Below are 56,562 nucleotides of genomic sequence, written 5' to 3' on the forward strand. Positions count from 1 at the left end.
CATCCACGCACGGTTCAGACGTACACACTGGACTTCAAGATGGTCAAGGACGGAGACATTGACGCCGGGCCTGACGGCTAATGCAACGGCGTTGCACTCCATGGGACGCGATCAATGGCTCGACCAGTGGCTGGCCATGAAGGCTGACGACTTGGAAGAAACCACTATTTACAACTACCGCATCACCCTGGACCGGGTGCGGGGGAAGTTGGGCAACATCCGTCTTCAGGAGCTCACTGAAGATGACGTAGAAGGGTGGATGCACTGGGCTCTGAAGCACGGGCGCGTACGCGGTGGAAGGGCCGGAACTCCGCTTGGAGTGACGAGCGTGGACATGAGCCTTGCTCGGCTGAAGGACGCTCTCAACCGAGCCGTGACGCGTCGGCTGGTGACCATCAACGTGGCCCAGCACGTGACCATTCCGCGAAGGGCGCGCAAGGAAGAACGGAAGAAGAAGGAGGAGGTGAAGCCCTGGAACGTCCAGGAGGTTCAGAGATTCGTTCAGGGCGTCAAGGGGGAACGGCTCTACGCTCCGCTTCTGCTGTCCCTCATTGGTCTACGTCCGGCTGAAGTCTGTGGGCTCCGGTGGGAAGACGTCGACCTGGACAACGCCACGATCACCATAGCCAATACGCGGACCATGATGGGCAATCGCTACGTCGTGGAGAAGGACACCAAGTCTCTGGCCGGTGAACGGGAACTCCCGTTGCCGGCTCCAGTGCTGGCTGCGCTCAGGCCGTTCAAGGCCCTCCAGGCCAAGGAGAAGCTGGCTCTGGGTGAGGCATACGCAGAGTCCGGCTACGTCCTGGTGCACGAGACCGGAAAAGCCTTCACCATCAAGCAGCTCCGCCGACGCGCGTACCGGCTCATGGTGATCCTCGGTCTCCGCCGAGTTCGTCTTTATGACGCTCGTTCGTCGTGCCTCACGTACCTGGCCAACAACGGCGTGCCGGATCACATCCTTGCGCGGTGGGCTGGACACACGAATGTGAAGACCACCAAGAAGTGGTACGTGAAGCCCGACGTAGAGGATCTTCGCGAAGCCGCCACCACGTGGGATGGCCTGCACGGTGCTGCGCCTGAGGGGCAAGCCTGAGTCAGGCGGCCTACCGGCCGGGCGACCTGCCCAGCCGTATGGCAGCCAAGATCGAGGTGGACCTGGAGACCGGCTGCTGGCTGTGGACCGGTAGCTGCAATGGGAAGGGGCAGTCAGGCTAGGGCCAAGTCTCCTACGAGGGAAAGACACAGCTTGTCCACCGTGTGGTGTTCAGGTTGTTGGTCGGTGAGATTCCGGAGGGCTTCCAGGTGCGTCATGCCGATCCTTGGGGACGGCACTTTACGCTTTGCTGCAACCCGGACCACCTGGAAGCCGTGCCAAAGAAGGAAGCTTTGCGGCGCAGGGACTGGGAGAGCGCGCGAGCCACGAGGACGCACTGGCCCCACGGCCACGCGTACACGCCGGAGAGCTTGTATCTGGATCCCCGAGGGTTCCGGCAGCGCCGGACCTGGCGCTCCGAGAGGGGCAAGAGCCGTCGGGTTCCCCGGGCCGTGTGAGATTTCGTGATACGTGAGAGGGTCTGAGGCGTGAGTGAGACACCGCCGAACACCCTGCAATACCGCTTTGACGGGCCAGAAGACGCCCCGGTTCTGATCCTCGGTCCCTCACTGGGTACCACATGGCACATGTGGGACCGTCAGATACCGGAGCTGATCCAGCAGTGGCGGGTCTTCCGCTACGACCTGCCCGGACACGGCGGTGCCCCGGCGCATCCCGCCGGATCCGTCGCCGAGGTGACCGCCCGGCTGCTGGTCACCCTCGACTCCTTCGGCGTGCAGCGCTTCGGCTACGCGGGCTGTGCGCTCGGCGGTGCCGTCGGCATGGAGCTGGCCCTGCGGCACCCGGAGCGGATCGCCTCGCTCGCGCTGGTCGCGGCCTCGCCCCGGTTCGGGACGGCGGACGAGTTCCGGCAGCGCGGGGTGATCGTGCGCACGAACGGCCTCGACCCGATCGCCCGGACCTCGCCCGAACGCTGGTTCACCAGCGGGTTCGCCGCCGCCCAGCCCGCGATCACCGAGTGGGCCGTCCAGATGGTCCGCACCACCGACCCCGGCTGCTACATCGCCGCCTGCGAGGCGCTGGCCGGCTTCGACGTGCGGCACGAACTCGCCGGCATCGGAGTGCCGACGCTCGTCCTGGTCGGCTCGGACGACCAGGTCACCGGTCCCGCCGAGGCCCGCACCCTGGTCGCCGGGATCCCGGACGCCCGGCTCGCGGTCGTACCCGGCGCATCCCATCTGGTCCCCGTCGAACAGCCCGCCGCCGTCACCGACCTGCTGGTACGGCACTTCTCCACCGCCTGGCAGCCCGCCTACGACTCGACCACCGGCCAGATGGCCATCCCGGCCGCCCCGGGCCGGCCCGTCCTGACCGCCGCACCCCAGGCTGTGCCGCAGGTCGCTCCCCAGGTCAAGCCGATCGCCGAGATCGCCCCGCCCGTCGTACCGCCGCAGCCGCTCGGGCGGCCCGACCTGTACGACGCGGGGCTGAAGGTCCGCCGGGAGGTGCTCGGGGACGCGCACGTGGACCGGGCGCTGGCGCAGGCCGACGACTTCTCGGGGGACTTCCAGGAGTTCATCACCCGTTACGCCTGGGGCGAGATCTGGGACCGGCCCGGACTCGACCGGCGCTCGCGCAGCTGTGTCACGCTCACCGCGCTGGTCGCCGGCGGCCATCTGGAGGAGCTGGGCTTCCACGTCCGGGCGGCCCTGCGCAACGGCCTCACCCCGGACGAGATCAAGGAAGTGCTGCTGCAGGCGGCGGTGTACTGCGGGGTGCCGGCGGCGAACAGCGCCTTCCGGGTCGCCCAGCAGGTCATACGGGAGGAGACCACTCCCGAGGACTGAGGCCCGGGGACTGAGGCGCGTGAGCCGAGGCCGAGGACCGAGGGGCGGCCTGGGGCAGGATGGTGACCATGAAGCTCACGAAGATGTCCCACGCGTGCGTGCGTCTCCAGAAGGACGGGCGCACGCTCGTCCTCGATCCCGGTGGGTTCAGCGAGGAGGACGCGGCTCTCGGGGCCGACGCCATCCTGGTCACGCACGAGCACGGCGACCATTTCGACGAGGGGCGGCTGCGGGCCGCGATGGACGCCAACCCGGCCGCCGAGATCTGGACCCTGAAGTCCGTCGCCGACCAGATCGCGGCGGCCTTCCCGGGCCGGGTGCACACCGTGGGCCACGGCGACACGTTCACCGCGGCCGGCTTCGACGTCCAGGTGCACGGCGAGCTGCACGCGGTGATCCATCCGGACATCCCGCGCATCACCAACGTCGGCTACCTGATCGACGGCGGCCGGGTCTTCCACCCCGGCGACGCCCTCACCGTCCCCGACCACCCGGTCGAGACGCTGATGCTCCCGGTGATGGCCCCCTGGAACAAGATCTCCGAGGTCATCGACTACGTCCGCGAGGTCAAGCCGCAGCGCGCCTACGACATCCACGACGCCCTGCTCACCGACCTCGCGCGGCCGATCTACGACCGCCAGATCGGCGCCCTCGGCGGCGCGGAGCACCTGCGGCTCGCCTCGGGGGGCTCGGCGGACGTCTGAGGCGCGTTGTCAGAGGGGCCCGGTAGGTTGTGAGGCATGCGCATCGCGACCTGGAACGTGAACTCGATCACCGCACGCCTGCCGAGGCTCCTGGCCTGGCTGGAGAGCAGCGGCACCGACGTGCTCTGCCTCCAGGAGGCCAAGCTCGCCGAGGGGCAGTTCCCGTTCGAGCCGCTGCGCGAGCTGGGCTACGAGGCGGCGGTGAACGCGACCGGCCGGTGGAACGGCGTGGCGGTGCTCTCCAAGGTCGGTCTGGGCGACGTGGTCAAGGGGCTGCCCGGCGACCCCGGCTACGAGGGGGCCGAGGAGCCCCGTGCGATCTCGGCGACCTGCGGCCCGGTCCGCGTCTGGTCGGTGTACGTGCCCAACGGCCGCGAGGTGGACCACCCGCACTACGCGTACAAGCTCCAGTGGTTCGAGGCGCTCCAGGCCGCGGTGGCCGGTGACGCGGGCGGCAGCCGCCCCTTCGCGGTCCTCGGCGACTACAACGTGGCACCGACGGACGACGACGTCTTCGACACGGCCGCCTTCGAGGGCCTCACCCATGTCACCCCGGCCGAGCGCGCCGCCCTGACCGCCCTGCGCGGGACCGGCCTCTCCGACGTGGTGCCGCGCCCGCTGAAGTACGACCACCCGTACACCTACTGGGACTACCGCCAGCTCGCCTTCCCCAAGAACCGCGGTATGCGCATCGACCTGGTGTACGGCAACGAGCCGTTCGCCAAGGCCGTCAAGGACGCCTACGTCGACCGCGAGGAGCGGAAGGGGAAAGGCGCGTCCGATCACGCCCCGGTGGTGGTGGACCTGGAGGTGTGAGTGTCAACCTGGGGTCATGAACATCCCGTTTCTGGGTAACAAGCACGGCAAGACCGGAGACCTGCCCCACACCGCCGACCCCGATCTGCTCGCCGAGTGCGAGCTGCTGCGCGCCCAGGCGGCCGAGGAGGGTGTCACGCTCGACGACACCCCGGCCTCTCTGGAGGCCCTCGACCAGCTCCTGCCGCGCTGGCGCGACGACGAGGAGACCGTGTCCTGGCTCGGCACCGACGCCGGGCTGTATCTCGGCACCGTTCTGATCCGGACCGTGCCGGGCGCGGAATGGGAGATCCGGGCGGACGGTGAGCCGGTCGTACGGCTGTCGTCCGGGCGGGAGTTCGAGGTCGTCGAGTCCGGCCACGACTGGGCCGCGAGCGGTGTCCCCGAGCTCTCGCAGCTGTACGCGGAGGTCGCCGAGACCTGAGCGACGGCCCTGCACCAGGAGAGAGACGGCCCTGAACCAGGGGATAAGCGCGGCTTAAATACGGCTAATGCCCGAAAAGTGCGTGTCGTGCCCCCAGTCCACCCACGGCTGGATAGTTTGCGGCAACCACGACACAGCTGAGAGTGGGTAGGGCTGCGTATGGCCGTCGATCCTTTGATCGAGCTGCGTGACGTCAACAAGTACTACGGCGAGCTCCATGTCCTCCAGGACATCGACCTCACCGTCGGCAGGGGTGAGGTGGTCGTGGTCATCGGCCCCTCCGGGTCGGGAAAGTCGACCCTGTGCCGGACGATCAACCGCCTGGAGACCGTCGAGTCCGGGACCATCATGCTCGACGGGCAGCCGCTCCCCGAGGAGGGCAAGGCCCTCGCGAGGCTCCGCGCCGAGGTCGGCATGGTCTTCCAGTCCTTCAACCTGTTCGCCCACAAGACCGTCCTGCAGAACGTCTCCCTCGCCCAGATCAAGGTCCGCGGACGCAGCAGGGACCAGGCCGACCGGCGCTCGCGTGAACTCCTCGACCGGGTCGGCCTGCTGGCGCACGCCGGGAAGTTCCCCGCACAGCTCTCCGGCGGCCAGCAGCAGCGGGTGGCCATCGCCCGCGCCCTCGCCATGGAACCCAAGGCCCTCCTCTTCGACGAGCCCACCTCGGCCCTCGACCCCGAGATGATCAACGAGGTCCTGGACGTCATGCGGCAGCTCGCCCGGGACGGCATGACCATGGTCGTCGTCACCCATGAGATGGGCTTCGCCCGCTCCGCCGCCCACCGTGTCGTCTTCATGGCCGACGGCCGCATCGTCGAGGACCGCGCCCCCGAGGAGTTCTTCACCGACCCGCGCAGCGAGCGTGCCAAGGACTTCCTCTCCAAGATCCTCAAGCACTGAGCGGGGAGCGCGCCCCATGTTCCGTACCCCCCGTGTGCCCGCCGCCACGGCCCTGCTCACCGCACTGCTCGTCGGATTCGGCGTCGTCGCCGGCGTCGCGGGCTGCGGCAAGGCGGGCAGCCCGCCGGGCAAGGGCCCGGCGGCCGACGAACTCCCCACCTACCAGGTGGCGCGGGACTTCCGGCTGCCCGCATCCCCGACCTGGACCCGGGCGAAGAAGCGCGGCTACTTCGTCGTCGGCGTCAAGGAGGACCAGCCCTACCTCGGCCAGCGGGACCCGGCCACCGGCGTCTACTCCGGCTTCGACATCGAGATCGCCAGAATGATGTCCGCCTCCCTCGGCCTCGACCCCAGGACGATCCGGTTCAGGACCATCGCCTCCGCGAACCGCGAGACCGCCCTGCAGAACGGCCAGATCGACTACTACGTCGGCACCTACACCATCAACGACAACCGGAAGAAGCTCGTCGGCTTCGCCGGCCCGTACTACATGGCCGGCCAGTCACTGCTCGTGCGCCGGGACGAGAACGACATCCACGGCCCCGAGGACCTCACCGGCCGACGCGTCTGCTCGGCGGCCGGTTCGACGCCGTACCAGCGGATCAAGGCCGACTACCCGACGGCGGTCCTGGTCGCCTACGACACCTACTCCGTCTGTGTCGACAACCTGCTCACCTACCAGGTCGACGCCGTCACCACCGACGACGCCATCCTCATCGGCTACGCGGCGAAGGCCCCCGACGAACTCAAGGTCGTCGGCAGGCCCTTCTCCAAGGAGCCGTACGGCATCGGCGTCCCGCGCGGCGACACCGCCCTGCGCTTCGCGATGGACGACGCATTGGAGGCACGCCAGAAGAACGGCGACTGGAAGAGGGCGTACGAGGCGACGCTCGGCCTGTCCGGCGTACCCGCCCCGCAGCCGCCCCCGATCGACCGCTATCCCGCGAGCTGAGCGAGGACGGCATGAACGTACTGACAGACAACTTCCACACGTACGCCGAGGGGTTCCTCGGCACCGTCGAACTCACCGTCTACGCCTCGGTGCTGGCCCTGGTCCTGGGCTTCCTGATGGCCTCCTTCCGGGTCGCGCCCGTCGGCTCCCTCCGCGTCTTCGGCACCGCCTGGGTCACCGTGCTCCGCAACACCCCGCTCACCCTGCTGTTCTTCGCGGTGCTGCTCGGTCTGCCCCGGTTCGGACTGGTCCTGCCCTTCAAGGTGTTCGCGGTCGTCGCACTGGGCTGCTACACCTCCGCCTTCATCTGCGAGGCGCTGCGCTCCGGCATCAACACCGTGCCCACGGGACAGGGCGAGGCGGCCCGCAGCCTCGGCATGACCTTCGGACAGACCCTCAACCTGGTCGTCCTTCCCCAGGCGTTCCGGTCGGTCATCCCGCCGATCGGCTCCACCCTCATCGCGCTCGCCAAGAACTCCGCGATCGCGGGCGCGTTCAGCGTCACCGAACTCCTCGGCACCTACCGGACGCTGAGCGAGCTCGGCTACAACATCGTCTGGACGTTCGTCTGGATCGCCGTCGGCTACCTCGTCATCACCCTCGCCATCAGCGCCCTGTTCCACCTGATGGAGCGCGCATGGGGAGTCGCCCGATGACCGGGGCCGCCACCGCGCTGTACGACATCCCGGGCCCCAGGACCCGCCGGCGCCACCGCCTCTACGGCGTCCTGGCCACCGTCGTCATCCTCGCCCTGCTCGCCTGGATCCTCTATCTCCTCTTCGACACCGGGCAGTTCACCTCCACGAAGTGGATGCCCTTCGCGTACAAGGGGATTCAGGAACTCCTGCTGCGCGGGCTGGGCAACACGCTCAAGGCCTTCGCGATGGCGGCCGTCCTCTCCCTCGCCCTGGGCGGTCTGCTGGCCACCGGACGGCTCTCCGAGCACCGCCCGGTGCGCTGGGCGGCCACCGTGGTCGTGGAGTTCTTCCGTGCCATGCCCGTCCTCGTGATGATCTTCTTCATCTTCGTGGCGCTGAAGGTCCAGCCGCTGCCCGCCCTGGTCGCCGGGCTCACCTTCTACAACGGCTCGGTGCTCGCCGAGGTGTTCCGCTCCGGGGTGAACAGCGTCGAACGCGGCCAGCGGGAGGCCGCGTTCGCGCTCGGCATGCGCAAGACCCAGGTCATGTCGTACGTCCTGGTGCCCCAGGCCGTACGGGCCATGCTGCCCGCCATCATCAGCCAGCTCGTGGTGGCCCTCAAGGACACCTCGCTCGGCTATCTCATCACCTACGAGGAGTTCCTCCATGCCGGGAAACTGATCGCATCCAACCTCGACTACGATTTGCCCTTCATCCCTGTGGTGATGGTGATCTCGCCGATCTACATCGGGATGTGCATGTTGCTCTCGTGGTTCGCCGGCTGGGTGGCCCGGCGGGAGCAGCACAGTCCCAAGACCGAGGCCGTCGAGGCGGCCCCGGCCGAACCAGGGACGCTGCTGCCCGGTGGGGGTGCCCCCACGGCCCCTCGACCGTAGGAGCAGCAGCCAGGGCCAGGCCCGGCCGGCGGCAGCCGGAGATCACTGCTCGCGCAGCGGAACGGACACGTACGACGGGTCGTCCACCGGCGAGGAGAAGGTCAGCTGCGCGCCGGACGGGTTGTGCTCGATGTAGAGCGGGTCCACCGTGTCGATCACCAGCGCGAGCCGGTGGCCGGACGGTACGTCGTAGGCCGTGGAGAACAGGTCCAGGTCCACGTCGAACGCCTTGCCGGGCGTGCGGCCGTACCAGGTGTACGGCGCGTGGGTGACCAGTTTGCCGAGGCCGAGCGGGCCCACGTCGTAGAGGTAGGCGACGAGGGTGCCGCTCTCCTTGGTCGGTGTGAGGGTGGTGTGCAACCGGGCGGTGCCGCGCACCCGCTGGGTGCTGCCGTACCGCTCGGACTGCCAGACGGCGGCCCAGCGGCGCGGCAGCAGCGGGATCGAGGCGACCGGCGGCAGCTGGGCTATCTGGTCCAGGAGGCCGGAGAGGAGTACGACCCCGCCGTCCGCGCCCGAGTCGACGTTCGCGTGGATGGTCGTCGAACCGGCGAGGGCGAGCTTCCTGCGGGTGGAGCCCACCGACTTCCAGTCCGGGTAGCCCTCGTAGCCGCCGTCGGTACGGGACTTGAGCTGGACGGGCAGCTCGCCGTCGATGCCGTTGTCCGCGCCCTTGAGGTAGTGGTCGAACCAGCGCTCGGTGTCGGTCCACACGTCGTTGGGCAGCCCGAGGAGACCGCTCAGCTCGGCGGTTGCGTGGTCGCCGGGACGCAGCTCCAGGCGCTTCGGGACGGTCAGCTTCTGGTAGAAGTCGGCGTACTGGTTGGCCGGGAAGATGCTGTCGCTCCAGGCGTTGGCCATGAAGACGGCCGCGCCGTTCTTGTTGAGCTGGTCGACATAGGCCGCGGGGGAACGTTTCCTCCCCCAGGCGATCATGTCCTGTTCCCGGGCGAGGTTCGACGCGTAGAAGTCGTCGAAGATCTGCCGGACTTCGGGGCTCTCGCGCCCGGTGAGGGTCGCCGTACCGTCGAGCAGCGCGGTCGCCTCGACATGCTGGGTACGGCCGGAGTAGATCGAGTCGATCAGGTCAGCCCAGCCGCTGAGCGCGCCGACCGCCTTGATCCGCTTGTCGTGCGCGGCGGCCAGCAGGCTGATCCCGGCGCCGTACGACACCCCCGCGATGCCGATGTGCCGCGGGTCGGCGTCGGTGTGGGCCAGGGCCCAGTCGATGACCTTCGACGCGTCCGCCACGTCCGGCGGACCGGCCACTTCTATCCGCCCGCCGGACTGCCAGAACCCGCGCACGTTGTAACTGAGCACGATGTAACCGGAGTTCGCGAGCTTCTGGGCCTGGGCCAGATACTCGACCTGGGGCAGCGACCAGCTCGTGGGCAGCACGATGAGCGGGTAGCGGCGCGTGGCGCCGGCGTCCGCGGGCGTGACGACGTTCGCCTTCAGTACCGTGCCGCCGTCGCCGGTGATGTCGACGAAGCGGACGGAGGCGGCGGCCTGGGCGGCCGGGGCCAGGCCGACGACGCAGCCGGCGATCAGGGCCGCGGAGACGGCTCCCGCGGCGGAGGTACGCAAAGCGGTGGTGCGACGACCGTGTCCCATCAGCCACTCCTCACTCGTGTCAGTGCAAAGTGACCAGACGGTAACCGCGACTCCCTACCGCAAGTAACCCGTCGGTAAGTTACGTGCCAGTAACGATTGTTGAATGGTGCAGGTACTCAGGAGGCGCGGTGCGAGGTGTGTGCGGTTTCGGTCGCGGTGGGCGGCAGCGGTGCCTGGGCGGCCCGGGTGACGTCCTCGACGAGTTCGACCACGTCGGGGCCGTACGCCTGCGAGTTGACGACCTTGAGGAGCAGCACGAAGGAATTCTTGCCGTGCTTGCGGGCGAGCCGCTCGTGGTTGCGGGCGAGGTAGCGGGTGGCCGCCTGGTTGGTGATCGCGCGCTGCCCGCAGAAGAGGAACACCGGCCGGGCGTCGGGGCGTTGGCCGGCGGTGAGGCGGGCGAGGAGCACGTACTCCGTGATGCCCGGATCGAGGCGGTAGCGCTCGGCGCCGATCTGGAAGGCACCGCGGTCCGGGCCCGGTTCCGGGTCGATGTTGACGCGTATGCCGGGCAGCATCGCCGACATGTGGGCGAGCATGCGACGATTCGAGCCGGGCCCGCCGACGCAGAACTCCGTACGCTCGCCGAAGCCCTGCTGGACGTTGTCCTGCGTCACCATCTGCAGGTTCGCCCCGCAGTCCTTGATCAGCGCGGCCAGTTCCAGGAGCGCGAACACGTCGAAACGGTGGACGGCCGGTTCGGAGGTGGCCGGATCGCGGTTGACGACCAGCAGCGACTCGGAGTTCTCCGGCAGTCCGAAGAAGGCCTGCTTGCGGCGCAGCTTCCGCCGCCAGACGTAGGTGCGGGCCAGCCAGCCGAGGGCGGCGCTGATGCCGGCGGCCACCACACCGAGGACAATGTTGCGCAGGTCGTCATTCATGGGCGCGCATGCTAGCGGGCACAGGTGGCCTGAACGTACCCGTGTTCGAAGTGTGGCAGTCATATGACAGTGCCTTGAATGCGCCTGTCGGGGCCCCGGCCCTATGGATACGCTGCGCTGACGTTCGTGAACTGGAGGTGCGGATGCGTCGCCCTGTCGCGCGGAAACTGACGGTTCTGGCGGTCTCGGCCGCCGTGGTGTCGGTGGGAGCGGCGGCACCGCCGGCCGCCTCCGGCGGTACGACCGCCACGAAAGTCCCGGTGGCCGTCGGATACGGCGGTGCGGTCGCCAGCGTCGACGAGGACGCCTCGGCCGCCGGTATAGAGGTCCTGCGCAAGGGCGGCAACGCGGTCGACGCGGCCGTCGCCACCGCCGCCGCGCTCGGGGTCACCGAGCCCTACTCCTCCGGCATCGGCGGAGGCGGCTACTTCGTCTACTACGACGCCAAGTCCCGTACGGTGCACACGATCGACGGCCGTGAGACGGCGCCGCTGACCGCCGACTCCAACCTGTTCGTGGAGAACGGCCAGCCGCTGGCCTTCGCGGACGCGGTCAGCAGCGGTCTGAGCGTCGGCACTCCGGGGACGCCGGCCACCTGGCAGACGGCGCTGGACCAGTGGGGGAGCGAACGGCTCGGTACGGTCCTGAAACCGGCCGAGCGGATCGCCCGCAAGGGGTTTGTCGTCGACGACACCTTCCGCTCGCAGACCGCCGCGAACGAGACACGGTTCCGGTACTTCCCGGACACGGCGAAGCTGTTCCTGCCGGGCGGGCAGCTGCCGGTGGTCGGGTCCACCTTCAAGAACCCCGATCTGGCCCGCACTTATCAGGAGCTGGGGAAGAAGGGGACCGGAGCGGTCTACCAGGGAGACCTCGGCAAGGACATCCTCACGACGGTCAACAACCCTCCGGTGGATCCGAGTTCGGGGTGGAAGGCGCGTGCGGGCAAGCTGTCCGCGCAGGATCTGGCCGCCTACCGGGCCAAGTTGCAGGCGCCGACCGAGACGTCGTACCGCGGACTGAAGGTGTACTCGATCGCGCCGTCCTCGTCGGGCGGCACGACGGTCGGGGAGGCGCTCAACATCCTTGAGAACACCGACCTTTCGAAGGCCAGCGAGGTGCAGTACCTGCACCACTTCATCGAGGCGAGCCGGATCTCGTTCGCGGACCGGGGCCGGTGGGTCGGCGACCCGGCGTTCGAGGACGTGCCGACGAAGGGGCTGCTGTCGCAGCGGTACGCCGACGAGCGGGCCGCCCTGATCCACGACGACTCGGTGCTGACCAGCCCGGTCGCGCCGGGTGATCCCAACGAGCCGGGCTCGACCGGTACGGCGGCGCCGACCACGTACGAGGGGGAGAACACGACCCACCTCACGGTCGCCGACAAGTGGGGGAACGTCGTCTCCTACACGCTGACCATCGAGCAGACCGGTGGCAGCGCGATCACCGTGCCGGGGCGGGGGTTCCTGCTCAACAACGAGCTGACCGACTTCTCGTTCACGCCGGCGAACCCCGCGGTGCACGACCCGAACCTGCCCGGTCCCGGGAAGCGGCCGCGGTCTTCCATTTCGCCGACGATCGTGCTGGACAAGGCGAACCGACCTGTGGTGGCCGTGGGGTCGCCCGGTGGGGCGACCATCATCACCACCGTGCTGCAGGTGCTGACCGAGTTCATCGACCGGCATCTGCCGTTGGTGGACGCGATCGCCGCGCCACGGGCATCGCAGCGGAACGCGGCGAAGACCGAGCTTGAGCCGGCGCTGTACAACGACCCCGTGTTGAGGGGGAAGTTGGAGGCCATCGGGCATGCGTTCAGCTTGAATCCGGAGATCGGTGCGGCTACTGGTGTGCAGCGGTTGCCTGGTGGGAAGTGGCTGGCGGCGGCTGAGACTGTGCGGCGGGGTGGGGGGTCGGCTCAGGTCGTGGATCCTGCGCCGTAGATGCCGACTGCGGGTGCGTGGGGGCTGGTCGCGCAGTTCCCCGCGCCCCTAGAGGGGCGCTTTCGCCGGGCGGAACTCCAAGTGGCCCTTCGATTCCTCCACTGTCACCTCGCTGCCTTCCGTGATTGTGCCGTCCAGGAGTAGCCGCGACAGTTGGTTGTCGACTTCTCTCTGGATGGTGCGGCGCAGTGGTCGGGCGCCGTACTCCGGCTGGTAGCCGTGTTCTGCCAGCCAGTTGACCGCCGTGTCCGTGAAGTGGGCCGTGATGCCCTGGGCGTGCAGCATGCGGCGGGTGTGTTCCAGGAGCAGCTCGGTGATCTGGCGCAGCTGGTCGCCGGTGAGCTGGCGGAAGACGACGATCTCGTCGATGCGGTTCAGGAACTCCGGGCGGAAGTGCTCGCGGAGCGGGCGGAGGACCTGTTCGCGCCGGGCCTCCTCCGTCGCCTTCTCCCCGCCGGGGCCGAAGCCGATGCCGGCGCCGCGGCGGTTGATCGCCTCCGAGCCGAGGTTGCTCGTCATCACGATGACCGTGTTGGTGAAGTCCACCGTGCGGCCCTGGGAGTCGGTCAGACGGCCGTCGTCCAGGACCTGGAGCAGGATGTTGAAGACGTCCGGGTGGGCCTTCTCGACCTCGTCGAGGAGGAGGAGCGAGTAGGGGTGGCGGCGGACGACCTCGGTGAGCTGGCCCGCCTCCTCGTGACCGACGTAGCCGGGCGGGGCGCCGACCAGGCGGGAGACCGTGTGGCGCTCCTGGTACTCGCTCATGTCCAGGCGGACCATCCGGTCCTCGCTGCCGAACAGCACCTCGGCGAGCGCGCGGGCCAGTTCGGTCTTGCCGACGCCGGTCGGGCCCAGGAAGAGGAAGCTGCCGATCGGCCGGTTCGGGCTCGCGAGCCCGGCGCGGGAGCGCATGACCGCCTCGGAGACGACGGCGACCGCCTCGTTCTGGCCGACGACCCGCTGGTGCAGATGTGCCTCCAGGCCGAGCAGCCGTTCCTTCTCCTCCTGGGTGAGGCTGCTGACCGGGATACCGGTCTGCCGGGACACCACCTCGGCGATCGCCTCGGCCGTCACCTCCAGGTGCTGGCCCTCGTCGACCTCGTCCTCGCCGGACGCCTCCGTGATCCGCTTCTTCAACTCTCCGATACGGTCGCGCAGTTGCGTGGCCCGCTCGTACTGCTCGTCGGCGACCGCCTGGTCCTTGTCGCAGGTGAGCTGGTCGACCTCGCGCTCCATGGCGCGCACGTCGCTGCCCTTGGTGCGGGCGCCGAGGCGGACGCGGGCGCCCGCCTGGTCGATCAGGTCGATCGCCTTGTCGGGGAGCCGGCGGTCGCTGAGGTAGCGGTCGGAGAGTTCCACGGCGGCGACCAGGGCCTCGTCCGTGTAGCGGACCTGGTGGTGGGCCTCGTAGCGGTCCCGCAGTCCGCGCAGGATCTCGATGGCGTCCGCGACCGTCGGTTCGGGCACCAGGATCGGCTGGAAGCGGCGGGCCAGCGCCGCGTCCTTCTCGATCTTGCGGAACTCCTCAAGGGTGGTCGCGCCCACAACATGCAACTCACCCCGGGCGAGGGCCGGCTTGAGGATGTTGGCGGCGTCCATCGCGCCGCCCTCGCCGCCGCCCCCGGCGCCGACCACGGTGTGCAGTTCGTCGATGAAGACGATCAACTGGTCGGAGTGGGCGCGGATCTCGCCCACGATGGTGTTGAGGCGCTCCTCGAAGTCGCCCCGGAAGCGGGTGCCCGCGACCACGCCGGACAGGTCGAGGGCGACCACCCGGCGTCCGGAGAGGATGTCCGGCACATCCCCGTCCGCGATCCGTTCGGCCAGGCCCTCGACGATCGCGGTCTTGCCGACGCCCGCGTCGCCGATCAGCACCGGGTTGTTCTTGCCGCGCCGGGACAGCACCTCGATGGTCTGCTCGATCTCGTCGTCGCGGCCGATGACCGGGTCGATACGGCCCTGCCCGGCCAGCTCGGTCATGTCACGGCCGTACTTGTCGAGCGTCGGCGTGTTCGTACGGCGCCGATGGTCCGTCCCGGGGGCGGACCGGTCGGTCTCCGCGGTGTCCTGCGGCAGGCCCGCGGCGGCGAAACGGGCGGCGTTCAGGATGTGCCCGGCGGCCGAGTCCGGGTTCGCGGCGAGCGCGCCCAGCACATGCTCGGGGCCGATGTACCCGGTGCCGCTGGCCCGCGCCAGGTCGTGCGCGTCGAGGAGGGCCCGCTTCACGGCGGGGGTGAGGGACAGCGAGGTCGGCGGGGGTGCCTCGCCGGGCGGGTGCTGGACCGGCCCCGCACGGCCGTCGATCTCCGTCGCCAGCGAGTCCGGGTCCGCGCCGGACCTGCTGAGCAGGGAGCGGGTCGGCTCCGCCGAGAGGGCCGCCCGCAGCAGATGCTCGGTGTCCAGGTCCCGGCTGCCGTGTTCGGCGGCGTACTGGGCGGCGCCCTTGACGAGTTCTCTGGCCGGCTGGCTCAGCAGCCTGCCGATGTCGATCTGCCGGGGGCCCTGGCGCGCTCCGCCGCCGCCGAAGAAGCGTGCGAGGAAGTCTCCGAAGGGGTCCTGTCCGTAGTCGCCCGGTCCGGGGTAGCCGCTGTTCATGAGCGTTCGTTCCGTTCCGGCGTCCCGGCGCCTTGGGGGACGCGCTCGCTGGTCGACGTGCCGGCCCACGCGGGTGCCCCTGCAGGGCCCGCTCACACCACCTTCGCACGCCCGCCGGAGGGGGGCACGTCCAGGAGTTCCGGCAGCGGCCCGACGGGCAGGACGGCATCGGCGAGGGCGGCCAGCCGGGGATCATGCGTGATGAGGAAGGTGGTGCGGGACGCCATGAGCCACCGCAGCGGCTCCATCACACGGCGGGCGGACTCGGCGTCCAGACCCGTCGTCGGCTCGTCGAGGACCAGCACCGGGCTGTCGCGCACGAGCGCCCGCGCGATGGCCACCCGCCGCTGCTGTCCGCCCGACAGCAGCCGTCCGCCGGGGCCCACGGCGGTGTCGTAGCCGTGGGGCAGACGGCGGGCGAAGCCGGCCACGTCGGCGGCCTCGGCCGCGCGCAGGACGCTCTGCTCGTCGGCGCCGGGACGGCCGTACGCGATGTTCTCGCGGATGGTGCCGTCGAGGAGCATGGGATCCTGCGGAACCAGTGTGATCAGTTCGCGGAGTCTGCGCAGCGGGAGGCCCGCGATGTCCCGGCCGTCCAGCAGGATGCGGCCCTCGGTGGGGTCGTAGAAGCGCAGCAGCAGTTTCGCCAGGGTGGACTTGCCCGAGCCGCTGGGGCCCTCGACGAGGACCAGCTGTCCCGGGCGCGCGGTGAAGTCGAGGCCGGTGACGGTCCGGCGGTCCGCACCCGGGTAGGTGAAGCCGACGTTGTCCAGGGTGACCACGCCCCGGGCGCCGCCGTATCCCGGCCGGGTGTCGCCGTCGGCGCGGGGCGCGGTGCGGCTGACGGCGGGGCGGGTGTCCAGCACCTCGAAGAGGCGCTCGCAGGCGGCGGTGGCGGAGGAGACGCTCACGGCGAGGCCGCCGAGGGCCTGGACCTGCGGATAGAGGTAGCCCAGGTAGGCGGCGAAGGCCAGCAGTCCGCCGACCGTCAGCCGGCCCGCGGCGATCTCCCAGGCGCCCGCACCGACCACGGCGAGGACGGACACCGACTCGACCACGTTGGCGAGGGGCAGATAGGCGTTGGCCAGCCGGGCGCGGGCCAGGCTGCTGCGCATCCGCGCGGCGCCGCGCTCGTGCACCCGGTCGCGCTCGGTGTCCTGCCGGTTGTACACCTGCACCACCGGCATGTTCGCGATGTTCTCGTCGAGGGCGTCGACCAGTTCCCCGTACCGGTCGCGCTCCGCCCGCGAGAGCGTTCTGATCGGGCGGGACAGCCGGCGCGTGCCCAGCCACAGCACCGGTGCCGCGGCGAAGGTGAGCAGGGCCAGCTCCCAGCGCAGCCACAGCGCGGCGCCCGCGAAGAAGAGCAGGCTGACGGCGGTGTTGAGCAACTGCACCGGTCCCGAGGCGACCACGTGCTCCGCCTCGTCGATGTCCCCGGTGAACCGGGCCAGCAGGTCGCCCGGCGGATTGTTCTCGTAGTAGTGCGGAGGCAGCCGCTGCGCGTGCTGGAACACCTCGTCGCGGCAGCGCAGCCGGAAACCCTCCTCGACCCGGCTGGTCAGCTGATGGGCGACAAAGGTCACGGCCGCGCCCAGCAGCGCCACCGCCAGCCACAGTCCCGCCGGTTTCCAGAATTTCGTCGGCTCGGCCGAGGTGAGTACCTTGTCGGTGAGATAGGAGAAAACCTGAATTGCCGCGGTATCGCATCCGACGGATATCGTCTGGCATGCCACGGCGGTCCAGAGGTGAATTCTTTCCGGCCGGGTGAGCGGCCACAGTCTGCGAAACGCGGTGGCCGCAGAAACCTTTGCGTGCCGCCGGATCCGGAAACCGGCCAGGCTCGCCAGACGACCGATGACGCCGTGCTCCACGTCCCGCCCTCCGTAGCGCCGGGCGCGGACCGGCGAAGGCGGGTTCGCCTTCGCGCGGCCCACACCACGGGCAGTTTTACGTCACGCGGTCAGCGGCCGTCGGTATTCGGCCGGGGCGGCCGCTGACCCTGCGGCGGAGGCGGCGGAGGCACCGGGCGCCGCCGCGTGGGCCGGGGGACCGGTACTCGCATGCGCACGTTTTCCATGAGAACTCCTTCGCTGATTGGGCGGCCTTTTCTCCGCCCGTCACGGATATGTATACGGGCGCATTGCGGCGGCCACTCAGCGGCACAGGGAATTCATGGGTCGGCACGCTGTAATAAGAGAAGCTCGGGGGCGAGCTGTGTCACGCCTTTGAATTCCGCTCGGTGAGGATGCGCGGCCCGGATTCCGTGATCGCCACCGTGTGCTCGGCATGGGCCGCGCGGGAGCCGTCGTTCGTGCGCAGGGTCCACCCGTCGGGAGCCGCGTGGTAGTCGTCCCGGCCGCTGCCGATCAGCATGGGCTCGATCGCCAGGGCCATGCCGTGCCGGAGCGGGAGGCCGCGGCCCGGGCGGCCCTCGTTGGGCACGCCGGGGTCCTCGTGCATATGGCGGCCGATGCCGTGTCCGCCGAAGTCCTGCGGGATGCCGTAGCCGGCGTCCCGGCACACCCGGCCGATCGCGTGCGCGATGTCGCCGATGCGGTTGCCGACGACCGCTGCCGCGATACCGGCCGTGAGCGCCCGCTCGGCCGTCTCGACGAGGCGTACGTCCGCCGGGCGCGGTCTGCCGACCGTGAAGCTGATCGCCGAGTCGCCGACCCAGCCGTTCAGTTCGGCGCCGCAGTCGATGGAGACCAGGTCGCCGTCGCGCAGCCGGTACGCGGTCGGGATGCCGTGCACGATCGCGTCGTTCACGGAGGCGCAGATGACCGCCGGGAACGGGGTGGGCGCGAAGGTGGGCCGGTAACCGAGGAAGGGTGAGGAGGCTCCGGCATCGCGCAGCACCTCCCGGGCCACCTCGTCCAGTTCGAGCAGGGAGACGCCGACGTCGGCGGCCTCCCGCGCGGCCGTCAGGGCCCGCCCGACCACCTGTCCCGCCTCGTACATGGCATCGATCGATGTGTCCGTCTTCAGTTCCATCATGCCAATTACTATACCGGTTTGTTAGACCGGGTTAGAATGGTGGCATGGTACGCACCCCTCTCACCCCGGAAGAGCGTGAACGCGGCGAGCGGCTCGGGCAGTTGCTGCGCGAGGCGCGCGACGGCCGGAGCATGACGGAGGTGGCGGCGGAGGCGGGCATCTCGGCCGAGACCCTCCGCAAGATCGAGACCGGCCGGGCGCCTACCCCCGCCTTCTTCACCGTCGCCGCACTGGCCCGCGCCCTCGGCCTGTCCATGGACGAACTCGTCCAGCGCTGCGCCCTGGTCGTCACCTGACGCGCATCGGTCAAGATCCCGCAATGAGGTCTCCGCACGCCCGCTGAAAACTCCTCGTAGCAACCCCGTAACACAACTGGTGTTGCCTACGGGACTGGAGTGTTCCGGTCTGGCGGGAGTTGGCGGGAGGCGCGCGATGGCTGTGGATCAACTCCCGGGCCGGGTACGGGAGTTCGCGAACTACCTGAACGGTCTCCTGGCGCGCCTGGACCAGGGCGGCGGCTGGTGCGCGGTGTTCTGGCAGCGCGACCCGGACGGTATGCAGGCCTGCCTCGGCGGGCGCGAGGTGCCGCCCTGGGACGTCGTGGAGGCGCTCCTCCAGGACCTCGCGACCGTCTACGGCGCCGAGGCCGCCGCACGCGAGGCCGAGCGGGCCAGGTCGCTGCACGCGGGCGCGCTCGCCGCGTACGACGCCCGGCCGGGCGCCCGGGAGGATCTGGGAGACCGCCTCGACGCCACGCTCCGCGAACAGCGGTACGCGGCCGAACGGCTGGCCCAACTCGGCCGCGCGCTCGGCTCCGCGCACTCCCACGAGGCGGCCGAGGCCCTGAACATCGACCTCGCCTGGGCCCGCGACGACCACGAACGGGCCTCCGCACGCTGCGCCGAACTCCGTTCACGAATAGGGCGGTTGGGCCGCCGGACCGACCTCGGCGAACTACTCCGCGGCGCACACGCCATCCAACGGGGTCCCGCCGGGACCGTGGTCCGAGCCGACGGCGCCTTCGCAGGGGGTGCGGCGGGGGATCCGGACGCCGCGGGGACGGACGACCTGCGCTCCGGCCGCCCGGCGGGCGAGCCGGGGGAAGGGCCGCTGGCGGGTGGGCCGAGGGATGGGATTCCGACGAGCGGGCCGAGGGATGGGCTGCCGGCAGAGGGACCGGTCGGCGGGCGGTTTGTGGCCGGCGGGCGGATGACGGGCGCCGAGCGGATGACGGGCGGCGAGCAGACGACGGGTGGCCCGTCGGCCGCCGGGCCCTTGGCGGACGGGATGTCTGCGCCGGGCGCCGGGGCGCTGGCGGGCAGGATGTCTGCGCGTGGCATCGGGCCCCTGGCGGATGGGGTGCGTGCGCTTGGTGCCGGGCCCCTGGTGGACGGAATGTCTGCGCCTGGCACCAGGGCGCTGGCGTACGGGATGCCTGCGTCCGACATCGGGGCGTTGGCGGATGGGGTGCGTGCGCCTGGCGCCGGGCCCCTGGTGGACGGAATGTCTACGCCTGGCGCCGAGGCGCTGGCGGGCGGGATGCCTGTGTTCGGCGCCGGGGTGTACCACGGCACGCCCGCACCGGCCAGCGCACCCGAAGTGCCCGAAGCGCGTGAAGCGCCCGCCCCGGTGCCTGCCAAGCAGCGCAAGCGGCGGCGGGGCAGTGCCCGGTTCGCCGGCATGGCCGAGGACGAGGCCGCGGCCTCCGTCGTACCGGTGACTCCGGAGGCGTCCGTGCCTGCGGCCCCCACCGGCCGTCGTACCCCGCGCGGGGCCCGGTTCGCCGGAGCCGCCCAGGCGCCGGTGCGGCCGGAACCGGCCGTGGAGCAGCCCGACGAGGAGGCGGCGCAGGCCGTGGCCGGGGCCGTGGAACGGCTCGTACGGCTGCGCGCGGAGGGCCGTACCGGTGAGGCGCACGCGCTCCTGGCCGAGGTCACGCAGTGGCCCGCCGCCCGTTTCCCGGCGCTCGCGGATGCCCTCCAGCGGGCCGGACTCGGCGCCGACTGGGCCACGCTGCTCTGGGAGGCGGCCTCGCTGCCGCCCGCCCGGCTCGTGGCCGCCGCGGACGCCCTGACCGTCGCGGGCCGGACCGCCGACGGCCGGCAGATACTGCGCCAGGGCGTCGTCCGCCCCGCCGCGGAGATCGGCGAGGCGGTCCTCGCCCTGGACGCGGAGGGCCGCCACCGCGAGGCCCGGGCCCTGTTGGACACCTACGTCCAGGTCTGCACACCGGAGGAGGCCGCCCACAGTGCCGAACCCGACCCGCAGCGCCTCGTCCCCCTCCTCCTCCGCTCCGCCCAGTACATCTCGGACCAACGCTACTGGGACCTGCTGCACGCACTGCGGGTGGCGGGCCTAGCCGCTTGACCGACCAGTACTGGAGTGCCCCGAAAGGGGCGCGGGGAACTGCGCGGCCAGCCCCCACGCACCCGCACTCCGAAGCGCTCCCGAGCCCCGACGGCGCCGACGAACCGGCCCCCGCATCCGCCAGCCAGGTAAGAAACGCGATCGACTCGGCGGCTTAACGACGATGGTCTTGGCAAGGACTCCAAGGAGGCTTACTTTCGACCCTCTACGGGCGTAGAAGGAGCAGCTCATGGCCAACGTCGTACGCGCCGCTCTGGTCCAGGCCACCTGGACCGGCGACACCGAGTCCATGGTGGCGAAACACGAGGAGTACGCCCGCGAGGCGGCCCGCCAAGGCGCGAAGATCATCGGATTTCAGGAAGTCTTCAACGCCCCCTACTTCTGCCAGGTCCAGGAACCCGAGCACTACCGCTGGGCCGAGCCGGTCCCCGACGGCCCGACGGTCAGCCGTATGCGGGAACTCGCCCGCGAGACCGGCATGGTGATCGTCGTCCCGGTCTTCGAGGTCGAGCAGTCCGGCTTCTACTACAACACCGCCGCCGTGATCGACGCCGACGGCACCTTCCTCGGCAAGTACCGCAAGCACCACATCCCGCAGGTCAAGGGCTTCTGGGAGAAGTACTACTTCAAGCCCGGGAACATCGGCTGGCCGGTCTTCGACACCGCCGTCGGCAGGATCGGCGTGTACATCTGCTACGACCGCCACTTCCCGGAGGGCTGGCGGCAACTCGGCCTCAACGGCGCCCAGCTGGTCTACAACCCGTCGGCCACCTCGCGCGGTCTGTCGGCCTACCTCTGGCAGCTGGAGCAGCCCGCGGCCGCCGTCGCCAACGAGTACTTCATCGCCGCCATCAACCGGGTGGGCCAGGAGGAGTACGGGGACAACGATTTCTACGGGACAAGCTATTTCGTTGATCCACGTGGGCAGTTCGTGGGGGAGGTCGCGAGCGACAAGGGCGAGGAACTCGTCGTCCGCGACCTCGACTTCGACCTGATCGAAGAAGTGCGGCAGCAGTGGGCCTTCTACCGCGACCGCCGTCCCGATGCCTACGAAGGGCTGGTACAGCCGTGAACGACCTCTTCGCCCGCCACCGCCAGGTCCTGCCGGACTGGCTGGCTCTCTACTACGACGAGCCGCTGGAGATCACGCACGGCGAGGGCCGGCACGTCTGGGACGCGGAGGGCAACCGCTACCTCGACTTCTTCGGCGGCATCCTCACCACGATGACCGCGCACGCGCTCCCCGAGGTGACGAAGGCGGTGAGCGAGCAGGCCGGGCGGATCATCCACTCCTCCACGCTCTACCTCAACCGCCCGATGGTCGAACTCGCCGAGCGCATCGCCCAGTTGAGCGGCATCCCGGACGCGAGGGTCTTCTTCACCACGTCCGGCACCGAGGCCAACGACACGGCGCTGCTGCTCGCGACGACATACCGCCGGACCAACACCATCCTGGCGATGCGCAACAGCTACCACGGCCGCTCCTTCAGCGCGGTCGGCATCACCGGCAACAAGGGCTGGTCCCCGACCTCCCTCTCGCCCCTGCAGACGCTGTACGTCCATGGTGGCGTCCGCACCCGCGGCCCGTTCGCCGAGCTGAACGACCGCGACTTCATCGCGGCCTGCGTCGACGACCTGCGCGACCTCCTCGGCCACACCCGCCCGCCGGCCGCCCTGATCGCCGAGCCCATCCAGGGCGTCGGCGGCTTCACCTCCCCGCCCGACGGGCTGTACGCCGCCTTCCGCAAGGTCCTCCAGGAGCAGGGCATCCTCTGGATCGCCGACGAGGTGCAGACCGGCTGGGGCCGCACCGGCGAGCACTTCTGGGGCTGGCAGGCGCACGGCCAGAGCGGCCCGCCGGACATCCTCACCTTCGCCAAGGGCATCGGCAACGGCATGTCCATCGGCGGTGTGGTGGCCCGCGCCGAGATCATGAACTGCCTGGACTCCAACAGCATCTCGACGTTCGGCGGCACCCAGATCACCATGGCGGCGGGCCTCGCCAACCTGTCGTACCTCCTGGACCACGACCTCCAGGGCAACGCCCGCCGCGTGGGCGGCCTGCTCATCGAGCGCCTGCGCGCGGTCGGCGCCCAACTGCCGGGCGTCCGGGAGGTCCGGGGCCGCGGTCTGATGATCGGCGTCGAACTGGTCAAGCCCGGCACGGACGAGGCCGACCCCAAGTCCGCCTCGGCCATCCTGGAAGCGGCCCGCGAGGGCGGCCTCCTGATCGGCAAGGGCGGCGGCCACAACACGAGCGCGTTGCGCATCGCCCCGCCACTGTCCCTGACGGTGGCCGAGGCGGAGGAGGGCGCGACGATTCTCGAACAGGCCTTGAGGAGCGCCTACTAGGCGCTCTGCGGGAAGCGCTGCGGCACGCCGTGTGGGGATCTGCGGGCCGGTGGGGGCTGGTCGCGCAGTTCCCCGCGCCCCTTACAGGGGCCTCAGGCAGCGCCCCGTTAGGGGCGCGGGGAACTGCGCGACCAGCCACGACGGCGCCGCAGTCGACACACGCACCGAACCCGATCAAGGGACAAGCAAGATGACCGCCACTTGGGATCCCCCACACACCACCGACCCCATACTGTCGGTCCGTCAGGTCCTCTCCCTGGAACGCGTCCTCGCCGGCGACCCCGAGGTGGTCGCCGGCGCCGACCATCTCGACCGCCCGGTCCGATGGGTGCACGTAGCCGAGGCCCCCGACGTCGGCGTCATGCTCACCGGCGGCGAAATGGTCCTCACCACCGGCGTCCTGCTCGCCGGCGACGACACCAAACAGGCCGAGTACATTCAGTCCCTGCACCGGGCCGAGGCCGCCGCGGTCGTCCTCGGTCTCGGCCGCGCCTTCCCGGCCCCGCCCGACGCCATGCGCCGCGCGGCGGACCGCTGCGGTCTCCCCATGGTGGTCCTGCACCGCCCCTTCCCCTTCGCCGAGTTGACGGAGGAGGTCCAATCCCGGCTGGTACGGCGGAAGTTCGCCGCCGTCAGCCTCTCCGAGTCGGTCCGCACCGCCCTCACCGGCCTCATCACGGCGGGCGCCCCCCTCCAGCGGCTCCTCGACGAGGTCGCCGTGCACAGCGCCTGCCCGGTCGTCGTCACCAACCTCGCGCACCGGGTCCTCGCCACCGCGGGGGAGCGGTCGGCGGTCGACGACGTGCTGCGCGACTGGGAGCGCATCGCCCGGCAGGCCGGCGGCGGCACCGGCGACGGCTGGACCCGCGCCGAACTGGGCGGACGGGGGGAACGCTGGGGCCAGATCATGCTGTGCGGGTACCGCGGCGACACCGCCAGCGGGCGCCTCCTCGCGGACCGTGCCGCCGAGGCCGTCGTCCTGCACCGGATGCTCGCCGGCGGCTCCGCGCACACCTGGGAGGAGCAGTCCGCGCAGAGCCTGCTGACCGACCTGGTCTCCGGGGTCGTACCGGCACGGCAGCTGCTGCCCAGGGCACGGGCGGCCGGACTGCCGGTCAACAGACGGACCTTCGTACCCCTCGTCGTCCGGGACATCGAGCCGACCCCACTCGAAAAGATCCTGCGCCTGTTGGGGCTGCCCGGCCTCGTCGCGGAGCTCGCCGAGGGCACCACCGCCGTCCTCCTCAGCCTCGCCCGCGACCAGGACGCCGACGCCCTCGCGGCGCACTTCGCCGCCCGGCTGCACGGCGAGTCGCCCGCGGCCGGGACGGTGGTCGCCGCCGCGGGCCCGCGCACCGCCTGGGACGACGTACCGGCCGGGCTGCGCGAGGCCCAGCACGTGGCCGACGCGGTCGCCGACTCCTCGGCCGCCCTGGACCTCCCGGCCGTCGTACGGCTCAAGGACGTACACCTCCGTGGCCTGATCCGGCTGCTGCGGGACGACCCGCACGTGCAGTCCTTCGCCGAGCGCGAGCTGGACGGACTGCTCTGCGGAACCGGCACCGACCAGGACCTGCTCGGCGTCCTGCGGACCTACCTCGCCACCGGCCGCAACAAGTCCCGCACCGCCCAGCTCCACCATGTCTCGCGGCCCGCGCTGTACCGCCGCCTGGAGGCGATACAGGGTCGGCTCGGTGTCGACCTGGACGATTTCGAGCAGGCGGCCTCCGTGCACATCGCGCTCCTCGCGCATGACGCGCAACAGGGGTGAAACATGCGACGACCTGGGAAAACGGCGGTGAAACATGGGTCATCGGCAGCGTGACACGGTGGCACGCCGGGCGCCCGCAGACGTGACACCGTGGCAGTCGAAGCCCGCTTTCGGACTTCCTAGGCTCCTCGCACATCGAGCGACACACGCCCGAGCGACCGGAGGTCCCGATGAGCCGAGTGATTCGTGCCGCCCTCTTCCAGACCGCCTGGACCGGCGACAAGGAATCCATGATCCAGGTCCACGAACAGGCGGCCCGCGACGCGGCCGCGCAGGGCGCCCAGGTCCTCTGCTTCCAGGAGCTGTTCTACGGACCCTACTTCTGCCAGGTCCAGGACAAGGCGTTCTACGAGTACGCCGAGCAGGTCCCGGACGGCCCGATCGTCCAGCGCTTCCAGGCGCTCGCCCGCGAACTGGGCCTCGTCCTGATCCTGCCGGTGTACGAGGAGGAGCAGCCCGGCGTCCTCTACAACACCGCCGCCGTGATCGACGCCGACGGTTCCTACCTCGGCAAGTACCGCAAGCACCACATCCCCCAAGTGCCTGGATTCTGGGAGAAGTTCTACTTCCGTCCGGGCAACGCGGGCTGGCCGGTCTTCGACACCGCCGTCGGGAAGATCGGTGTCTACATCTGCTACGACCGCCACTTCCCGGAGGGCTGGCGGGCGTTGGGCCTCGCCGGTGCCGAGATCGTCTTCAACCCGTCGGCCACCTCACGCGGACTCTCCCGCTACCTCTGGCAGTTGGAGCAGCCGGCGGCGGCCGTCGCCAACGAGTACTTCGTCGGCGCGATCAACCGGGTCGGCGTCGAGGACCTCGGCGACAACGACTTCTACGGGACCTCGTACTTCGTGGACCCGGAGGGCCAGTTCGCCGGCGAGGTGGCCTCCGACAAGGAGACCGAACTCGTCGTCCGCGACCTGGACCTGGCCAAGCTCCGCGAGGTCCGCGACCGCTGGCAGTTCTTCCGCGACCGCCGCCCCGACGCGTACGGCTCGCTTACGGCGCCTTAATAGCGCCCCGTGGAAAAAGCGCCCCGTAAGGGGCGCGGGGAACTGCGCGACAAGCCACGTCGGACCCGCACATGACCACGAAGGAGAGGACCCCATGACCGGCCGGACAGTAATCCGCGGCGGACTCGTCATCACCGCGTCCGACGAGATCCACGCCGACGTCCTGATCGAGGACGGCCGCATCGCCGCCCTCGCCGCCTCCGGAACGCCCGCCGCGGACGCCTTCACCGCCGAGCGGACCATCGACGCCACCGGCAAGTACGTCATCCCGGGCGGTGTCGACGCCCACACCCACATGGAGCTGCCGTTCGGCGGCACCTTCGCCTCCGACACCTTCGAGACCGGCACCAGGGCCGCCGCCTGGGGCGGTACGACGACCATCGTCGACTTCGCCGTGCAGAGCGTCGGCCACAGCCTGCGCGAGGGGCTGGACACCTGGCACGCGAAGGCCGAGGGCAACTGCGCGATCGACTACGGCTTCCACATGATCGTCTCCGATGTGAACCAGGAGACGCTCAAGGAGATGGACCTGCTGGTCGAGGAGGGCGTGACCTCCTTCAAGCAGTTCATGGCCTACCCCGGCGTCTTCTACTCGGACGACGGCCAGATCCTGCGCGCCATGCAGCGCTCCGCCGAGAACGGCGGCCTGATCATGATGCACGCCGAGAACGGCATCGCCATCGACGTACTGGTGGAACAGGCGCTGGCACGCGGGGAGACCGATCCCCGGTACCACGGCGAGGTCCGCAAGGCGCTCCTCGAAGCCGAGGCCACCCACCGGGCCATCAAGCTCGCGCAGGTGGCCGGCGCGCCCCTGTACGTCGTGCACGTCTCGGCGATGGAGGCGGTCGCCGAGCTGGCGCGGGCCCGTGACGAAGGACTGCCGGTCTTCGGCGAGACCTGCCCGCAGTACCTCTTCCTGTCCACCGACAACCTCGCCGAGCCCGACTTCGAGGGCTCGAAGTACGTGTGCTCGACGCCCCTGCGTCCCAAGGAGCACCAGGCCAAGCTCTGGCAGGGCCTGCGGACCAACGACCTCCAGGTCGTCTCCACCGACCACTGCCCCTTCTGCTTCGTCGGCCAGAAGGAACTGGGCCGCGGTGACTTCTCGAAGATCCCCAACGGCCTCCCGGGCGTCGAGAACCGCATGGACCTGCTCCACCAGGCCGTGGTCGACGGGCACATCTCGCGCCGCCGCTGGATCGAGATCGCCTGCGCCACCCCGGCCCGGATGTTCGGCATGTATCCCAAGAAGGGCACCATCACTCCGGGCGCCGACGCGGACGTCGTCATCTACGACCCGCACGCCGAGCAGGTCGTCTCCGCCGAGACCCACCACATGAACGTCGACTACTCGGCGTACGAGGGCAAGCGCCTCACCGGCCGCGTCGAGACGGTCCTCTCGCGCGGCGTACCCGTCATCACCGAGCGGGAGTACACCGGACACGCCGGGCACGGCGTCTACACCCCGCGCTCCACCTGTCAGTACCTCAACTAGGAGCAGCGCCCCATGGACTTCGGACTCGTCCTGCAGACCGACCCGCCGGCCTCGAAGGTCGTCAGCCTGATGAAGCGGGCCGAACGCAACGGCTTCTCGTACGGCTGGACCTTCGACTCCGCCGTGCTCTGGCAGGAACCGTTCGTGATCTACAGTCAGATCCTCGCCAACACCACGAAGTTGACGGTCGGGCCGATGGTCACCAACCCGGGCACCCGCACCTGGGAGGTCACCGCCTCCACCTTCGCCACCCTCAACGACATGTTCGGCAACAGAACCGTCTGCGGCATCGGCCGCGGTGACTCCGCGATGCGGGTGGCGGGCCGCAAGCCCAACACCCTGGCGCGGATCAGCGAGGCCATGAAGGTCATCCGCGCCCTCGGCAGCGGGGGAGAGGCCGACCTCGGCGGTACCGTCATCAGGTTCCCGTGGATCAAGCCGGGCGCCCGACTGCCCGTCTGGATGGCCGCGTACGGCCCGAAGGCCCTGAAGATGACCGGCGAGGAGGCCGACGGGTTCATCCTCCAGCTCTCCGACCTCTACCTCACCGAGTACATGGTGAAGGCGGTGAAGGACGCGGCGGTGGCCGCCGGCCGCGACCCGTCGGAGGTCACGATCTGCGTCGCCGCCCCCGCCTATGTCACCGAGGACGACTCGCCCGAGGCCCTCGCGCACGCCCGGGACCAGTGCCGCTGGTTCGGCGGCATGGTCGGCAACCACGTCGCCGACCTCGTCTCCAAATACGGCGAGCACTCCGCCGCCGTACCCGACGAACTCACCGACTACATCAAGGCCCGCCAGGGGTACGACTACTCGCACCACGGGCGCAGCGGCAACCCCGACACCGAGTTCGTGCCCGACGAGATCGTCGACCGCTTCTGCGTCATCGGCCCGGCCGAGAAGCACGTCGAGAAGCTGAACGCCCTGCGCGAGCTGGGCGTCGACCAGTTCGCGATCTACGACATGCACGACGCCCAGGAGGCCACCATCGACGCGTACGGGACGAAGGTCATCCCGGCCGTCAACGGCTGAGCCCCGTACGGCAGTTGATCTCCCCCTTCCCGCCGTCCAGGGAAGGGGGCCCGCCCCCCACGGCGAACCCCCCTAGGAGCCCCCCGCACGGCCTCTCTCCCGTCCCACCTCACCCCGATTGGCCTGCCCATGACCGACACCGCTCCCTCGGCCATACCCATCTCCGGTCAAGTCGCCCTCCCCGACGGGCGCGTCGAGCTCACCCCGGGCTCCCCGCCGCCCAGCGGTCCGTACGCCAACGAGGACCTGCTGCCGGTCCCGATCGAGAAGCGCACCTGGACCACGTACAACTTCTCCGCGCTCTGGGTCGGCATGGCCCACAACACGGCGTCCTGGACCCTGGCCTCCGGCCTGATCGCGGTCGGCATGGACTGGAAACAGGCCGTGTTCACCATCGCCCTGGCCAACCTGGTCGTCCTGGTCCCGATGCTGCTCACCGGGCACGCCGGACCCAAGTACGGCATCCCCTTCCCGGTCTTCGCCCGCGCCTCCTTCGGGGTGCGCGGCGCCAACCTCCCCGCTGTCGTACGGGCGTTGGTGGCGTGCGGCTGGTTCGGCATCCAGACCTGGATCGGCGGCGAGGCGATCTTCTTCCTCGCCGGCAAGCTGATCGGCGACAGCTGGGCGAACGCCTCGCACATCGGCGGCTACGCCTGGACCATGTGGCTGTCGTTCGTGCTCTTCTGGGTGCTCCAGGTGGCCATCATCTACCGGGGCATGGACACCATCCGCCGCTTCGAGAACTGGGCCGCGCCCTTCGTCCTGGTCGGCGCCGTCGTGATGCTGGTCTGGATGAGCAACAAGGCCGGCGGCCTCGGCCCGCTCTTCGACCAGCCCTCCAAGCTGGGCTGGGGCGGCGGCTTCTGGAAGATCTTCTGGCCGTCGCTGATGGGCATGATCGGGTTCTGGTCGACGCTGAGCCTGAACATCCCGGACTTCACCCGCTACGGCAGGAGCCAGAAGGCGCAGACCTGGGGGCAGGCGCTGGGTCTGCCGACCACCATGACGCTCTTCGCGTTCCTCTCCGTCCTGGTGACCTCCGGTTCGCAGGCCGTGTACGGGGAGCCGGTCTGGGACCCGGTCCAGCTGGCCGCCAAGACGGACAGCGTGGTCGGCCTGCTCTACGCCCTGGTCACCGTGCTCGTCGCGACCCTGTCCGTGAACATCGCGGCCAACCTGGTCTCGCCCGCCTTCGACTTCTCCAACATCGCGCCCCGGAAGGTCAGTTTCCGCACCGGCGCCCTGATCACCTGTGTCCTCGGCGTGCTCATCTTCCCGTGGAAGCTGTACTCCGACCCGCAGGGCTACATCTTCACCTGGCTCGGCCTGGTCGGCGGTCTGCTCGGCACGGTCGCCGGCATCCTCATCGCCGACTACTGGCTGCTGCGCCGCACCCGCCTCGACCTGACCGACCTGTACCGCACGGGCGGCCGCTACTGGTACGACGGCGGCTGGAACTGGCGGGCGGTCATCGCCTTCCTCGTCGGTGGCTTCCTCGCGGTCGGCGGCGCCAGCTTCAAACCGCTGATCGACGGCCGGCCCGTCCCGGCGCTGTCCTCGCTCGCCGACTACGGCTGGGCGGTGGGCCTGGGCACGTCCCTGGTGCTGTACATGGGGCTGACCCTGCTGGTCCCGCCGAGCAAGGCCTAGACACGAAGGGCGGCCAGGGAGCCCGGGGCCACCGGGCTCCTACTGGCTGCCCTTCAGCGCGGTCACCGCGGCCTTCGCCGCCTGGATGGCACCCTTGTTGATCACATCGGTGCTCGGCGCCTTCTTGGACTCGAAGTCGCTGCCGTTGTAGGTGACGACCACCAGGGCGTTGGAGACCTGGGCCATCACCACGCCCTCACGGGTCTGCTGCTTGTCCTCGGTGGTGAGGTTCACGACGGAGTAGCCGTTGTCGCCGAGCCCCGGCACGGCCCCGCCGCCGCTCTTCTCGGCGACCCGGTCCTTGTACTCCTTCGCCGCGTCCGCGTCCGTGTCCATGATCTCGAAGGAGACGTCGAGCCAGCGGTAGTCGTAGCCCTTGAGCGCGTTCCAGGAGCAGGTGCGGCGCAGCTTGGTGTCCGTGGAGGGGATCTCCTTGCCGGCCGTCTTCGCGCCGGGCACCAGCGACTTGACGGTGGCCACGGGGATGCTGCCGCAAGGGGCGGGCGAGGCGGAGTACGTCTTCGTGGCCGTGGTCGCCGACGAGGACGACGACGGGGTGTCGGCGGAGGAGTGGGTCGTCGACTGCTGGGACGAGGTGTTACCGGTGGCGGTGTCGGACGTCTTGGCCGGACCGGACGCCATCACCCAGCCCGCACAGGCGAGTACGGCGACCGGCGTCAGGCGTGCGGTGAGGGCGAGCGGCAGTGGCAGGGAGCGTCGCAAGTCGCACTTCTCGTGGGGGACGGTGTGCGGAGGAGTCCGCACTGCGGACGGGACGCCAGTTTCACACGAGTACCTGTGGGGCGGAAGTGGAATCCGTGCCTTGCCTGTGGGGCACGCGTGGAGCTCTGTTGACGCCGTTCGTAGGGCGTCCCCGTACATCCGGAATGTCGTGTGTCCACGGTCCCTGTACATCCGGAATGTCGTGACTGCAGCCGGCCTCCGAAGGTGACCGGAGTCACCGTCACGTCCGCCGGGGGCCCGCAAAGTCGTTTGCGCACCCGAATTTCCGGCCGCCAGCCTTTTCGTATGACCACGACCTCAACGCCCGATGAGCCCGTATCCACCGCCGCGGACGAGCCCGCCGCCACCACCCTGCGCGAGGACGTCCTCGCCTACTACAACGAGGGCAAGGAGGACGCCCGCCTGCGGAAGGGGGCGGGGCTCCTGGAGTTCTGGCGCACCCAGGACGTGCTGCGCCGGCTGCTGCCGGCGGCACCCGCGCGGGTGCTGGACGTGGGCGGCGGCAGCGGGGTGCACGCCGAGTGGCTGGCCGCGGACGGGTACACCGTCGACCTCGTCGACCCGGTGCCGCTGCACGTGGCCCAGGCGGCCCGGCTGCCCGGGGTCACGGCCCGGTCCGGAGACGCCCGGGACCTGCCCGTCGCCGACGCCGCCTACGACGTCGTACTGCTGCTGGGGCCGCTCTACCACCTGCCCGAACGGCCCGACCGGGTACGGGCGCTGGCCGAGGCGCGGCGGGCGGTGCGGCCCGGGGGAGTGGTCGTCGCGGCCACCATCAACCGGTACGCCGCGCTGCACGACCTCCTCCACGAGGAGCGCTACTTCGAACCGGTCCAGCGTGGAGTCGCCGACGCCGTTTCCGAGGACGGGAGGCTGGCCTCCCAGCGGGACGGCAGCCTCTTCACCACCGCCTATCTGGCCCAGCCCGCCGAGACCCCGGCGGAGTTCGCCGAGGCCGGTCTCGCCGTCGACGGGCAGTACGGCGTCGAGGGCGTCGCCTGGCTCATGGGCGGCGTGGAGGAGTGGCTGGCCGACCCCGGGCGCCGGGCGGCCGTCCTCGCGGCCACCCGGCGCATCGAGTCCGAGCCGTCACTTCTCGGTGTCAGCGGGCATCTGCTCACCGCCGGACGCCCGGTCGCGTGAGTTTCAGTCGCGTGAGTTGCCGAACAGCACCCGGTACCCGATGAGGAGGACCAGGGAGCCGGCGATCGCGGCTCCCCAGGTGTAGAGGTCGAAGAAGTGGTTCTGCACCGGGCGGTCGAGGAAGCGGGCGGAGAGCCAGCCGCCGACGAAGGCGCCCGCGATGCCGATGAGGGTGGTGCCGATGAGGCCACCCGGGTCGCGACCGGGCAGCAGGATCTTGGCGATGGCTCCGGCGAGGAGTCCGAGGATGATCCAGCCGATGATGCCCACGTTCGTTGTCCTCCCAGTACGGGGTGTTGCCTGGCTGAGTTGCCTTGTTGCGCAAGCTTATGAACGACGGCGGGCTCCGGCGGTGCCTGACGACGAGTCGTCGATGATCTGTCACCCGCTCATGACAATGCGGGGAACGCGTGGAGGACATCGCGGGGAGGCCGTGCGGGGCCCGGTGACCGCACGCCTACACTGAGTGGGCATCTGTGCGGTGACTGTGATGGAAGGAGCGGGCTGTGGGGGAGAACATCGATGGCTTCACGGACCCCTCCGACGGGGTGCTGACCGAGGCGGCCGCGGTGTTCGGGCTGCTCGCCTCACCGGCCCGGCTGCACCTCGTGTGGGTGCTGTCCCAGGGCGAGAGTGATGTGACCCGCCTCGCCGACCGCGTGGGCGGCGCCCTGCCCGCCGTCAGCCAGCACCTGGCCAAGCTCAAGCTGGCAGGTCTGGTGCGCTCCCGCCGGGAGGGACGGCGGCAGATCTACTACGTGGACGATCCGGACATCGTGACCGTGGTGCGGGTGACCGTCGGGCAGCTGACCGCGCGCACGCACCAGGCGCCCGCACCGGTGAGCCGGTTGCGCGGGGTCGGCGTCTGAGGACGGTGCCCGAGGGCGGCGGGACGGATCGGTGCGGGGTGCTTGGATGGCGGGGGTGCGCCGAAGGTTCACATGACATCCCTCACCTGTGAATTCGGGTGGGGTCTGTGCTGCCAGGGCTGTGAGTTTGTTAGATTGCGCAATCACGCAACCTAAGTGGGCCCACCTCACGCCTGCCCGTACACCGCCGAGTACAGGCCGGCCGTACCGCCCGGGGGCCCGACCGTTCATGGGAGTGGAAGATGACCGACCCGTGGGACGGCCCGGGGGGCCAGGCCACGCGCAGCCGCACCGACCGGGTGCCGGGACAGCGTGGTGCCCTGCCCGACGGGACGCGGCCGACCGGTGGCCGGGCAGCGGCCCGGCAGGCGGCCAAGTCCGGCGGCGGCAGACGGTCCCGGCGGGCCAGGCCGGTGGGCCGCGGCAAGCGGGTACTGAAGGTCTTCGGCCTGGTCACGGCCGTCCTGGTGCTCGTCACGGCCGGTGCGGGCTGGTGGTTCTACCAGCACCTCAACGGCAACATCAACAGCGTCTCCCTCGACGGCAAGGGCGGCAGTGAGAAGGCCGACGCGTTCGGGCGTACGCCGATCAACATCCTGGTGATCGGCTCCGACGGCCGTACCAGCGCGGCGGACTGCAAGCTCGGCGGCGGCTGCAAGACGACCGGCGTGCAGACCGGCAACGGCAACGCGGACGTGGAGATGGTCGTCCACATATCCGCCGACCGTTCCAACGCCACGGTCATGAGCATCCCCCGCGACACCATGGTCGACGTCCCCGCCTGCAAGGACAGCAACAGCGGCGAGTCCACGTCCGGCTACTACGGCCAGGTCAACAGCGCCCTCCAGTACGGCCCCTCCTGCCAGGTGGCCACCATCCACCAGCTCACCGGCATCCCCATCGACCACTTCGTGAAGCTGGACTTCTCCGGCGTGGTCAAGATGTCCGACGCGGTCGGCGGTGTGTCCGTGTGTGTCAACGGCAACGTGTACGACACCTACTCGCACCTGAAGCTGTCCAAGGGCACCCACACCCTCAAGGGTGAGGCCGCGCTGGAGTTCGTCCGCTCCCGGCACGGCTTCGGCGACGGCAGCGACCTCGGCCGCACCGTCTCCCAGCACATCTTCCTCAGCGCGATGATCCGCAAGTTCAAGAGCGCGGGCACGCTGACCGACCCGACCGCGGTCTACGACCTCGCGGACGCCGCCACCAAGGCGCTCACCGTGGACGACGGCCTCGGCACCGTGAAGAAGCTGATCTCGCTCGCGGCCGACGTGAACAAGGTCCCCACCAAGCGGATGACCTTCACCACGATGCAGACCGCCCCCGACCCGAACAACAGCAACCGGGTGGTGGTGGGCTCCGGCGCCAAGGACCTGTTCGCCACCATGGCGAACGACCAGTCGCTGACCACCGGTTCGGGCAAGAAGTCGTCGGCCGCCTCGGCGACCGCCAAGCCGACGCCCACCGCGACCGTCCCCGCGGCCCAGATCGCCGTGACCGTGGAGAACGGCACCACCATCACGGGCCGCGCCTCCGCCATCGCGAACTCCCTGATCTCGCAGGGCTTCAGCACCGGCACGACCACGGCCAACGCCCCGGCCTCCGCGACCACGACCACCCTGACCTACGGCAGCGGCGACAAGGCCGAGGCACAGACCGTGGCCAAGGCCCTGGACCTGCCCAGCTCGCACATCAAGTCGGGCACCGGCACCGGTGTGGTGCTGGTGATCGGCAGCGACTGGTCGAGCGGCACCTCCTATCCGGCGACCTCCGGCGACACCAAGGCCGCCGTCTCCAACGCCAACGCCTCGACCGCCAGCGACTCCAAGACCTGCGCCAAGGTCAGCCAGTACAAGACGGTCAGCCTCAACGGGGTGCCGATGACCCCGGGCCAGGCCTACGCGGCGGCGAGCAGCAAGCCCGACTCGGACAAGTGAGGGCCGCCCCCTCCGCGGCGATCGTCGCGGAGGGGGACTGCGCGCGCGGCGGCCGTGGAAGCATGTATCCGCCAGGCAGTTCGGGCAGAGCACAGCGGCCGGTCGCGCGAGCAGTGAGGTGACAGATGCAGTTCACCACCCGTCCCACCCTCCAGGGCACCTTCGGCATGGTGTCCTCCACACACTGGCTGGCCTCCCAGTCGGCGATGGCGGTCCTGGAGAGCGGCGGCAACGCGTACGACGCCGCCGTGGCGGGCGCGTTCGTCCTGCATGTCGTCGAGCCGCACCTCAACGGCCCGGCCGGCGAGGTGCCGATCCTGCTCGCCCCGGCCGGCGGCGCGGTGCGGGTGCTGTGCGGGCAGGGCGTGGCCCCGGCCGGCGCCACCGTCGCCCACTACCGGGGGCTCGGCCTGGACCTCGTCCCCGGCACCGGCCCGCTGGCCGCGGCCGTTCCCGGCGCCTTCGACGCCTGGCTGCTCCTGCTGCGCGACCACGGCACCAAGCCCCTCGACGAGGTCCTGCGGTACGCCATCGGGTACGCCGAGCACGGGCACGCGCCCGTGGAGAACGTCGGCGCGACGGTGGAGAGCGTCCGCGAGCTGTTCGAGACGGAGTGGACGTCCTCGGCGGAGCTCTACCTGCCCGGCGGGCGGGCACCCCGCCCCGGCGCGCTCTTCCGCAACCCCGCCCTCGCCGCCACCTGGAAGCGGCTGCTCGCCGAGACCGCGGGCGCCGGGGACCGGGAGGCCCGGATCGACGCGGCCCGCGAGGTGTGGCGCTCCGGTTTCATCGCCGAGGCCCTGGTCCGGCAGGCCGCCCGCCCCACCATGGACACCAGCGGCGAACGGCACACCGGCACCCTCACCGCCGCCGACCTGGCCGGCTGGTCCGCGAGCTACGAGCGCCCGGTGTCGTACGACTGGAACGGCTGGACCGTGTGCAAGGCCGGCCCCTGGAGCCAGGGGCCCGCCCTCCTCCAGCAGCTCGCACTGCTGCCGCCCGAGCCGTCCGGGCTGCCCGGGTACGGCTCCGCCGACTACGTCCACCTCCTCGTCGAGGGCTGCAAGCTCGCCATGGCCGACCGGGAGGCCTGGTACGGGGACGCGGCCGAGGTACCGCTGGCCGAGCTGCTCTCCGACGCGTACAACGCCGAGCGGCGGGGCCTGATCGGCTTCATGGCCTCCGAGGAGCTGCGGCCCGGCAGCCCCGGCGGACGCGTCCCGCGACTGCCCGGGTACGCGCGCGTGGAGGCCGGGAGGAGCACCGCCTTCGACCCGCTGGGCGCCGGTGAGCCGACGGTCGCGCAGGTCGCCGCCGACGGCAGCACCCGGGGCGACACCTGCCACCTGGACGTGGTCGACCGCTGGGGCAACATGATCGCGGCCACCCCCAGCGGCGGCTGGCTGCAGTCCAACCCCGTCGTCCCCGAGCTGGGCTTCCCGCTCGGCACCCGGCTCCAGATGGCCTGGCTGGAGGAGGGCCTGCCGAACTCCCTCACGCCCGGCCGGCGCCCCCGCACCACCCTCACCCCGTCCGTCGCGCTGCGCGACGGGGTCCCGGTGCTGGCCTTCGGCACACCCGGCGGCGACCAGCAGGACCAGTGGCAGCTGCACTTCTTCCTGGCCGTCGCACTGCGCGGCCCGGTGCGCGGCGGGCTCGACCTCCAGGGCGCGATCGACGCCCCGAACTGGCACAACGACAGCTTCCCCAGCTCCTTCCACCCGCGCGGAAGCCGCCCCGGAAGCGTGACCGTCGAGTCGCGGACGGACCCCCGGGTGGTGGCCGGGCTGCGGCTGCGCGGCCATGACGTGACGGTCGGGCCGGACTGGTCGGAGGGGCGGCTGTGCGCGGTCGCGCGGGACCCGGAGACCGGGGTGCTGTCGGCGGCGGCCAATCCGCGCGGGATGCAGGGGTACGCGGTGGGGCGCTGACTCCGGGATGCCGCGCCGTCTGTTCGTCCGGATTCCATCGGCCGTACACCCCGGCGGCGGGGATTGTCAGTGGCGCGTGCTCTCATGGGGGACATGATCGAAGCAACGGAGACCATCGACGAGTTTCTCCTCCAGCACGCCGGTGACGTCGAGGACGCCATCCGCAAGGCCGCCCGCACCGAGATCATGCCGCGCTGGCGGCGGCTCGCCGATGACGAGGTCGACCAGAAGGCCGGGCCGCACGATCTGGTGACGGACGCCGACCGGATGGCCGAGAAGTACCTCACCGGGGCGCTCGGCGCCCTGCTGCCGGGCTCCGTCGTGGTCGGCGAGGAAGCGGTGCACGCGGACCCGTACACCTACGAGGCGATCCAGGGCGACGCGCCGGTGTGGATCGTCGACCCGGTCGACGGCACCCGCCAGTTCGTCCGGGGCGAGGACGGCTTCTGCACGCTGGTCGCGCTCGCCCACCGGGGCGTCCTGCTCGCCTCCTGGACCTACGCCCCGGCCCGCGACCAACTGGCCACGGCGGTACGCGGGAAGGGCGCCTTCCTCGACGGCGTACGGCTGCTCGCCGGGTCGCCCGCGCCGGGCCGGGACCTCGAAATAGCCACCTCCCACCCGGACTACACGACCGACGCGCAGAAGCGCGCGCTGCACGCCCTGTGGGTCGACGGCGTCGCCCCGCGCGCCTGCGGCTCGGCGGGCCTGGAGTATCTCGCCGTCGCCCGGGGCGAGTTGGACGCGACCGCGTTCTCCTGGGAGGCCGCCTGGGACCACGCGGCCGGGCTGCTGCTGGTCGAGGAGGCGGGCGGCGCCCACCTCACCCTCGGCGACGAACCGTTCCGTATCACGGGCGGCAACATCCTGCCGTTCACCGCGGCCCGCGACGCGGCGACCGCCCGCCGGGTGGTGGACCTGCTGCAGAACCCGCACTGGTAACCCCGAGCGAGGAGGGTGTCAGTCCTCCGGCATATCCTGAAGCCGAGTGGCCATCGGCTGACGAAGGGGTCCGAAGGTGCCGTCGATGCTCGATGCGGTCGTGGTGGGTGCGGGGCCGAACGGACTGACGGCCGCCGTGGAGCTGGCCCGGCGCGGATTCTCGGTCGCCCTCTTCGAGGCGAAGGAGAGCGTCGGCGGCGGCGCCCGCACCGAGGAGCTGACGCTTCCCGGCTTCCGGCACGACCCGTGCTCCGCCGCCCACCCGCTCGGCATCAACTCGCCCGCGTTCCGCGCGCTGCCGCTGGAGCGCTACGGCCTGGAGTGGCTGCACCCCGAGCTGCCGATGGCGCACCCGTTCCCCGACGGCCGTGCCGCCGTGCTGGCCCGCTCCGTCGCGGAGACGGCGGCCTCGTTCGGACCGCGTGACGCGGGCACCTACCGCAGACTGGTCGAGCCGTTCCTGCCCAAGTGGGACACCCTCGCCCGGGACTTCATGTCCCTGCCGCTGACCGCGCTGCCGCGCGACCCGGTCACCCTCGCCCGCTTCGGCCTGGTCGGGCTGCCGCCCTCCACCCTGCTGCTGCGCCGCTTCCGCGACGAACGGGCCCGCACCCTCTTCGCCGGTCTGGTCGCCCATGTCATGGCCCCGCTCAGCGGCTTCGCGACCGGCGCCATCGGCCTGGTCTTCGCGCTCGCCGCGCACGCCCGCGGCTGGCCGGTGGCCAGGGGCGGCTCCCAGGCCATCTCCGACGCCCTCGCCGGCTATCTGCAGGACCTCGGCGGCGCGATCCACACGGACTACGAGGTCAAGCGCCTCGACGACCTGCCGCCCGCGCGGTCGTACATCTTCGACACCTCGCCCACCGCGCTCGCCCGTATCGCCGGCCTCGGCAACTACTACCGGGACTACCGCTACGGCCCGGGCGTCTTCAAGATCGACTACGCGCTGGACGGCCCGGTGCCGTGGACGGCCCCCGAGGCCCGCCGCGCCGGGACCGTGCAGATCGGCGCGGACAGCGCGGAGATCGGCACCGCCCTGCGCGCCGCCTCCCGCGAGGGCCGCGCCCCCGACCGGCCGTTCATGATCACCGTGCAGCCCAGTGTCGTGGACCCGGCCCGCGCCCCCGAGGGCAAGCACGTCTTCTGGGCGTACGCCCATGTGCCCAGCGGCTGGACCGGCGACCTCACCGAGGTGATGGAGCGTCAACTGGAGCGCTTCGCCCCGGGGTTCCGCGACCGCGTCCTGGCCCGCGCCACCGCGGGCCCGGCCGAACTCGCCGCCCGCAACGCCAACTACGTCGGCGGCGACATCGGCACCGGCGCGGTCTCCGGCCTGCAGATCCTGCTGCGCCCCAAACTCTCCCTGTTCCCGTACGGCACCCCGCACCCGGCCGTCTTCATCTGCTCGTCGGCCACCCCGCCGGGCCCGGGCGTGCACGGCATGTCGGGGCACAACGCGGCGAAGGCCGTGTGGAGGAGGCTGAGACAGTCATGACCCCCCGCATCACGCTCGTCCAGGGCGACATCACCCGGCAGACCGCCGACGCGATCGTCAACGCGGCCAACTCCTCCCTGCTCGGCGGCGGAGGCGTCGACGGCGCGATCCACCGGCGCGGCGGCCCCGCGATCCTGGAGGAGTGCCGAAAGCTGCGCGCCTCCCTCCCCCACTCTCGGCTTCGCTCGAGCGGGGGGACCCCCATCGGCAAGGGCCTGCCCACCGGACAGGCCGTCGCCACCACGGCCGGGGAACTCGACGCGAGCTGGGTCATCCACACCGTCGGCCCCGTCCACTCCAAGGCGGAGGACCGCTCCGACCTGCTCGCTTCCTGCTACCGAGAGTCCCTGAAACGCGCGGACGAACTCGGCGCCCGCACGGTCGCGTTCCCGGCGATCTCCACCGGCATCTACGGCTGGCCGATGGACGACGGCGCCCGGATCGCCGTGGCGACGGTCCGGGAGACGGACACGGCCGTCGAGGAGGTCCGCTTCGTGCTCTACGACGAGCGGGCGTACGAGGCGTTCGCCGCGCAGCTCCCCTGAGGGAACACGCGCCTCAGGCCAGGAGCCGGCGCTTCTGGGCCTCGAACTCCTCGTCGGTCAGGACGCCCTGCGCCTTCAGCTCGGCCAACTCCTTGAGCTGGCCGATCCGCGCGGTCATCTCGTCCTCGACCGGCTGCGTCGGCGGTGGCTGATACGCGGGCTGCGGTGCCTGCTGTTCGTAGTCCTGCTGGGCCCACCGGCCCGCCTGGCGCCGTGAGACACGGTTGGACACCGCCGTGGCGGTGCCGGCGACGACAGCGGTGCGCGCGACCCCGCGCAGCAGTCCGGGCATGTCCCTCATCTCCCTCACGCGGCAGCGGATCCCCCGGGCGGCGGCGGTTCCCCGACGGCGTCCAGCGACGCCAGCAGGGCCTGCACGGGAATCCGGCCGCTCGCGACCAGCTCGGCCCCGCTGCGCCGCAGCGCGCGTGCCAGGGGCGCGGCCCACAGGTTCTCGTACACCAGGACCGCGGCGGAGCTGCCGGGCTCCAGGGCGTTTCCGGCCTCGGCGAGGTCGCCCTCGTCCAGCAGCCCGGACGAGGCCCCTTCGAAGACGGTCAGGTCGGCCTCGTCGTCGCCGAGATCCCGCAACTCCAGCGCGGCGACCGAGCCGTCGGCGTCCTTGCGGATGAAGGCGAGATCGAGGATCCGCACGATGCGGCGGTCGGCGAGATCGACCAGCAGGGGCAGGGCCTCACCCGTCAGGCGGCTGCCCGGGAACTCGATCACCAGGTAGTCGACGGGACCCATGTCCTCGACGCTGTCCATGAGCACTCCTCCCGAGCGACACGGCGGTGCGGGGCGGTTGTCCGCAGCTTCATTGCAGCACCCGCACCGGACCACCGCACTTCTGCGGACCGGCGCGGCCGTCGTCCCGGGCGCCCGCTCCCCGGGGAAAGCCTTCCGGAGTGCCACCGGAGCGTCGGCCCCGCACTCTGGACGCAGCCCCGCACTTGTGGACGCCGGAGAGGACCGATGCCATGCCTACCAGCGGGCGGGTGCCGCGCACCGGCTCTCGGCACCCGCCGACCGGCCGGCGCGAGCGCACCGGCCGGCGCGAGCGCACCGGCCGGCGCGAGCGGATCGGGCGGCTGGTCGCCCGGGCGAAGGCGGTGCACCGGCGGGCGGAGATCCGGTTTCCCGCAGTCACCCATCTCGCGGACCGCATGGTGTCCGTGAACATCTTCGACACCGGCACCCGACTGGCGGCCCAGTGTTTCCTGGCCGCCGTTCCGCTGCTCTTCGTGTTCGCCGCGTACGCCCCACCGGCGATCCGGGACCAGCTGATCCGTTCCATGCGCTCGGTGTTCGGACTGACCGGTCCGGCCGACGCCCAGCTCCAGCAGCTGATGCAGCCCCAGGGCGAGAGCCTGCGGCAGACCACCGGCGTGATCGGCGGGCTGATGGTGCTGATCTCGGCCACCGCCGTCAGCCGGGCCGTGCAGCGGTTGTGCAAACGTGCCTGGGAGATCCCCCGGGGCGGCGGCCGGATCGCGCCGTGGCGCTGGGTGGCCTGGCTCGCGCTGTGGATCACCGCGCTGATCCTTCAGGGCACGCTGCACGACGGCTTCGGCCTGGGGGCCTGGCTGGGCATCCCGATCACCTTCGCCGCCGATGTGGGCCTGTGGTGGTGGACGCAGCATCTGTTGCTGGGCGGCTGCATCACCTGGAAACCCCTGCTTCCCGGCGCCCTGATCACGGCGGTCGCCCTCACCGCCCTGACGGTGACCGCGCGGCTCTACATGCCGCGGGCGCTGAACCACGCCCTGTCCGAGTACGGCTCCCTGGGGTCGGTGTTCGTGCTCCTGTCCTGGCTGATCGTGGTCTGCCTGGCCGCCACCGTCAGCGTCAGCTGCGGCGCGGTCCTCGCCCAGGAACCGTTCCTCGCCGGCCGGCTCGGCAGCCCGCCGCGGCGCCGGGACCGGGACGCGCGCACGTCCTGACGGGAGGTGTCTCCGTCGCCCGTTCGGCCCGTCAGAACGGGCGGTGGGCCCCTCCGGCTGACGTACTGGGGACGACCAGGCACCCAGCACGCCGGAGGGCCCGTGACCGAGCCGCCCGCTCCGCACACCCCGGATCCGGACCACCCGGCGCCGGCCGGGGCCGCGGCCGAGCGGCACGGGCACGGGCACGGGCACGAGGGCCGTACCGCCGGCCGGGTCGCGCGCACCACGAGTTCGGCCGTCCTCACCGTGCTGACCTGCATTCTCGTGCCCGTCGCCCTGCTCGCGGTGTGGGTGCACGACATCGTCCTCGACACCGACCGCTATGTGTCCACCGTCGCCCCGCTGGCGACGGAACCCGCCGTCCAGGACGCCGCGGTGCACCGGATCACCGAGGCCGTGAGCGCCCGCGCGAACGGTCAGGAGGTCGCCGGGGACATCGCCGGATGGCTGCAGTCGCAGGGGCTGCCCGTCCGGGCGGCCGACGCGCTCAGAGGCCTGGGGCCGCAGCTCGACGCCGCCATCGACCAGACGGTGGCCAAGGCCGCCACCCGGGTGGTCCGCAGCAACGCCTTCGCACGGCTGTGGCGGACCGCCAACCGCGACGCCCACCAGGCCGTCGTGCACGCCCTGACCGGCAAGGGCCGGGGCGCCATCGGGGTCAGCGGCGGCACGGTCACCCTGGATCTGGGCACCGCCGTCGACCGCGTCAAGCAGGACCTGGTCGACGCCGGCCTGAAACCCGCCGACAAGATCCCGGACGTGGACAAGAAGCTGGTGCTGTTCCAGTCCGAACAGCTGGCGAAGTTCCGCAAGGGCGCCCACCTCCTCGACATCGTCGGGAACTGGTTCCCGATCCTGGTCGTGCTGTGCGGCGCCGCCGGTGTGTTCCTCGCCCGGGCCCGGCGCCGAGCCCTCGCGCGCACCGCGCTGGGCGCCGCCTTCGCCTGCCTGGTGGTCGCCGTCGCCCTGGTCGTCGCCCGCCGCTACTACCTGGACCACCTGCCACCGCAGGTGCAGTCCAGGGCCGCCGCCGCGGCCGTCTTCGACACCCTGGTGCGCTTCCTGCGGGTCAGCCTGCGTACGGCGATCGTCCTCGGCGTGGTGATCGCGCTCGGCGCGTACCTCGTGGGGCCGGGACGGCTCCCGGTGGCGATCCGCGGCACTTCGGACCGTACGGCGGACTCCGCGGCCCGGTGGGCGGCCGCGCACCAGGTCCACACCGGACGGGCCGGTGCCTGGGCGCTCGCCCACCGCCGCTGGGTCACCCTCGGCGCGCTGCTGATCGTCGCCCTGGTCTTCGCGCTCTGGAACCATCCCACCGTGCTCACGGTCCTGCTGCTGGTGATCGTGCTGCTCGCCGTCCTCGCCGTGCTCTGCCTGCTGGCGGCCACCGGCCGCGTCGACGGCAGCCCGCCGCCGACGGAGCCCGGACGGCCCGGTGACGGGGGCTGACGTCCGGACGTCGGCTCTCCGGTGGTGCCCGGGGGGTGGGGCGGGTGGGGTCGGGACGGCCGCGGCCTGCGCCGAGGCGGCAACGCTGGGATTCTGAACGTGTGGAGCGCCGACGACGGCCTGACGGACATGGGTGGTGACCTCTGTGGCCGGCAAGGACGAGTACCCGCGCCGACCGGCCGCCGTACCGGCCGATCAGCCGGGCGAGCCGTTTCTGCGGACCCGGTTCGCCGTGCCGGCCAGGCCGCCCACCTTCCTGCGCCGGACCCGGCTGGCCGACCACCTCGACCAGGCCCTCGACCGGCCGCTGACGATGGTCAACGGCGCGGCGGGCGCCGGCAAGACACTGCTGGTCGCCGACTGGGCGGCCGGCCTTGGGCAGCCCGTCGCCTGGCTCACCGTCGAGGCGGCGGACCAGGGCTCGGGCCGGTTCTGGGCCTATGTGCTGCACGCCCTCCACGACACCGGGACACCGCTGCCCGACGGAGTCTCCGGCCCGGACGACGCGGGCCGGGTCGACCACCGGCTGCTGGCCCGCATCGCCGACACGCTGAACCGGCGCGAGCCGCCCGCGATCCTCGTGCTCGACGAGTTCGACCGGCTCGCCGCCCCCGAAGCGGCCGAACAGCTGGAGTTCGTGCTGCACCACGCCGGGGCGGGACTGCGGCTGATCCTGATCACCCGCTCCGAGCCCCTGCTGCCCCTGCACCGCTACCGGAGCGCGGGTGCCGTCACCGAGATCAGGAACGCCGAGCTGGCCTTCACCACCGAGGAGGCGGCCGAGCTGCTGGCGCGGCACGGACTGCGGCTGCCCACGGAGGCGGTGCGCGCCCTGGTCGAACGCACCGGGGGCTGGGCGGCCGGGCTGCGTCTGTGCGCCCTGGCCGCGCAGCAGAGCGCGGATCCGCAGACGTACCTGAAGGAGTTCGAGGCCGGCCACAGCATGATCGCCGAGTTCCTGCTCGCCGAGGTGCTGAAGGCCCAGCCGGCCGAGACCCAGGACCTGCTGCTGCGCCTCAGCGTGCTGGACGGCTTCTGCCCCGAGCTGGCGGAGGCGGTGGCGGACCGCGGCGGTGTCGAGGCACGGCTGGCCGAGCTGCACGGCCAGAACGCGTTCGTCGAGGACCTCGGACACTCCTGGTACCGGCTGCATCCGCTGTTCGCGGAGATCCTCCGGGTGCATCTGCGGGCGCGCTTCCCGGGGCTGGAACCGGACCTCCAGCTGCGGGCCGCGCGCTGGCTGCGGGACTCCGGAGCGGTGCCGGAGGCGCTGGCGCACGGTGCGGCGGCGGGCGACTGGGAGTTCACCGCCGGCACACTCGTGGACGACCTGGCGCTGGGCCGGCTCTTCGCGGGCCCGGCCGGAAACGATGTCACCGAGCTGTTCTCCGGCATGGACCCGGACGCCACGGGCGCGGCGGTGGATCTGGTGCGCGCGGCCCGCGGGCTGGCCGGACCCGATCTCGGCGCCGGCCTGGCCCACCTCGCCCGTGCGGAGGAGGATCTGCCCGCCGGGCCGTCCGCGGCCGCGGGCCGCCTGAGCTGCGCGCTGCTGGAGGCCCTGGCGGCCCGGCTGACCGGTGACCCCGGGCGGGCCGAGCAGGCGATGTCGGCAGCCCTGCGGCTGCTCCGCGAGGTGCCCGAGCAACTGCTGGCGAAGCACCCCGAGCTCACCGCCCTGCTGCTCGGTCACCTGGGCTCGACGCGCGTATGGGCCGGACGCTTCGACGAGGCCCGCGCGGTGCTGACCGAGGTGCTCGCCGGCCCCTGCGACGCGGCGACGGCCCTGCCGCGCGAGGACTGCCTCGCGCATCTGGCGCTGATCGACTTCCTCGGCGGCTGGATCGGCAGGGCGGAGACCGAGGCCCTGACGGCAACCGCGGCCCCGTACACCGACGGACGGCACCACCCCAGTGCCGGTCTCGCCCAACTGGTACTGGCCGCCGTCGCCGTCGACCGAGACGAACTGGACAGGGCCCGAGCTCTGCTCGCCGAGGCGGCTGGTCTTGGCTCTGGTCTGTCCGGCGAGGTGGTCGCCCGCGGCTCGGATCCGCCCACTGAGGCGGTTACCTTCCGGTCCGGTCAGCGCGCCGAGGCTGCTCCCGGCTCTGGTCTGCCGGGTGACGTGGTAGCCCCTGGCTCCGATCCGCCCGGCGAGGCGATCACTCCCCGCTTCGGCCTGCCCGGCGAGGCAGCCATCTACGGGTCCGGTCTGCCCGCCGAGGCGACTGTTCCCGGCCCTGGTCTGCCGGGTGAGGTGGTTGTGCCCGGCTCTGATCCGCCCGGCGCGGTGGTCGCTCGCGGCTCTCGTCTTCCCGGTGCGGTGGTCGCCCCCGGCTCCGGTTCGCCCGATCCCGTGACCGAGGCGGTCCGTGCGTTGGTGACCGGGCGGCTGTTGCTGGCGCTCGGGGAGCCGCGGGCCGCGGTGAGCGCCGTCGAGGCGGGCGTGCCGGTTCTGGCGGCCTCGCCCTGGGCCGAGGCCCACGCGGCCTTGGCCCTTTCGGCCGTCCAGCTCGCCGAGGGCAGGCCGGAGGCGGCCGCCAAGGTGCTGGACGACCTGCCCTGGCAGGACGAGCCCGGGTGTGCCGCGGAGCTGGCGTGGGCCCGGTTCGCCGCCGGCCGGCGCCCGGAGGCGGTCGAGGCGGCCGAGCGGCTGTGCGGCACGGACGGCGCGGGGCCGGGGGTGACCGTCCGGGCCACCCTGGTGCGCGCCCGGGCCGCGGCGGAGGCGGGAGACACCGGCACCGCCGGCAAACTGCTGGCCAGGGCGCTGCTGGACGCCCGCCGGGACCGGCTGCGGCGCCCGTTCCTGGACGCCGGACCGGGGATCCGGCGCCTGTTGGAGAGCCCGCCGCTGCGCGGCCTGGCCGCGGGCTGGCTCTTCGGCGACGGCGGGCACGGTGCCGGCGAGGAGTCGCCGGTGCCGGTGGTGGAGGAGCTGAGCGTCCGCGAGCGCGAGGTGCTGACCCGGCTGGCCCAGCTGATGTCCACCCAGGAGATCGCCGCCGACCTGTACGTCTCCGTGAACACGGTCAAGACCCACCTCAAGAGCGTCTACCGGAAACTCGGCGTGGGCCGCCGCGGCGACGCCGTGCGCCGGGCCCGCGACCGCGGCCTGCTGTGACGCCCCGGGGCGAGGCGGGCGACGGCGGTTCACCTGCACCGGGTGAGGCCGAAGGCCGTCGCGCGGCGCAGGCTCGATGGAGGACCGCGCAGCAGCCCCGCGGCGGGAGACGTCCATGCGCTACGAGATTCGCCTCGAAGGGATCATGTCGGAGACGCTGACCAGGGCATTCCCCGAAATGGATCATGTGATGATGTCCGGCCAGACCATTCTGTTCGGCCATGTCGTCGACGAGGCGCACCTCTACGGACTGCTGAACCGCTGCCTCTCGCTCGGACTGCGGGTGGTCGAGATGCGGCCGGTGCCGGAGTGACCGCCGCTCCCGAGCCCACGATCACCCGCACGGGGTGAGGACTCCCGCCGGGTGCCGTGCGCACGCTGGCAACCTGAGCCCGGCTCGACGGCCGGTGCCGTGGACGGAGGACACAAATGAGCGCGCAGACCTACCTCGCGTACGACTATCCGTTGCTGAGCGCCTTCTGGACCATGCTGTGGCTCTTCCTGTGGATCATGTGGCTGGTCCTGCTGTTCCGGGTCATCGTGGACATCTTCCGCGACGACACGATGGGGGGCTGGGCCAAGGCCGGCTGGCTGGCCCTCTGCATCGTGGTCCCCTTCCTGGGCGTCCTCGTCTATGTGATCGCCCGCGGCAAGGGCATGGGGCAGCGGGAGATCTCCCAGGCCCGTGAGCAGCAGAAGGCGTTCGAGTCCTACATCCGGGATACCGCCAAGGGCGGCACCGGCGGGACCAGCAGCGTCGACGAACTGACCAAGCTCTCCGAGATGAAGGCCCGCGGCGACATCTCCGACGACGAGTTCCGCAGGGCCAAGGAACTGGTCCTGAGCGACCTCGGGCCGTCGGCCGCCCGCCCCGGCTCCGTGTCCGGCGCACCGAGGCGCTGAGCACCTCCGAGAACGAATCGAGGCAGCCGCATGACAGCGACACACCCCGCGCACCAGCCGCACGCACACACCGCCAGGATGCAGTGGGCCGGCGGACTGACGGCCTTCGCCGCCGTGATGCTCATGATCGCCGGACTGCTCGCGGTGTTCCGGGGCATCATGGCGATCGCCCAGGACGACGTCTTCGTCACGACGCCCAACTACGTGTTCAAGTTCGACCTCACCAGCTGGGGCTGGATCCACCTGGTCCTGGGCGTGATCGCCGTGGTCGTCGGCATCGGCCTCCTCCAGCCGGCCGCGTGGGCACGCGGTGCCGGGATCGCCATCGCCGCGCTGGTGATCATCGCCAACTTCCTGTCCCTGCCGTACTACCCGGTCTGGTCCGTCGTGATGATCGCGCTGTCCGGATTCATCATCTGGGCGCTGTGCGTGGTGCAGCGCGACGACTCCGGGGAGCAGGTCTGAGGGTGCGGAGCCGGCCGGCCGCGGCCGGTCCGGCCCCCGCTCACACCGAGTCCCGCACGATGATCCGCGCGGGCACCGGCACCAGCCCCGCCGCGTCCAGCCCCAGGGCCGTACGCGCGGCCAGCCGGCCGTGGGCCTCCGCGTCGATGCGGACCGTGGTGAGGGCGGGGGTGCTCAGCTCGCCGTACTCGGTGTCGTCGTAGCCGATCACCGCCATGTCGTCCGGGACGGCCAGGCCCAGGTCGTGCAGGGCGGTCAGGGTGCGCAGCGCGAGGTCGTCGTCGAAGGCGGCGACCGCCGTGACGTCCGGGTGGGACGCGCGCAGGGCGGCGACCGCCCTGGCGCCCGCCGCCCGCGGGCGGGGCACCGTGCACGGGACCAGGGGCGGCAGGCCCAGGCTGTGCACGGTGTGCTCCGCGAACCGCCGCCGGGCCCGGGCCAGGGCGGAGTCCTCCGCGGGCAGGGCCAGCGCGATCCGGGCGTGCCCGTGCTCGGTGAGGTACCGGATCTGCAGGGCCGCGTGCGCGGCGAGGCCGCCCTTCCAGCCGCCGCCCAGGTCCTCCAGGTCGTGACCGGTCAGGTACGGCTCGGCGAACCGGATCACCGCGCGCGGGGTGATCGCGTCCAGGACCTGCCGGGTGGCCGCCGCGGAGTGCCGGCCGTGCCGCACCAGCAGGACATGCCCGTGGGCGGCGAGTTCTTCGTCGAGGCCGTGGACGTAGCTGCGCGAGTAGGTGCCCTCCAGACCCCGGTCCAGGTCGAGGACCACCACCCGGGAGCTGCCCTCGCGCAGCGCGCGGGCCACCCCGTGCGGGACGTACCCGAGGTCGCGCGCGGCCTGCCGGACCCGGTCGCGGGTGGCGGCCGAGATGGTCTGGCGCGGGTCGTCGTTCAGGACGAAGCTGACCGTGGCGCGCGAGACCCCGCTGGCGGCGGCCACGTCGTTGAGCGTGACTCTCCCGGAACCGCTCATCGGCCCGCCCCGGAGTGCGTGGCCGGTACCCCGGCCCGGTCGGGGACCAGATGGGCCTCGGCCGCGCGCCGGAACGCCGGCAGCAGGGGATGGCGGTCGCCGGCCCTGGTGGCCAGGACGACCTGGAGGGGGTCGGCGTCCTCGACCGGGATCACCGCGATGTCCGGCCGCAGGCTCCCGCGGAACCCGGCCGGCGCCAGCGACACCACCTCACCGCCGGCGACCAGTTCCAGCTTGTCCTCCAGGGTGTCCACCACGGCGCCCAGGCGGGTGTGGCCCGGGGGATTGGCCCCCACCCGGTCGGCGCCGGTGAAGCGGGGGAGCGGCTCGTCGGCGAAGTCGGCGAGGGTGACCGACTCCCGGCCGGCCAGCCGGTGGCCGACCGGGACCAGCAGGACACGCGGCTCGTCGTAGAGGACCGAGATGTCCAGGTCGTCGGCGCGGAACAGGAACCGGGTCACCACGACATCGACCCGGTGGTCGAGCAGCGCGTCCCGCGGCTCGTTCCAGTCCACGTGCAGTGTGCGGATGTCGGCCCGCGGGTGGCCCCGGCGCAGTTCGCGGACGGCCGGGGTGACGATCTGATGGGTGGTGTAACCGACCGTGAACGGCCCGTGCGCGGCGGCCGAACGGGCGCTCGCGGCGGCCCGGGCGGCGGTCCGCAGCAGCTCCCTGGCCTGCGGCAGAAAGGTCTCCCCGGCCTCGGTGAGGCGGGTGCCGCGCGGGGTGCGGTCAAGCAGCCGGACGCCCAACTCCCGCTCCAGGCGCCGGATCTGACGGCTCAGCGACGGCTGCGCGAGATGCAGCGCGTCGGCGGCACGGCCGAAGTGCAACTCCTCGGCGACCACGGTGAAGTAGCGCACCAGACGCAACTCCAGGTCCACCGGCGGTACGGGGGATTCGGGCACCCTTCGACTGTAACTCCTGCCGCTGTGAGCTGCGGTCATGACCGGACAGGCATCACCGGGTGCGGAACAGGTCTTGGACCCGGGCGCCGGGCCGGGCGCACGCTGGAGTCATCCCAGATCTTTCACTCTTCGTGAGGTGATTCGTCATGCGTGTGTTCGTCACCGGCGCCACCGGGTTCATCGGCAGCGCGGTGGTCCGCGAACTGCTGGGCGCCGGGCACCGGGTGCTCGGCCTCGCCCGCTCGGACGCGGCCGAGGCGGCCCTGAAGGAGGCGGGCGCGGAGGCGCACCGGGGCGACCTGAACGACGTCGACGGACTGCGGGCCGCGGCAGCGGCGGCGGACGGGGTGGTCCACACGGGCTTCAACCACGACTTCTCCGACATGCCGGGTGCCCTGCGCACCGAACTCGCGGCCCTGGCGGCCTTCGGGGACGCGCTCGCGAACTCCGGCCGCCCGCTCGTCATCAGCTCCGTGACCGGCCTGCTCACCCCGGGCCGCCTCGGCGCTGAGACGGACGGACCCGACCCGGCGGCGCCCGGCGCGCACCGGGGCGAGTCGGAGCGGGCCGCCCTCGCCCTCGCCGACCGCGGGGTACGGGTCTCCGCGATCCGGCTGTCGGCCTCGGTGCACGGCGCGGGCGACCACGCCTTCGTCCCGCACCTGATCGGCGTCGCCCGGGACAAGGGCCGCGCCGCCTACCCGGGCGAGGGCGCCAACCGCTGGCCGGCCGTGCACCGCCTGGACGCCGCCGTCCTCTTCCGCAAGGCCCTGGAGACCGCCCCGCCCGGCGCCGTACTGCACGCGGCCGCCGAGGAGGGCGTACCGCTCCGCGACATCACCGAGGTCATCGGCCGCCGCCTCGGCCTGCCGGTCGTGTCCCTCACGCCGGAGGAGGCGGCCGCCCACTTCGGCTGGCTGATCCGCTTCGTCGGCAGCGACAACCCCACGTCGAGCACCGCCACCCGGGAGCGGTACGACTGGCGGCCCGAGCAGCCCGGACTGCTGGCCGACCTGGACCAGGACCACTACTTCTGAGCCTCCCGGGTTCCGAGGTCAGCCCACCTTCGTGTCGGATTTCCGCCAGCATCGGCCACCGCCCGTGGCCGATGCTGGACCCATGCAGAAAGGGATGAACCTCGACCGCGAGCACTGCGTACGGGCCGTACAGTCGAAGGACGCGCGGTTCGACGGCTGGTTCTTCACGGCCGTCCTGACCACCCGCATCTACTGCCGGCCCAGCTGCCCGGTGGTACCGCCCAAGCCCGAGAACATGACGTTCTACCCGAGCGCGGCCGCCTGCCAGCAGGCCGGGTTCCGGGCCTGCAAGCGCTGCCGCCCCGACACCAGCCCCGGCTCCCCGGAGTGGAACCAGCGCGCCGACCTGGTCGCCCGCGCCATGCGGCTGATCGCCGACGGGGTCGTGGACCGCGAGGGCGTGCCCGGCCTCGCCGCCCGCCTCGGCTACAGCCCCCGGCAGGTCGAGCGCCAGCTCCTCGCCGAACTCGGCGCCGGCCCGCTGGCCCTCGCCCGGGCCCAACGCGCCCAGACCGCACGCCTGTTGATCGAGACGACCGCCCTCCCGATGGCGGAGCTCGCCTTCGCGGCCGGCTTCTCCTCGATCCGCACCTTCAACGACACCGTCCGCGAGGTCTTCGCCCTCTCGCCGACCGAACTGCGCGACCGCCGCCCCAGGTCCGCGAACCAGGCCCCCGGCGCGCTCTCCCTCCGCCTCCCGTTCCGCGCCCCCCTCAACCCCGACAACCTCTTCGGGCACCTCGCGGCCACCGCCGTCCCCGGCGTCGAGGAGTGGCTCCCCCACTGCCCGAAAGGCGTGGGAGGTACCCCCACCGGCGCCTACCGGCGGACCCTGCGACTGCCCTACGGCCACGGTGTCGCCGCCCTCACCCCCAAAACCGACCACATCGCGTGCCGGCTCACCCTCAGCGACCTGCGGGACCTGCCCGTCGCGATCAGCCGCTGCCGCCGCATGCTGGACCTCGACGCCGACCCGGTCGCCGTCGACGACCAGCTGCGCACGGACCCCTTCCTCGCGCCGCTGGTGGACAAGGCACCGGGACGGCGGGTGCCGCGCACGGTCGACGAGGCGGAGTTCGCCGTCCGGGCCGTCCTCGGCCAGCAGGTCTCCACGGCCGCCGCCCGCACCCACGCGGCCCGCCTGGTGACCGCCCACGGCACCCCCGTGGACGACCCCGAGGGCGGCCTGACCCACCTCTTCCCGTCCCCCGAGGCGCTCGCGGAGGTGCCCCCCGAGTCCCTGGCGATGCCCCGCACCCGCCGCACCACCTTCACCACGCTGGTCGGCCAACTCGCCGACGGCACCCTCCACCTGGGCGTCGAGAGCGACTGGGCCGAGGCCCGCGCCAAGCTCCTCGCCCTCCCCGGATTCGGCCCCTGGACCGTCGACGTCATCGCCATGCGTGCCCTCGGCGACCCCGACGCCTTCCTCCCCACCGACCTCGGAATCCGCCGCGCCGCCCAGGAGCTGGGCCTGCCCGGCACCCCGGCCGCCCTCACCGCACGCGCGGCGGCCTGGCGCCCCTGGCGGGCCTACGCGGTCCAGTACCTGTGGGCGACCGACAGCCACCCGATCAACTTCCTTCCCGTGTAAGGAGCTTGCCGTGAAGAACCACACCGTCACCGACAGCCCGTACGGCCCCCTCACGCTCGTCGCCGACGACGGCACCCTCTGCGGCCTCTACATGGAGGACCAGCGACACCGCCCGCCCGAGGAGAACTTCGGCGCCCGCGACGACGACCTCTTCGCCGAGGCCGAGGAACAGCTATCCGCCTATTTCGCGGGCGAGTTGAAGGAGTTCACCCTCGAACTGCGCCTGAACGGCACGCCGTTCCAGCGCAGCGTCTGGGAGCAGCTGTGCCTGATCCCCTACGGGGAGACCCGGTCGTACGGCGAACTGGCCGACGCCCTGGGCAATCCGCAGGCCTCCCGGGCGGTCGGCCTCGCCAACGGGAAGAACCCGATCGGCATCATCGTCCCCTGCCATCGCGTCATCGGAGCCAACGGCAGCCTCACCGGCTACGGCGGCGGCCTGCCCCGCAAGCAGCGCCTGCTGGACTTCGAACGGGGAGCGGGCCTCTTCTAGCCCCGCGGGCGGACACCGGGGCGGATGTGCCGACTCGGTGAAGCGCCGAACACGCGCCTGGCCGTTGGCGTTTCCTGGCAGCGAGGTCACACCGGGAGGAGACACGGCCATGAAGTTCGGCATCCTGTTCCGTCCCCAGGACCCGCCCGACGCCAGGGGCATCGTGCGGCGCTGGCAGGAGATCCTCGCGGCCGCGCGCGTGGCCGAGGAATGCGGGTTCGACGGGCTCTTCGTCCCCGAGCATCACATGATGCCCGACGGCTATCCACCCTCCCCGTGGGCGGCGCTCGGCGCGCTGGCGGCGATCACCGAACGGGTCGACATCGGCACCACGGTCCATCTGCTCCCCTTCGAGCACCCGGTCCACGTCGCCGAGCACGGAGCGATGGCCGACATCCTGTCGGGCGGCCGCCTCCGCCTCGGCGTCGGCCTGGGCAACTTCCCCTCCGAGTTCGAGCTTTTCGGACTCGACGCGAAGCACCAGGTCTCGCGGTTCGAGGAGGGCATCGAGATCGTGCAACGCGCGTGGGCGGGCGAGCATCTCGACTTCCACGGCAGGCACTTCGACGTCGAGGGCCGCATCACGCCGACGCCGGTGAGCCCCGAGCTGTGGATAGGCGCGATGTCCGAACCCGGCGTGCGGCGCGCTTCGGCTGCCCTTGGCCGACCGATCCGCTGCACAACATCGAGGTCATGCGGTACTGGGCGGAGCTCTACCGCGCCGCCGGCGACGAGTACGGCACCTCGGACCGGCTCGCGGTCAACCTGCTGCGCGACGGCTGGGTCGGTGACTCGCTCGAGGACGTCGAGCGCACCTGGTGGCCGCACATCCGCGCCGATCACTGGTTCTACTTCAAGCAGGTCCCGCGCTGGGTGGCCGAGCGCGAGCCGTTCCTCCAGGGCGTGACGCAGGAGGAGGACTTCGCGTTCGGCCGCCACCGGCGCGACCGTCTGATCGTCGGCAGCCCGGACGACTGCGTCGCGTCGATCCGCGCGTTCCAGGAGGCGGTCGACCCCGCCTACCTGATCATGTCGTTCCGGGTGGCGTCCGGGCCCGGCCACGAGGAGGAGCTCAGGTGCATCCGCCGCTTCGGGCGCGAGGTCATCCCGGAGTTCCGGACTCGGTGATCAGCCGGTGGAGCAGCTTGGGCAGCGCGGTACCGATCGGTTCGCGAATGACCTCGTCGGCGCGGTCGTCGTACGGCGTGGGCTCGGCGTTGACGATGACGAGCCGTGCCCCGTGATCCGCGGCGACACCGGCGAGCCCGGCCGCCGGCTGCACCTGCAGACTGCTGCCCACGGCGATGAACACCTGGCATGCCTTGCTGATGGCGAGCGCCTCGCCGACCACCACCGGGTCCAGGCGTTCTCCGAACATCACGGTCGCCGACTTGAGGATCCCGCCGCATTCCAGACAGCGAGGATCGTCCTCGCCGGCCTCGACGCGGGCGAGCGCGTCCTCCATCGGCCCGCGCGCATGGCAGTCCGTGCACACGACCTGCCGTGCGGTGCCGTGCAGTTCGAGCACCTTGCGCGCGGGCATCCCACCGAGCTGGTGGAGTCCGTCGACGTTCTGCGTGATGACCCGGACCGGCACCCCGGACCGCTCCAGCTCGGCCACGGCCCGGTGCGCGGCGTTCGGCTCGGCCCGCAGCGCGCGGTTGTCACGGCGCATCCGCCACGACCGCCGCCGGATCCCGGGATCGCCCATGTAGTACTCGTAGGTGACGAGCTTCTCGGCCTCGGGATCCTTGCGCCACAAGCCGTTCGGGCCGCGGTAGTCGGGGATTCCGGAGTCGGTCGAGATGCCGGCGCCGCTCAGGATGGCGACGAGGGGCTTGGTCATGCGTTCGAGGGTAGGGCGGGGCGGGGTAGGGCGGCGACCGGATATCGCCGGTCCGGGCGGGCCCGGAATTCACCCGACCCGGTGACCGTTCTCCAGCTCCACCGTCCCCGAACCGTCCGTGAGGGCGTCCAGCGCGACCAGTACCCGCCGTCCCAGCGCGCCGGGCAGATGGTCCAGGACCTCCTCGCGGGGCACCAGCCGCCAGCTCAGCAGTTCCTCCTCCTGGAGCGTGATCGCCCCGAGGTCCGTGTCGGTGAGGACACCGCCGTCGTACACGTACGCCACGACGGGCGGCCGGCCGGTGCCGTGCACCCAGTCCACGGTCAGCAGCCGGCCCATCCGCAGGTCCAGGCCGATCTCCTCCAGGGTCTCCCGGCGGGCGCCCTGGCGCGGGGTCTCCCCGTCGTCGGACTCGATGGTCCCGCCCGGCAGCGCCCAGCCCTCCCGGTAGTTGGGCTCGACGAGCAGTACCCGTCCCTCGGCGTCACGGAGGAGCGCGGCGGCCCCGGCGAGGATCCGGGGCAGGCTCGCGATGTATGCGGCATAGGTGTCGGTGGTGGTCACCCGGGCAGGGTATCCAGCCCGGCCCCGGTGTTCGTCCGGGCGAGCCGCACCGTCCGCTCCGCCAGGTCGCTGATACGGGCCCCGTCGAAGCCGAACACCGCGCTGCGGACCGTGTCCTCCAGGGGGTCCCGCCACCGGTCCGGGATGGCCGCCGCGCCGGTCAGCACCCCGGCCACCGAGCCCGCCGTCGCGCCGTTGGAGTCGGTGTCCAGGCCGCCGCGCACGGTGAGGGCGACGGTCCGGGTGAAGTCGCCGTCGCCGTAGAGCAGTCCCGCGGTCAGGACGGCCACGTTGGGGATGGTGTGGATCCAGCCGAGGCCCGCGGTCTCGGCGGAGACGGTGGCGAGGGTGTCCTCCCAGCTCAGCCGGGTCCCGTGCAGGGAGACGACCCGGCGCACGGTCCGGGCCAGGCGGCAGCTCGCCGGTACGACGGTGAGCGCGGTGTCGATCGCCTGCCGCACCGTCGGCGCGGTGAACGCCGCCGAGATCAGCGCGGCGGCCCACATCGCGCCGTACACCCCGTTCCCCGTATGGGAGAGGACGGCGTCGCGGCGGGCCAGGGCGGCGGCCCGGTGCGGGTCGCCGGGGCTGGTCCAGCCGAAGACGTCGGCGCGGATCAGGGCGCCGATCCACTCCTGGTAGGGATTGTCGTGGGTGGCGGTGAGGGGCGGTTTCAGGCCGGTCGCGAGGTTGCGGTAGGCGGCCCGCTCCGCGGTGAACGTCTGCAGATACGGCAGCCTCAGCAGCCACAGCTCGCCGACCTGCTCGGTGCTGAAACCGAAGCCGTGGGTCTCCAGGAGGTCCAGGCCGAGGATCGCGTAGTCGATGTCGTCGTCGCGGCAGCTGCCGTGGATCCGGCCGCGCACGCACTGGCGCCACTCGGGGCGCAGCGCGAGGGCGTCGGTCTCGTCGGCGGGCTCGGGGAGGTAGTCGGTGAGCGGCAGGGCGCCGGCCCGCCGCAGATAGCCGTCGATGCGCTCACGCGTCCACAGCTCACCCCGCTCGACCGGTTTGCCGAGCATGTTGCCCGCGATCCGGCCGAGCCAGCCGCCGAACACCCGGTCGGCGAGGTCGGGACCCAGACTGCCCATGGCTCTGGTGTACCCGTTTTCGGCCCGCTTGCCTTCCTGCCGCCGCCCTGTCGCTTTCCCATCGACTTCCCAGGTGGTTCCCAGCCCTTTCCCAGGCTTCGACCGGGGAATGACGGCAAGGCCGTCCTCCGGTTAAGGTCACAGCGGCGCGACTGGCCTTGACGTGCGCGAGGCCCGGAGAGCAAGGGGATACAGGTGACACAGCGCGTGCTCATCGCCGCGGACAAGTTCAAGGGCTCGCTGACGGCCGTACAGGTCGCGGAACGGGTCACGGTGGGGCTCAGGCGGGTGGTGCCCGGCATCGAGGTCGAGGCGCTGCCCGTCGCCGACGGCGGCGACGGCACGGTGGCCGCGGCGGTCGCGGCCGGGTTCGAACGCCACGAGATCCAGGTCGCCGGGCCGCTGGGGCAGGAGGTCACCGCCGCGTTCGCGCTGCGCGGCGACACCGCCGTCGTGGAGATGGCCGAGGCGAGCGGACTGCAGCGGCTGCCCCGCGGTGTCTTCGCGCCCCTCACGGCCTCCACGTACGGCTCCGGCGAGCTGCTGCGGGCCGCGCTGGACGCGGGTGCGCGCACGATCGTCTTCGGCGTCGGCGGCAGCGCCACGA

The 56,562-nt window shown here is 71.5% G+C and carries 52 protein-coding genes and 1 pseudogene (1 of these 53 only partly in view); 39 read left to right on the forward strand and 14 right to left on the reverse strand.

Going from position 1 to position 56,562, the window contains the following annotated elements:
• Positions 1 to 58 precede the first annotated feature (58 nt).
• The 10 genes from AB0D85_RS45880 (at position 59) to AB0D85_RS45925 (ending at position 8,237) form a co-directional block, all read left to right on the forward strand.
• Positions 59 to 1,096 carry a tyrosine-type recombinase/integrase gene (locus tag AB0D85_RS45880; RefSeq protein ID WP_362335292.1) on the forward strand — a complete coding sequence of 346 codons (1,038 nt, stop codon included), beginning with the start codon at positions 59 to 61 and terminating at the stop codon, positions 1,094 to 1,096.
• A 164-nt stretch (positions 1,097 to 1,260) separates the two neighbouring features.
• A complete protein-coding gene (locus AB0D85_RS45885; RefSeq protein ID WP_362335294.1) occupies positions 1,261 to 1,554 on the forward strand; it encodes an HNH endonuclease in 294 nt (97 codons plus the stop codon).
• Between the two features lie 30 nt (positions 1,555 to 1,584).
• Positions 1,585 to 2,904, forward strand: coding sequence for a 4-carboxymuconolactone decarboxylase (pcaC, locus tag AB0D85_RS45890; protein ID WP_362335297.1), 1,320 nt, complete (start codon positions 1,585 to 1,587; stop codon positions 2,902 to 2,904).
• A 68-nt stretch (positions 2,905 to 2,972) separates the two neighbouring features.
• Entirely contained in the window at positions 2,973 to 3,608 is a 636-nt protein-coding gene (locus AB0D85_RS45895) for an MBL fold metallo-hydrolase (protein ID WP_362335300.1), read from the forward strand.
• Between the two features lie 36 nt (positions 3,609 to 3,644).
• Complete coding sequence (locus AB0D85_RS45900) at positions 3,645 to 4,424, forward strand: exodeoxyribonuclease III (RefSeq protein ID WP_362335303.1); 780 nt, start codon at positions 3,645 to 3,647, stop codon at positions 4,422 to 4,424.
• Positions 4,425 to 4,440: 16 nt separating this feature from the next.
• The gene (locus AB0D85_RS45905) at positions 4,441 to 4,848 is read left to right on the forward strand and encodes a DUF6278 family protein (protein WP_362335306.1); all 408 of its coding nucleotides are present in this window, start codon (positions 4,441 to 4,443) and stop codon (positions 4,846 to 4,848) included.
• Positions 4,849 to 5,007: 159 nt separating this feature from the next.
• The gene (locus AB0D85_RS45910) at positions 5,008 to 5,751 is read left to right on the forward strand and encodes an amino acid ABC transporter ATP-binding protein (RefSeq protein WP_362335309.1); all 744 of its coding nucleotides are present in this window, start codon (positions 5,008 to 5,010) and stop codon (positions 5,749 to 5,751) included.
• A gap of 16 nt (positions 5,752 to 5,767) precedes the next feature.
• Complete coding sequence (locus AB0D85_RS45915; protein WP_362335312.1) at positions 5,768 to 6,703, forward strand: glutamate ABC transporter substrate-binding protein; 936 nt, start codon at positions 5,768 to 5,770, stop codon at positions 6,701 to 6,703.
• A gap of 11 nt (positions 6,704 to 6,714) precedes the next feature.
• The gene (locus AB0D85_RS45920; RefSeq protein WP_362335315.1) at positions 6,715 to 7,359 is read left to right on the forward strand and encodes an amino acid ABC transporter permease; all 645 of its coding nucleotides are present in this window, start codon (positions 6,715 to 6,717) and stop codon (positions 7,357 to 7,359) included.
• Positions 7,356 to 8,237 (forward strand): amino acid ABC transporter permease, encoded by an 882-nt coding sequence (locus AB0D85_RS45925; protein WP_362335532.1) that lies wholly within the window; start codon positions 7,356 to 7,358, stop codon positions 8,235 to 8,237. The genes AB0D85_RS45920 and AB0D85_RS45925 overlap by 4 nt, the downstream gene beginning before the upstream one ends.
• 42 nt (positions 8,238 to 8,279) lie before the next feature.
• Here the strand turns inward: AB0D85_RS45925 and AB0D85_RS45930 are convergent, their stop codons facing one another.
• Positions 8,280 to 9,851, reverse strand: coding sequence for a CocE/NonD family hydrolase (locus AB0D85_RS45930; protein WP_362335318.1), 1,572 nt, complete (start codon positions 9,849 to 9,851; stop codon positions 8,280 to 8,282).
• 116 nt (positions 9,852 to 9,967) lie between these two features.
• Positions 9,968 to 10,732, reverse strand: coding sequence for a hypothetical protein (locus AB0D85_RS45935; protein WP_362335321.1), 765 nt, complete (start codon positions 10,730 to 10,732; stop codon positions 9,968 to 9,970).
• 143 nt (positions 10,733 to 10,875) lie between these two features.
• Here AB0D85_RS45935 and ggt point away from each other — a divergent pair, with 143 nt between their 5' ends.
• Positions 10,876 to 12,672 carry a gamma-glutamyltransferase gene (ggt, locus tag AB0D85_RS45940; RefSeq protein ID WP_362335324.1) on the forward strand — a complete coding sequence of 599 codons (1,797 nt, stop codon included), beginning with the start codon at positions 10,876 to 10,878 and terminating at the stop codon, positions 12,670 to 12,672.
• A 48-nt stretch (positions 12,673 to 12,720) separates the two neighbouring features.
• Here ggt and AB0D85_RS45945 read toward each other — a convergent pair whose 3' ends face one another.
• From AB0D85_RS45945 to map, 3 genes are all read right to left on the reverse strand, one after another.
• Positions 12,721 to 15,267 carry an ATP-dependent Clp protease ATP-binding subunit gene (locus AB0D85_RS45945; protein WP_362335327.1) on the reverse strand — a complete coding sequence of 849 codons (2,547 nt, stop codon included), beginning with the start codon at positions 15,265 to 15,267 and terminating at the stop codon, positions 12,721 to 12,723.
• Between the two features lie 92 nt (positions 15,268 to 15,359).
• Positions 15,360 to 17,204 (reverse strand): ABC transporter ATP-binding protein, encoded by a 1,845-nt coding sequence (locus AB0D85_RS45950; protein ID WP_362335330.1) that lies wholly within the window; start codon positions 17,202 to 17,204, stop codon positions 15,360 to 15,362.
• A gap of 283 nt (positions 17,205 to 17,487) precedes the next feature.
• Positions 17,488 to 18,267, reverse strand: coding sequence for a type I methionyl aminopeptidase (gene map, locus AB0D85_RS45955; RefSeq protein WP_362335333.1), 780 nt, complete (start codon positions 18,265 to 18,267; stop codon positions 17,488 to 17,490).
• 44 nt (positions 18,268 to 18,311) lie between these two features.
• Here map and AB0D85_RS45960 point away from each other — a divergent pair, with 44 nt between their 5' ends.
• The 9 genes from AB0D85_RS45960 (at position 18,312) to AB0D85_RS46000 (ending at position 29,950) form a co-directional block, all read left to right on the forward strand.
• Complete coding sequence (locus AB0D85_RS45960; RefSeq protein WP_362335336.1) at positions 18,312 to 18,563, forward strand: helix-turn-helix transcriptional regulator; 252 nt, start codon at positions 18,312 to 18,314, stop codon at positions 18,561 to 18,563.
• A gap of 136 nt (positions 18,564 to 18,699) precedes the next feature.
• Positions 18,700 to 20,634 carry a hypothetical protein gene (locus AB0D85_RS45965; protein ID WP_362335339.1) on the forward strand — a complete coding sequence of 645 codons (1,935 nt, stop codon included), beginning with the start codon at positions 18,700 to 18,702 and terminating at the stop codon, positions 20,632 to 20,634.
• A 229-nt stretch (positions 20,635 to 20,863) separates the two neighbouring features.
• Positions 20,864 to 21,706, forward strand: coding sequence for a nitrilase-related carbon-nitrogen hydrolase (locus tag AB0D85_RS45970; protein WP_362335344.1), 843 nt, complete (start codon positions 20,864 to 20,866; stop codon positions 21,704 to 21,706).
• Positions 21,703 to 22,986: an aspartate aminotransferase family protein gene (locus tag AB0D85_RS45975; protein WP_362335347.1), complete on the forward strand. Its 1,284-nt coding sequence runs from the start codon at positions 21,703 to 21,705 to the stop codon at positions 22,984 to 22,986. The genes AB0D85_RS45970 and AB0D85_RS45975 overlap by 4 nt, the downstream gene beginning before the upstream one ends.
• A gap of 190 nt (positions 22,987 to 23,176) precedes the next feature.
• Entirely contained in the window at positions 23,177 to 24,757 is a 1,581-nt protein-coding gene (locus tag AB0D85_RS45980) for a PucR family transcriptional regulator (protein WP_362335350.1), read from the forward strand.
• Positions 24,758 to 24,927: 170 nt separating this feature from the next.
• On the forward strand, positions 24,928 to 25,770 hold the full coding sequence (locus AB0D85_RS45985) for a nitrilase-related carbon-nitrogen hydrolase (RefSeq protein ID WP_362335353.1): 843 nt from the start codon (positions 24,928 to 24,930) through the stop codon (positions 25,768 to 25,770).
• Positions 25,771 to 25,864: 94 nt separating this feature from the next.
• A complete protein-coding gene (gene hydA, locus AB0D85_RS45990) occupies positions 25,865 to 27,268 on the forward strand; it encodes a dihydropyrimidinase (RefSeq protein ID WP_359225894.1) in 1,404 nt (467 codons plus the stop codon).
• A gap of 12 nt (positions 27,269 to 27,280) precedes the next feature.
• On the forward strand, positions 27,281 to 28,300 hold the full coding sequence (locus AB0D85_RS45995; protein ID WP_362335358.1) for a TIGR03842 family LLM class F420-dependent oxidoreductase: 1,020 nt from the start codon (positions 27,281 to 27,283) through the stop codon (positions 28,298 to 28,300).
• A gap of 129 nt (positions 28,301 to 28,429) precedes the next feature.
• On the forward strand, positions 28,430 to 29,950 hold the full coding sequence (locus AB0D85_RS46000) for an NCS1 family nucleobase:cation symporter-1 (protein ID WP_362335361.1): 1,521 nt from the start codon (positions 28,430 to 28,432) through the stop codon (positions 29,948 to 29,950).
• A 39-nt stretch (positions 29,951 to 29,989) separates the two neighbouring features.
• On the opposite strand, the gene AB0D85_RS46005 is transcribed toward AB0D85_RS46000, so the two are convergent.
• On the reverse strand, positions 29,990 to 30,673 hold the full coding sequence (locus tag AB0D85_RS46005; protein WP_362335364.1) for a hypothetical protein: 684 nt from the start codon (positions 30,671 to 30,673) through the stop codon (positions 29,990 to 29,992).
• A gap of 306 nt (positions 30,674 to 30,979) precedes the next feature.
• Between AB0D85_RS46005 and AB0D85_RS46010 the strand changes: the two genes are divergently transcribed.
• A complete protein-coding gene (locus AB0D85_RS46010; protein ID WP_362335367.1) occupies positions 30,980 to 31,837 on the forward strand; it encodes a class I SAM-dependent methyltransferase in 858 nt (285 codons plus the stop codon).
• 3 nt (positions 31,838 to 31,840) lie between these two features.
• Here the strand turns inward: AB0D85_RS46010 and AB0D85_RS46015 are convergent, their stop codons facing one another.
• Positions 31,841 to 32,107 (reverse strand): GlsB/YeaQ/YmgE family stress response membrane protein, encoded by a 267-nt coding sequence (locus tag AB0D85_RS46015; RefSeq protein ID WP_362335370.1) that lies wholly within the window; start codon positions 32,105 to 32,107, stop codon positions 31,841 to 31,843.
• Positions 32,108 to 32,343: 236 nt separating this feature from the next.
• Here AB0D85_RS46015 and AB0D85_RS46020 point away from each other — a divergent pair, with 236 nt between their 5' ends.
• From AB0D85_RS46020 to AB0D85_RS46045, 6 genes are all read left to right on the forward strand, one after another.
• Positions 32,344 to 32,706, forward strand: a complete 363-nt coding sequence (locus AB0D85_RS46020; protein WP_362335373.1) for a metalloregulator ArsR/SmtB family transcription factor — start codon at positions 32,344 to 32,346, stop codon at positions 32,704 to 32,706.
• Between the two features lie 242 nt (positions 32,707 to 32,948).
• Complete coding sequence (locus AB0D85_RS46025) at positions 32,949 to 34,646, forward strand: LCP family protein (RefSeq protein WP_362335376.1); 1,698 nt, start codon at positions 32,949 to 32,951, stop codon at positions 34,644 to 34,646.
• A gap of 125 nt (positions 34,647 to 34,771) precedes the next feature.
• Complete coding sequence (locus tag AB0D85_RS46030; RefSeq protein WP_362335378.1) at positions 34,772 to 36,577, forward strand: gamma-glutamyltransferase; 1,806 nt, start codon at positions 34,772 to 34,774, stop codon at positions 36,575 to 36,577.
• Positions 36,578 to 36,670: 93 nt separating this feature from the next.
• The gene (locus AB0D85_RS46035) at positions 36,671 to 37,519 is read left to right on the forward strand and encodes an inositol monophosphatase family protein (RefSeq protein WP_362335381.1); all 849 of its coding nucleotides are present in this window, start codon (positions 36,671 to 36,673) and stop codon (positions 37,517 to 37,519) included.
• 85 nt (positions 37,520 to 37,604) lie between these two features.
• Positions 37,605 to 39,014 (forward strand): NAD(P)/FAD-dependent oxidoreductase, encoded by a 1,410-nt coding sequence (locus AB0D85_RS46040; RefSeq protein WP_362335384.1) that lies wholly within the window; start codon positions 37,605 to 37,607, stop codon positions 39,012 to 39,014.
• On the forward strand, positions 39,011 to 39,559 hold the full coding sequence (locus tag AB0D85_RS46045; RefSeq protein ID WP_362335387.1) for an O-acetyl-ADP-ribose deacetylase: 549 nt from the start codon (positions 39,011 to 39,013) through the stop codon (positions 39,557 to 39,559). Before AB0D85_RS46040 ends, AB0D85_RS46045 begins: the two co-directional genes overlap by 4 nt.
• A 13-nt stretch (positions 39,560 to 39,572) precedes the next feature.
• On the opposite strand, the gene AB0D85_RS46050 is transcribed toward AB0D85_RS46045, so the two are convergent.
• Together AB0D85_RS46050 and AB0D85_RS46055 are read right to left on the reverse strand one after the other, a co-directional pair.
• Positions 39,573 to 39,851: an SHOCT domain-containing protein gene (locus tag AB0D85_RS46050; protein ID WP_362335390.1), complete on the reverse strand. Its 279-nt coding sequence runs from the start codon at positions 39,849 to 39,851 to the stop codon at positions 39,573 to 39,575.
• Positions 39,852 to 39,865: 14 nt separating this feature from the next.
• Positions 39,866 to 40,327 carry a DUF6325 family protein gene (locus AB0D85_RS46055; RefSeq protein ID WP_362335393.1) on the reverse strand — a complete coding sequence of 154 codons (462 nt, stop codon included), beginning with the start codon at positions 40,325 to 40,327 and terminating at the stop codon, positions 39,866 to 39,868.
• Positions 40,328 to 40,539: 212 nt separating this feature from the next.
• On the opposite strand from AB0D85_RS46055, the gene AB0D85_RS46060 reads away from it, so the two are divergent.
• The 6 genes from AB0D85_RS46060 to AB0D85_RS46085 all read left to right on the forward strand — a co-directional run bounded on the left by AB0D85_RS46060 (position 40,540) and on the right by AB0D85_RS46085 (position 47,449).
• Positions 40,540 to 41,502 carry a YhjD/YihY/BrkB family envelope integrity protein gene (locus tag AB0D85_RS46060; protein ID WP_362335396.1) on the forward strand — a complete coding sequence of 321 codons (963 nt, stop codon included), beginning with the start codon at positions 40,540 to 40,542 and terminating at the stop codon, positions 41,500 to 41,502.
• 102 nt (positions 41,503 to 41,604) lie between these two features.
• Entirely contained in the window at positions 41,605 to 42,957 is a 1,353-nt protein-coding gene (locus AB0D85_RS46065) for a hypothetical protein (RefSeq protein ID WP_362335399.1), read from the forward strand.
• Between the two features lie 145 nt (positions 42,958 to 43,102).
• A complete protein-coding gene (locus AB0D85_RS46070; RefSeq protein WP_362335535.1) occupies positions 43,103 to 46,081 on the forward strand; it encodes a LuxR C-terminal-related transcriptional regulator in 2,979 nt (992 codons plus the stop codon).
• A 115-nt stretch (positions 46,082 to 46,196) separates the two neighbouring features.
• Positions 46,197 to 46,394, forward strand: coding sequence for a hypothetical protein (locus AB0D85_RS46075; RefSeq protein ID WP_362335402.1), 198 nt, complete (start codon positions 46,197 to 46,199; stop codon positions 46,392 to 46,394).
• A gap of 116 nt (positions 46,395 to 46,510) precedes the next feature.
• Complete coding sequence (locus tag AB0D85_RS46080; protein ID WP_362335404.1) at positions 46,511 to 46,984, forward strand: SHOCT domain-containing protein; 474 nt, start codon at positions 46,511 to 46,513, stop codon at positions 46,982 to 46,984.
• A gap of 30 nt (positions 46,985 to 47,014) precedes the next feature.
• On the forward strand, positions 47,015 to 47,449 hold the full coding sequence (locus AB0D85_RS46085) for a hypothetical protein (protein ID WP_362335407.1): 435 nt from the start codon (positions 47,015 to 47,017) through the stop codon (positions 47,447 to 47,449).
• 40 nt (positions 47,450 to 47,489) lie between these two features.
• Here AB0D85_RS46085 and AB0D85_RS46090 read toward each other — a convergent pair whose 3' ends face one another.
• Together AB0D85_RS46090 and AB0D85_RS46095 are read right to left on the reverse strand one after the other, a co-directional pair.
• Positions 47,490 to 48,389, reverse strand: coding sequence for a LacI family DNA-binding transcriptional regulator (locus tag AB0D85_RS46090; RefSeq protein WP_362335410.1), 900 nt, complete (start codon positions 48,387 to 48,389; stop codon positions 47,490 to 47,492).
• 29 nt (positions 48,390 to 48,418) lie between these two features.
• The gene (locus AB0D85_RS46095) at positions 48,419 to 49,330 is read right to left on the reverse strand and encodes a LysR substrate-binding domain-containing protein (protein ID WP_362335414.1); all 912 of its coding nucleotides are present in this window, start codon (positions 49,328 to 49,330) and stop codon (positions 48,419 to 48,421) included.
• 146 nt (positions 49,331 to 49,476) lie between these two features.
• On the opposite strand from AB0D85_RS46095, the gene AB0D85_RS46100 reads away from it, so the two are divergent.
• The 5 genes and pseudogenes from AB0D85_RS46100 (at position 49,477) to AB0D85_RS46120 (ending at position 53,582) form a co-directional block, all read left to right on the forward strand.
• Positions 49,477 to 50,367, forward strand: coding sequence for an SDR family oxidoreductase (locus AB0D85_RS46100; protein WP_362335417.1), 891 nt, complete (start codon positions 49,477 to 49,479; stop codon positions 50,365 to 50,367).
• A gap of 82 nt (positions 50,368 to 50,449) precedes the next feature.
• Positions 50,450 to 51,961: an AlkA N-terminal domain-containing protein gene (locus AB0D85_RS46105; RefSeq protein WP_362335420.1), complete on the forward strand. Its 1,512-nt coding sequence runs from the start codon at positions 50,450 to 50,452 to the stop codon at positions 51,959 to 51,961.
• Between the two features lie 10 nt (positions 51,962 to 51,971).
• Positions 51,972 to 52,454 carry a methylated-DNA--[protein]-cysteine S-methyltransferase gene (locus AB0D85_RS46110; RefSeq protein WP_362335423.1) on the forward strand — a complete coding sequence of 161 codons (483 nt, stop codon included), beginning with the start codon at positions 51,972 to 51,974 and terminating at the stop codon, positions 52,452 to 52,454.
• A gap of 109 nt (positions 52,455 to 52,563) precedes the next feature.
• Positions 52,564 to 53,094, forward strand: a pseudogene (locus tag AB0D85_RS46115) (LLM class flavin-dependent oxidoreductase); the annotation flags it as partial.
• Between the two features lie 53 nt (positions 53,095 to 53,147).
• Entirely contained in the window at positions 53,148 to 53,582 is a 435-nt protein-coding gene (locus tag AB0D85_RS46120) for a hypothetical protein (RefSeq protein WP_362335557.1), read from the forward strand.
• On the opposite strand, the gene AB0D85_RS46125 is transcribed toward AB0D85_RS46120, so the two are convergent.
• From AB0D85_RS46125 to AB0D85_RS46135, 3 genes are all read right to left on the reverse strand, one after another.
• The gene (locus AB0D85_RS46125) at positions 53,557 to 54,300 is read right to left on the reverse strand and encodes a Sir2 family NAD-dependent protein deacetylase (protein ID WP_362335426.1); all 744 of its coding nucleotides are present in this window, start codon (positions 54,298 to 54,300) and stop codon (positions 53,557 to 53,559) included. The two genes, AB0D85_RS46120 and AB0D85_RS46125, sit on opposite strands and share 26 nt — an antisense overlap.
• Before the next feature lie 69 nt (positions 54,301 to 54,369).
• Positions 54,370 to 54,864, reverse strand: coding sequence for an NUDIX hydrolase (locus AB0D85_RS46130; protein ID WP_362335432.1), 495 nt, complete (start codon positions 54,862 to 54,864; stop codon positions 54,370 to 54,372).
• Positions 54,861 to 55,955: an ADP-ribosylglycohydrolase family protein gene (locus AB0D85_RS46135; protein WP_362335435.1), complete on the reverse strand. Its 1,095-nt coding sequence runs from the start codon at positions 55,953 to 55,955 to the stop codon at positions 54,861 to 54,863. The genes AB0D85_RS46130 and AB0D85_RS46135 overlap by 4 nt, the downstream gene beginning before the upstream one ends.
• A 189-nt stretch (positions 55,956 to 56,144) precedes the next feature.
• Here AB0D85_RS46135 and AB0D85_RS46140 point away from each other — a divergent pair, with 189 nt between their 5' ends.
• Positions 56,145 to 56,562, forward strand: partial view of a glycerate kinase gene (locus AB0D85_RS46140; protein ID WP_362335538.1) — the 5' portion only. 719 nt of this gene lie beyond the right edge of the window; only the first 418 of its 1,137 coding nucleotides appear in the window; its start codon is at positions 56,145 to 56,147; its stop codon lies off the right edge, out of view.

Source organism: Streptomyces sp. NPDC048277 (assembly GCF_040652235.1).
GTDB lineage: Bacteria > Actinomycetota > Actinomycetes > Streptomycetales > Streptomycetaceae > Streptomyces.

Coding starts and splice junctions, on each gene's coding strand:
- AB0D85_RS45895 (WP_362335300.1), top strand. CDS start 2,973: ATGAAGCTCACGAAGATGTCCCACGCGTGCGTGCGTCTCCAGAAGGAC.
- AB0D85_RS45900 (WP_362335303.1), top strand. CDS start 3,645: ATGCGCATCGCGACCTGGAACGTGAACTCGATCACCGCACGCCTGCCG.
- AB0D85_RS45905 (WP_362335306.1), top strand. CDS start 4,441: ATGAACATCCCGTTTCTGGGTAACAAGCACGGCAAGACCGGAGACCTG.
- AB0D85_RS45910 (WP_362335309.1), top strand. CDS start 5,008: ATGGCCGTCGATCCTTTGATCGAGCTGCGTGACGTCAACAAGTACTAC.
- AB0D85_RS45915 (WP_362335312.1), top strand. CDS start 5,768: ATGTTCCGTACCCCCCGTGTGCCCGCCGCCACGGCCCTGCTCACCGCA.
- AB0D85_RS45920 (WP_362335315.1), top strand. CDS start 6,715: ATGAACGTACTGACAGACAACTTCCACACGTACGCCGAGGGGTTCCTC.
- AB0D85_RS45925 (WP_362335532.1), top strand. CDS start 7,356: ATGACCGGGGCCGCCACCGCGCTGTACGACATCCCGGGCCCCAGGACC.
- AB0D85_RS45930 (WP_362335318.1), bottom strand. CDS start 9,851: ATGGGACACGGTCGTCGCACCACCGCTTTGCGTACCTCCGCCGCGGGA.
- AB0D85_RS45935 (WP_362335321.1), bottom strand. CDS start 10,732: ATGAATGACGACCTGCGCAACATTGTCCTCGGTGTGGTGGCCGCCGGC.
- ggt (WP_362335324.1), top strand. CDS start 10,876: ATGCGTCGCCCTGTCGCGCGGAAACTGACGGTTCTGGCGGTCTCGGCC.
- AB0D85_RS45945 (WP_362335327.1), bottom strand. CDS start 15,267: ATGAACAGCGGCTACCCCGGACCGGGCGACTACGGACAGGACCCCTTC.
- map (WP_362335333.1), bottom strand. CDS start 18,267: ATGATGGAACTGAAGACGGACACATCGATCGATGCCATGTACGAGGCG.
- AB0D85_RS45960 (WP_362335336.1), top strand. CDS start 18,312: ATGGTACGCACCCCTCTCACCCCGGAAGAGCGTGAACGCGGCGAGCGG.
- AB0D85_RS45965 (WP_362335339.1), top strand. CDS start 18,700: ATGGCTGTGGATCAACTCCCGGGCCGGGTACGGGAGTTCGCGAACTAC.
- AB0D85_RS45970 (WP_362335344.1), top strand. CDS start 20,864: ATGGCCAACGTCGTACGCGCCGCTCTGGTCCAGGCCACCTGGACCGGC.
- AB0D85_RS45980 (WP_362335350.1), top strand. CDS start 23,177: ATGACCGCCACTTGGGATCCCCCACACACCACCGACCCCATACTGTCG.
- AB0D85_RS45985 (WP_362335353.1), top strand. CDS start 24,928: ATGAGCCGAGTGATTCGTGCCGCCCTCTTCCAGACCGCCTGGACCGGC.
- hydA (WP_359225894.1), top strand. CDS start 25,865: ATGACCGGCCGGACAGTAATCCGCGGCGGACTCGTCATCACCGCGTCC.
- AB0D85_RS45995 (WP_362335358.1), top strand. CDS start 27,281: ATGGACTTCGGACTCGTCCTGCAGACCGACCCGCCGGCCTCGAAGGTC.
- AB0D85_RS46000 (WP_362335361.1), top strand. CDS start 28,430: ATGACCGACACCGCTCCCTCGGCCATACCCATCTCCGGTCAAGTCGCC.
- AB0D85_RS46010 (WP_362335367.1), top strand. CDS start 30,980: ATGACCACGACCTCAACGCCCGATGAGCCCGTATCCACCGCCGCGGAC.
- AB0D85_RS46025 (WP_362335376.1), top strand. CDS start 32,949: ATGACCGACCCGTGGGACGGCCCGGGGGGCCAGGCCACGCGCAGCCGC.
- AB0D85_RS46030 (WP_362335378.1), top strand. CDS start 34,772: ATGCAGTTCACCACCCGTCCCACCCTCCAGGGCACCTTCGGCATGGTG.
- AB0D85_RS46035 (WP_362335381.1), top strand. CDS start 36,671: ATGATCGAAGCAACGGAGACCATCGACGAGTTTCTCCTCCAGCACGCC.
- AB0D85_RS46040 (WP_362335384.1), top strand. CDS start 37,605: ATGCTCGATGCGGTCGTGGTGGGTGCGGGGCCGAACGGACTGACGGCC.
- AB0D85_RS46045 (WP_362335387.1), top strand. CDS start 39,011: ATGACCCCCCGCATCACGCTCGTCCAGGGCGACATCACCCGGCAGACC.
- AB0D85_RS46050 (WP_362335390.1), bottom strand. CDS start 39,851: ATGCCCGGACTGCTGCGCGGGGTCGCGCGCACCGCTGTCGTCGCCGGC.
- AB0D85_RS46055 (WP_362335393.1), bottom strand. CDS start 40,327: ATGGACAGCGTCGAGGACATGGGTCCCGTCGACTACCTGGTGATCGAG.
- AB0D85_RS46060 (WP_362335396.1), top strand. CDS start 40,540: ATGCCTACCAGCGGGCGGGTGCCGCGCACCGGCTCTCGGCACCCGCCG.
- AB0D85_RS46075 (WP_362335402.1), top strand. CDS start 46,197: ATGCGCTACGAGATTCGCCTCGAAGGGATCATGTCGGAGACGCTGACC.
- AB0D85_RS46080 (WP_362335404.1), top strand. CDS start 46,511: ATGAGCGCGCAGACCTACCTCGCGTACGACTATCCGTTGCTGAGCGCC.
- AB0D85_RS46085 (WP_362335407.1), top strand. CDS start 47,015: ATGACAGCGACACACCCCGCGCACCAGCCGCACGCACACACCGCCAGG.
- AB0D85_RS46100 (WP_362335417.1), top strand. CDS start 49,477: ATGCGTGTGTTCGTCACCGGCGCCACCGGGTTCATCGGCAGCGCGGTG.
- AB0D85_RS46105 (WP_362335420.1), top strand. CDS start 50,450: ATGCAGAAAGGGATGAACCTCGACCGCGAGCACTGCGTACGGGCCGTA.
- AB0D85_RS46120 (WP_362335557.1), top strand. CDS start 53,148: ATGCGGTACTGGGCGGAGCTCTACCGCGCCGCCGGCGACGAGTACGGC.
- AB0D85_RS46125 (WP_362335426.1), bottom strand. CDS start 54,300: ATGACCAAGCCCCTCGTCGCCATCCTGAGCGGCGCCGGCATCTCGACC.
- AB0D85_RS46135 (WP_362335435.1), bottom strand. CDS start 55,955: ATGGGCAGTCTGGGTCCCGACCTCGCCGACCGGGTGTTCGGCGGCTGG.